The organism is Salipiger sp. ABF4_146 (assembly GCF_056161345.1).
The window spans coordinates 54,779-111,488 of record NZ_JBSWYX010000006.1 but is presented as its reverse complement, the minus strand read 5'-3'; the positions used below and the strand labels follow the sequence as shown (position 1 = coordinate 111,488).

The window sequence follows — 56,710 nt, the reverse complement described above, 5'->3', positions numbered from 1 at the left end:
CACGCTGCCGGTGGTGATGCTGGCCTATATGGAGCACCAGTTCGATCCCTCGATCGCCGCGCTCTCGACGCTCCAGCTTCTTCTGGCCATCGTCGCGCTGGTGGTGGCCGACCGGCTCTATGGCATCGAGAAGATGACCGTCGCCACCTGATCCCCTCCCCCGTTCGCCCCTCCCCTGCCCGCACCGCCGGAACCCCGCCGCATGAGCCTTGCCGATCTCGAAGCACGCCTCGCCGAGGACCTGAGTTTCCTCAACCTGCCCGCCGCGCCTTGGGTGCCGGCGCGCGAGGGGGTGCTCGATGTGCTGGTGGTCGGCGCAGGCATGTGCGGGCTGGCGGCACTGGCCGAGCTGCGCCTGCTGGGCATCGACAACAGCCTTGCCATCGACAGCGCGCCAGAGGGCTACGAGGGCCCGTGGGAGACCTTCGCGCGGATGCGCACGCTGCGCTCGCCAAAGACCCTGACCGGCCCCGCCCTTGGCCTGCCTGCGCTGACCTTCCGGGCGTGGTTCACCGCGCAATGGGGCGCTGCCGCATGGGAGGCGCTCGGCAAGATCCCCAAGGGTCAGTGGATGGACTACCTGCGCTGGTACCGCCGGGTTCTGGCGCTGCCGATCCGCAACGACACCCGGCTCACCGACCTGCGCGGCCATGGCGATCTGCTCGCGGTCACGCTGGCCACATCCTCCGGTGAAGAGCGCCTGATCGCCCGCCGCGTGGTTCTCGCGACCGGGCGCTCTGGGCTCGGCGGCGGTGCGGTTCCGGCAGCGCTCGAAGGGGTCGACCGCCAATACTGGGCACATAGCGCCGACGACATCGACTTTGCCGCACTGCGCGGCCGCGACGTCGCGGTGGTTGGCGCCGGGGCCTCGGCGATGGACAATGCCGCAACCGCGCTCGAGGCCGGGGCGGCGCGGGTCGACATGCTGATCCGCCGCGACACGATCCCCGCGGTCAACAAGCTCACCGGCATCGCCAGCCCCGGCACCGAGCTTGGCCTCGGCAGCGTCCCCGACGCATGGAAACTCAAGATCCACGGCTACGCTGCGCAGCAGCAGGTGCCGCCGCCAAGCCATTCCGTGCGCCGCGTGTCGGATCATCCGAACGCCCAGTTCCATCTCGGCTGCGCGCTCACTGGCGCCGCGGTGAAGGATGGGCGGCTGCGGATCGAGACCTCGCGGGGCAGCTTCGACACCGATTTCCTGATCGCTGGCACCGGCTTCCGCAACGACTTCGCCGATCGCGCCGACCTCAGCGCCATCGCGCCGCATGTGCTCTCTTGGGGCGACCGCGAGGATTTCCCCGCCACGCTGCCTGCCGACGGACCGATGGGACAGTCGCCCTATCTCGCCGAGGATTTCAGCTTTCTCGAGCTGATGCCCGGCGCCTGTCCGGCGCTGTCGCGCATCCATTGCTTCAACGACGCCGCGATGCTCAGCCACGGCAAGGTCTCGGGCGATATCCCGGCGGTCAGCGTCGGCGCCAAACGGCTGGGCCGCGCCATCGCCGCCGCCTTCTTCCGCGAGGACATCGACGCGCAGTTCGCCAAGCTGCAGGCCTACGACACCCCGGAACTTTCGGGCGACGAATACGCGGCGGCACCGCAGCTGCCACGCTGACAGGGGCCGCGCCGGACACGCGCTGGAACACACGTCACGGCGACAAGAGCATCGCCTTCAGCCCCGATCGAATTGGGCCGGAACGACCCGCCCGGAAAGCCGTCTGCCATCCAACGCAGGCCGCCAGACAGCCACGCGCCGCCAGCAGCCTCCGCGGCTCCGGCGGCCCACCAGCGCAAGGGACGCCCCGCTACATCATCCCCGGCAGCCACAGCGACAGCTGCGGCACGGCCACGAGCAGACCAAGCGTGACCAGCATCGCCAGCCAGAAAGGGATCACCCCCCAGAAGATCTCGATCAGCGGGACGTTCTTCGCCACCGATTTCACGATGAACACGTTGATCCCCACCGGCGGCGAGATCAGCCCCATCTCCAAGGTCAGCACCACCAGCACGCCAAACCAGATCGGATCAATGCCAAGCGACAGGATCACCGGCATGAAGATCGGCAGCGTCAGCACCAGCATCGCAAGCCCTTCGAGGAAACAGCCCAGCACGAGGTAGATCACCAAGATCAGCACCAGCGTGCCGTACGCGCCAAGATCGAAGGACACCAACAGCCGGCTGACTTCGGCGGGCAGATGGCTCAGGGCGATGAACGGGTTGATCAGATGCGCCGCGATCAGGATCAGCATGACCGAAGCGGTTGTCACCACGCTGCTCTGCGCCGCCTGCCAGAAGCTGCGCAGATCCAGCGTGCCGCTGACCGCGCCGATGCCGATGACCAGCGCCGCGCCGACCCCGGCCGCCTCGGTCGGCGAAAACACCCCGGTATAGATGCCGCCGATGGTCAGCAGGATCACCACGAGGATCGGGATCGCCCCAAGAAACGCCCGCCCCTTTTCCGACAGGCTGGTCGACGGGCCCTTTGGCCCCAGCGCCGGTTTCAGCGCGCAAAGCAGCATCACCGTCAGCAAGAACAGCGTCAGCAGCAGAATCCCCGGCAGCACCCCGGCCATGAACAGCCGCCCGATGCTCTGCTCGGTGAGGATCGCGTAGATCACGAAGCCGGTCGAGGGCGGGATCAGGATGCCCAGCGTGCCGCCCGCCGCAACAACGCCGGTCGACAGGCGCGGGTCGTAGTTGAAGCGGTCCATCTCGGCCAGCGCCGTGCGCCCCATGGTCAGCGCCGAGGCCACAGAGGAGCCCGACAGCGCGGCAAAGCCGCCGCAGCCGATTACCGTCGCCGCCGCCAGCCCGCCGCGCACCTGCCCGATGGTGGCATAGGCGGCCTCGTAGAGCCGCCGGCTCATGCCGGTGACGCTTGCCACGTTGCCCATCAGGATGAACAGCGGCACGACGATCAGTTCGGAATTGGAGGCCAGCGCGAAGGTTTCCGACGATAGCAGCCCGGTCGCCGCCTGCAGGCCGTTGAGCATCCAGATGCCGGCAAAGCCGACGCTGAACATGGCAAAGGCCACGGGAATGCGCAGCAAAAGCAGCACAAGAAGCAGCACAAAGCCGCCCGTGCCAATCAGAACGGGGCTCATGGGGCCTCCTGCTCGGGCGTCGCGGCGCCTCGGTCTGCTGCCGGAAACGCGGCGCGCAGCACGAGGGCCAGCGCGGCGATCAGCGACAGCGCACACAGTGCGTATTGGAACCACGCCAAGGGCAGGCGCAGCAGGTTGGTCGACAGATTCAGCATCTCGCTCAGTTGCGCGCTCTTGAACACGGTGTAGGCGATCAGCACGAAGATCACCGCGCCAAGCAACCGCGCCACCACGTCAATCGCCCGGTTCAGGCCCGGCGGGAGATGCGGCTCAAAGATGTCGACGACGATGTGCCCGTCGTCGCGTCCGCACAGCGCCATGCCGCCGAAGACGATGATCACCATGGTCATGATCACCAGATCCTGCGCGCCATAGAGCGGCATGCCGAAGTTGCGTCCGACCACGTCGACCACGATCACGCCCACGACAAAGAGCAGCCCCAGCGTGCCGAGGACCGCGGACAGGCTGATGAGCCCGTCCGCAATCTTTTGCAGCGTGGCGCGCATCACTCGCCCCGCATCGCCGCCAGCGCGGCCTCGCCGCCGACCTCGGCGACATAGGCGTCGGTCACCTCGGCAAGCGCGTCGTCGAAGGCCTTGCTCTGTGCCGCGTCGAGGTCGTTGACGGTGATCTCCCCCGAGGCGCGCGCGGCGTCGAGCGCCTCGGCTGCCGTGGCCACCCATGCGTCCTCGGTCAGCTTCGAGATCGGCTCCCCCTTGATCTCGTCAAGCGCCGCCTTGGCCTCGCCCGACAGCCCATCGTAGACCGGCTTGTTCATCACCGTGTAGAAGGTCAGCCGCCCAAGGTTGGGCCCGGTGGTGACGCTCGAGACGACCTCGCTCAGCTTGAAGTCCGACAGCACCGAGGCGCCGCTCACCAGCCCGTCGATCAGCCCGGTCTGCAGACCGTTGTAGACCTGCGTCATCGGCAGCTGCACCGGCGTCGCGCCGAGCGCTTCCATCGCCTCCGCCGAGATCGACCCGGCCACGCGGATCTTCAGCCCCTGCAGGTCTGCGGGGCTGGTCACCTCGGTCTCTTTCATCATCAGGATGTTGGGCTCGGCGCCCCAGAGCGCGATGGCCTCGGTCATCGGGAACTCGGCCTTCAGCTCGCCCTCGTAGGCGCGCCACAGCGCGGCATAGCCCGGCTCGTCCAGCGGCAGCGCGCCGGGCAGTTCGAGGATCAGGCTCTTGGGGAACTGCGACGAAGTATAGCCCGGCAGGCCCCAGCCCATGTCCGCAGTGCCCTGCACGATGCGCACGTATTGGTCGGCGGGTCCGGCGCCCAGCTCGCCGCCGTGAAAGGCGCGCAGGGTGACAGCACCACCGCTGCCGGCCTCCACCGCCTCGGCCAGCGGCTCAATCTGCGCCGCGGTGATGGTGTGGAACGGCGGGGCCCAGTTGGCGTATTTGAGCTCCTGCGCTCCGGCGCTGGCTGCCAGCGACACGGCAATGGCCGCCCCGAAGGTGACTGACGTGATCTTCATGGTTCTCCTCCCTTTTGAACCTATTTCGTCGAAGCGCCCCGCGATGCGGCACGCTCCGTGCCGCCGGTCAGGCGGCGATGAACTCTCCCAGTGCTGCAAGGTCCGCAGGCGCATCCCCGGCCAGCAGCCGCCGCGACTTCATGTGGACCTTAGCATTGTTCACGGTCTCCACCGCGGCAAGGCCGCGGTCATCGAAACGTGCGACAACCCCTTCAGCGACGACCTCCTCCGTCGCCCCCGGACCGGCGTAGCCGGCGATTTGCAGTTTCTGGTCGCCCTGATCCGACCAGAACCAAGGCAGCGCAGCATAATCAGCGGTCTCGCCCTTGGCGATCCGCTTGGCGATGAGCCGGGCATGGTCGGTGGCGGCCTGCACGCTTTCCAGCCGCACCGGCGCGCCGCTGCGTGGATCGGGGAAGCAGGCGCAGTCGCCAAGCGCAGAGATCGCCGGGTCCGAGGTGCGCAGCGCCGCGTCCACCGTCACGCCGTTGGCCGTCGCCAGCCCCGCCGCGTCGGCCAGTTCGCTGTTCGGGCGCACGCCCGCGGCCAGCAGCACGAAATCGGCGGCCACATGCGCGCCGTCTGCCAGCGTCACCCCCGAGGCATCCACCGCCGCCGCCGGCTGGCCCAGGTGCAATGTGACGCCCTGTGCGCGGTGCCACGCTTCGAAATGTGCCGACATCGCCGCCGAAACCGCGCGGGCCATCAGCCGCGGCGCCGCCTCGATCACGCTGACCTCATGGCCCAGCATGCGCGCCACCGCCGCGAACTCCAGCCCGATGAACCCGCCGCCGATCACCGCGATCCGGCGCGGCTCGGCAAGCGCCGCGCGCAGCGTCGCGGCGTCCTCCAGCGTACGCAGATCGCAGGCGCGCTCCAGCCCGTCGATCGGCGGGCGCATATTGCGCGTGCCGGTGGCGAGGATCAACTCCGCGTAGGGCAGGCTCGCATCGCCGTTCGGCCCGCTGACCTCCACCCGCTGCGCAGCCCGGTCGATCGCTTCGGCGCGGGTCTGCGGCAGGTAGGTCACCTCCTTGGAGGTGAAGAAACTCTCGGGCCGCAGCACCAGACCCTCGGCCTTGCCCTCCTTGAGATAGGCCTTGGACAGTGGCGGGCGTTGGTAGGGCAGCCCGGGCTCGGCCCCAACCAGCGTCACCGGTCCGTCATAGCCGTTCTGGCGCAGGCTGATCGCCGCCTGCAGGCCACCTTGGCCCGCACCGATGATCAGGACGCCGGCGCCGGTCACAGCTGTTCCTCGGGCAGATGCACGACCAGACCATCCAGCTCGGGGGTGAGCTTGATCTGGCACGACAGGCGCGAGCGTTCGGTCACATCCGACGCGGCGCCTTCGAGCATGTCGTCCTCATCCTCCGAGCGCGCCCCTGTCCGGTCTTCCCACGCCTCGTCGACGTAGCAATGGCAGGTGGCGCACATCATCGAGCCGCCGCATTCGCCGACGATGCCGTCAAGATCGTTCGACACCGCCGCCTGCATGACGCTGGTGCCCTCCTCGGCCTCGATGGTGGTCGCATCGCCGTCAGCGGCGACATAGGTCACCTTGATCATCTCATCTCCTCCTCGAATTTGGTATGGCCTGCCGGGCTTAGTTCAGCACCACCGGCAGGTTGATCGGCCCGCGAAAACCAAAGCCCTTCCAGACCACCGTGTCCGGCTCGGGCAGGGTCATGTCGGGGAAACGGTCGAACAGCATGGGCAGGATGATCTTGCCCACCGTTCGCCGCGCCACATGCGCCCCGGCGCAATGGTGCGGCCCGTTGCCAAAGGCCTGATGCGGGTTCTTGTCACGGAAAACGAAGAATGACTCGCCATCCTCGAACAGGTCCTCGTCACGGTTCGCCGAGGCCTGAATGGTCATCACCGTGTCGCCCTTGGGAATGTCGAAACCGCCCAGCTGCGTATCCTCGGTCACCAACCGCGAGCTGGCTTGGATTGGCGCGACCCAGCGGATGCCCTCTTCGAAGGCCTTGTCCCAGGCGCCCTGCGCGCGCACCTCGGCCAGTTGATCGGGATTGGTCAGGAGGCCGTAAAGGATGGTGGCCAGCGCGTCGCGCGGTTCGTTGATGCCACCGCCGATGGCGATCTTGATGTTGGCGTAGATCTGGCTCATCGGGATCGGATCGTCGGCGTTGAGCATCACCGAATAGGCCGATCCATCGGCGTCGGCGCGACGCTTCGGCTCCAGTTCGGCAAACAGCGCATCCATCTCGTCGTTGGCCGCATCCGAAGCGGCGAATGGCTCGGGCTTCCAGCCAAAGTTGCCGGCCCCGTCGATCAGCGCCTGCGACCAGTGCTGCATCTGGGCGTCGGTCGCCTCGGGAATGCCAAGGATATGCGCGAGGATCCGCGCCGCCAGCGGCCCGCAGAGGTCCGAGAACAGGTCCACCGTCTCGCCGCGCGGCAGGCGTCCGACGTATTCGTCGGCCAGCTTCTCATAAAGCGGGCCCCAATCGGTCTTGATCATCTTCGGGGTCAGCGATTTCGAGATCGCCTTGCGCTCCACGAAGTGTGCCTTGCCATCCTTGCGCATCAGCGTGTGCGCGCGGAAGGCCGGTTTCATCGGGGTCCGCGGATCGTCGCTGCTGAACAGTTCGGGGTTGTCCTTCACCGCCTTGGTCAGCGCCGCCTTGGTCAGCAGGGTCCGGCCGGTGGCCGCCACCCGCAGCACGGGGCTCTCGGCCCGCAGGCGGCGATAGATCGGATAGGGATCCGAACTCAGTTGATCGAGCGTGATCGTGTCGTCAAGCGGTGCTAGCGCCATGAACTCCTCCCAAAGTTCTCCTCGTGGTGGTGCATAGAAGACATGGGGCTTGCCGAGCAATGCGATGGAATGGTTTACTTCCATCAAATTTTTCGATGACACTCAAACCCCGAGGACAGCCCGTGCCGCCCCCCGCGCCCAATCCGGCCAGCATAGACTTCGCCGCGCTGAACCTGCTGCGGGTGGTGCACGAGCTTGGCTCCTTCACCGCCGCCGCCGAGAAACTTAACGTCAACCAATCCGCGGTCAGCTACACGATCGCCAAGCTGCGCGCCTGCTTCCATGACCCGCTCTTCGTCCGCGAGGGCGGCCAGCAGGTGGCGACCGAGCGTTGCGAGGAGATCCTCTCGAAGTCGCTGCAGATGCTTGGGATGCTCGACGAGATGCTGCAGCCCGATGCCTTTGAGCCCGGCGAAGCCACGCAGAACGTTATCATCGCCTGCAACTTCTACGAGCGCGTGCTGATCATCCCCGACATCGTCGCGGCGATCCGGCGCGAAGCCCCGGGCATGCGCGTAAAGGTGATCAACTCGCTTGGCGATGGTCATCTGCGGCTGCTGCGGCGCGAGGCTGACGTGCTGATCGGCCCCTTCGCCCGCGCCGAATCCGGCTTTCATTCGCGCCGCCTCTACTCTGAGGAATACGCCTGCCTTCTCGATCCATCTCATGCGCTGGCGCGCACGCGGCTGGACACCGAAACCTACCTGTCGCTCAATCACGTGCTGATCGACTATGGCGGCGGCTGGCAATCGGCCTATCAGCGCGAACTCGAGGCGGCGGGCCACAGGCTGTCGCCCACCATCGTCGTGCCAAGCCCGGCGGGGCTTGGCTCGTTGCTCTCCGGCTCCGATCTGGTGGCGACGCTGCCGCGCCGTCTGGGTGAACGCAACGCCGAGGGGCTGCTGGTGACCGGCTGCCCGTTTCCCGGCACCTTCGACGTCTCGCTGGTCTGGGCCGCCCATACCAATGCCTCGGCGATGCATCGCTGGCTGCGCGAGTTGATCTGGGCGACGTGCCGCGGCTAAGCTCCGGGGCCAACCCATTGCCCGAGCGCCCGCAGGCGGCGCCCTTGCGAAAACCCCGGCTTGGCGCGTGCAGCCCACCCGCGCGGCGGGCCACCGGCGTTCCGAGCGATCACAGCCCCATCGTCACCGCGCCAGCCGCCGCAGAAACCGCTGCAACCGCGCGTCCTGCGGCGCGCCGAAGATCTGCTCGGGCGCGCCGGACTCGACGATCTTGCCGCCGTGCATGAAGATCACCCGGTCGGCGATCTCGCGGGCGAATTGCATCTCGTGGGTGACGATCAGCATGGTCTGCTGCCGCTCTGCCACGCGGCGCATCAGGTCAAGCACTTCACCGACCCACTCGGGATCGAGCGCAGAGGTCGGCTCATCGAACAGCATCAGCTCGGCGCCGATGGCCATGGCCCGACCGATGCCGACCCGCTGCTGCTGCCCGCCCGACAGGCTCGCCGGATAGCTGCCCGCCTTGTCCGACAGCCCGGTCTCGGCCAGCACCTCCAGCGCGCGGCGCGCCGCCTCGTCCTTCGGGCGGCCCTGCACGGTGACCAGCGCCTCCATGATGTTTTCCTGCGCGGTCTTGTTGGCAAAAAGCGCGTAGTTCTGGAACACGAAGGCCGACCGCCGACGCAGCGCGAGGATCTCCTTGCGCGACGCATGAGCGGCATCGACGCTGACATCGCCGATCTGGATCGTGCCCGCGTCGGGCTGGTCGAGGAAATTGAGACAGCGCAGCAGCGTCGACTTGCCGGTGCCGGAGGGGCCGATGATCACCACGCGCTCGCCCGGCGCGATGTCGAGGTCGATGCCGTTAAGCACCGCCGTACCACCGAAACTCTTGCTAAGGCCGCGGATCTTGATCATCGTGCATACGCCTTGTTCAGATAGGTTTCGAGCCGCGTCTGGCCCTGGCTCAGCAGTTCGACCATGGCCCAGTAGATCAGCGCCACGACGAGGAACGCCTCGAAGTAGAGGAAGCTGCCCGCCGCCTCTTTCTGCGCCGCGCCCATCATCTCGGTAACGCCAAGCGTGAAGGCCAGCGAGGTGCCCTTGATCATGTCGATGAAGTAGTTGACCAGCGTCGGCGCCGCGACGCGTGCCGCCTGCGGCAGCACGATCCGCCGCATCATCTGCAGCTGTGTCATGCCGATCGACTGCGCCGCTTCCCACTGGCTGCGGTCGACGCCGAGGATGGCAGCGCGGATCGTCTCGGCCATATAGGCCGAGAAATGCAGCGTCAGCCCCATGATCGCAGCGGTCACCCCGTCGATGCTGGTCAGAAAACTCAGCACCTGCGGCAGCCCGTAGTAGAACAGGAACAGTTGCACCAGCAGCGGTGTGCCGCGGAAAAAGCTGATGAACAGCACCACCGCCCAGTCGAGCCAGCGGATGCGGAACACCCGCTCCACCGCCAACAGCGAGGCGAGGATCAGCGCCAGCACCATCCCCGCCGCCGCCATGCCCAGCGTCAGCGGCACATAGCCCAAGATGACGGGGACCAGCCCCAGCATATAGTCGAGGTCCAGTCCCCGCATCGGTTCACTCCGGGCTGGTGATGTCGGTGCCGAACCACTTCTGCGAGATCTCGGCCAGCGTGCCGTCCTCGCGCAGCGTGGTCAGCGCCGCGTCGACCTCGTCGCGCAGGGCGGTGCCGGTCTCGTCGTTGCGGAACGGCAGGGCGTTGCGGATCTCGGAGAACGGCTTGCCCGCCAGTTCCAGCGGCAACGGGCTTTCCTGAATCAACTGCGCCGAGGACACGCGGTCCATCACGAAGGCATCGACCCGCCCCAGCGCGGTGTCCTGCGCGATGTTGGACTCATAGGTCTTGATGTCGATCTCTTCGGCGAAGGGCAGCTCGCGCAGCAGCTGCTCGAAGTTCGAGCCGAGGTTCACCGCCACGGTGCGCCCGCGCAGGTCCTCGACCCCGGCAACCTCGTCATTGCCCTCGCGCACCACCACCTGCGCGCCGTCATAGACGTAGGGCTGGGTGAAGGCGAACTTGGCCTCGCGCTCGGAGGTGATGGTGATCTGGTTGGCGATCGTATCGATGCGGCCCGCGTCGAGCGCGCCGACGAGGCCCGAGAACGACATGGTCTCGAATTCGATGTCGAGCCCCGCTTCTTCGCCGACGGCGTTCATCACGTCGACCTCGAAGCCCTGCAGCACGTCCTGCTTGACGAAGGTGAAGGGGAAATAGCCGCCCGACATGCCCACGCGCAGGGTCTGATCGTCCTGCGCGGCAGCGGCGCCAGCGACACCTGCGGTGATCGCGGCGGCGGCGATGATGGATTTGAGCATCTTGGCAACTCCTGTGATTTCGAGCCTGTAGGTGACTTTCCGCGCCGGCCGGATCAATGCCCGCGCCAGAGAAAAGGCCCCTGTCGCCCGATGCCGCTGCGGCACCGGAACGGCGTTCTGCATTTGCGGTGCGGGGCGGAATGCATGTTCGCGTCGAGGCGGCTGGCGTTCTGATGACCCCGGCCCTTTGGCAGCGGGGCACTCCGCTGCAACGCGCGGCGGCACCAGAAAACCCCTGACCCCATCGCGACTCGGCCCACGCAACGCGCAGGCTCGACAGCAGAAACACGGCTTTTTCACGCTGCATCCAGATTCCTGACAAAATTAGTTTGACTCTTCCTCCGCAGAAGCGCGAAGACACGGAAAAGTCAGGAGGGACATTGAAAATGCAGGTTTCACGCATCGCACTCGTCGCCGCGTTGCTCGGCGCGCCAGCCGTCGCGCAGCAACCCACCGTCGATCTGGGCACGCTGACGCTGGAAGCGGAAAGCGACGACACGCTTTTACAGGAGGGCTATGTCGGCGAGTCCGGGCGGCAGGCAACGCGCGTCGACACGCCCATCCGCGACATCCCGCAGGCGATCGGCACGGTCACGCAGGACCAGATCGAAGACCAGCAGCCGCGCACCCTTCTGGACACGCTGGGCTATTCCGCTGGCACCAATGTGTCGAACTTCGGCTACGACAGCCGCTATGACGCGGTCTACATCCGCGGCTTCGCATCTTATTACAACGGGCTGTTCCGCGACGGGCTGCGGCAGGCCAACGGCCCCTCTGCATGGTATCGCAACGAGCCCTACACCTTCGAAGGCGCCGCCATTCTCAAGGGGCCGTCGTCGTCCATGTATGGCGTCAGCGGCGCCGGCGGCATCGTCAACGTGATCTCCAAGCGCCCGAAGGAAGAGGCCTTCCGCGAGTTGCAGTTCACCCTCGGCACCGAAGAGCGCAAGGAACTGGCCTTCGACTTCACCGGACCGCTGGACGAGGCGGGCCGGGTGACCTACCGCCTGACCGGGGTGACGCGCGACGCGGACACGCCGCTGGATGGCTATAAGGACGATCTCAACCTGATCGCCCCGGCGCTGCGCTATGAGATCACCGAAGACACGCGCATCACCCTGCTGTCGGAATACGCCGAAGGCGTGCGCGGCGGCACCGCCTCTTACTACAACCCCAGCTATGGCGAGGCGTCTGACCTCTACGTTGGCGATGACGACTACAATGACTTCGTCAACACCCAGTGGCGCATCGGCTACGAGGCCGAACATGATTTCAACGACGCGCTGACCCTGCGCCAGAAGCTGCGCTATTCCGAGGTCGACGCGGACATGGAATACAGCGGCGTCTACGCCACCGAAGCGGGGCTGGGCCGCTACTGGGGCCACTACGTCGAAGATGCTGAAAACCTCGCCATCGACACGATGCTCGAAGGCCGCTTCACCACCGGGCTGGCAAGCCACACGGTGGTCGGCGGCTTTGATTTCTCGCGTTCGTCCTATGACGCGGAATATGCCTTGGGCTACACCTCGGCGGATGCGACCGATGACATGGACCTGCCGTATTACAACGGGCAGGACATGGAACAGCGCGGCATCTACCTGCACGACCAGATCGTCGCGGGCGACTGGACCGTGTTCCTCAGCGGGCGCTACGATTGGGTCGACATCACCACCTTCGACGCCAACGAGAACGGCAGCGACAGCGAGGCCGAGGGCTTTTCGGGGCGCATCGGCGTAAGCTACGCGGTCAATTCGCAACTGTCGGTCTTCGGCAACCTCTCCAGCTCCTTCGTGCCGGTCACCGGGGTGGTCTATTCCGATCCCACCGATCCCGACAGCGCCAGCACCGCCGATCCCACCCGCGGTCTGCAGAAAGAGCTTGGGCTGAAGTACCAGCTGCCCGGCACCCAGAGCCTGATCACCGCGTCGCTGTTCGACATCCGGCAGGAAGACGGGGTGGTGTTCCAGACCGTCGACGCCACCGCCTTCGACGGTCTCAATCAGGTGCAGGTGCCCTACGATCTGCGCTCGCGCGGGGTCGAGCTTGAAGGGCAGGTCAACTTCGGCAGCGGCTTCCGGATGACCGGGGCCTATACCTATCTCGACATGGAAATCGAGGAAGGCGCCACCGGCACCAAAGGCAACACGCTGTCGGCCACGCCCGAGCACAGCGCCTCTGTCTGGGGCTTCTATGAGCCCGAGACCGGCCCGCTGGCGGGCTTCGGCTTTGGCGGCGGTCTGCGCTACGTCGGCGAAAGCTGGGGCGACGACACCAACACCTTCAAGAACGACGACGCCACCTTCGTCGATCTGGCCATGTCCTACGATTTCGGCCAGCTGGGCTATGACAATCTGCAACTGAACGTGAACGTCAAAAACGCCTTCGACGTCGACGACCAGACCTGCAGCGCCGGCTATTGCTACCGCTACGAGGGCCGGACGGCGACGGCGAGCCTGCGCTACCGCTTCTGATGGCGCGGCAGACCACTTCAGGGCCGTGGGGCGTCGTCGGTGCGATCGGCGGCGTCTACATCGCGCAAAGCGTCATCGGCGGCGTCACATGGACGGGTCTGCCGGGCGTGCTGCGGGCGCGGGACCTGCCGCTCGACCAGATCGGTCTGGTCTCGGCCATCGTGCTGCCTTGGGCGCTGAAGTTCCTCTGGGCGCCGTGGATCGAACGCTACCGCCTGCCCGCGCGCGGGCGCGACCGCTCGACGGTGATCGTGCTGGCCGGCGCGGCGGTGGTGATCTCGGTGCTGCTGCTCATGGGTCTGATGGGACCGGTGCCGCTGCTACCCGTGCTTGCGGTGCTGATGATTGCCGCCTTCGCGACGGCGACGGTGGATATCGCCTGCGACGGCTACGCCGTGGACGCGCTGAAGCACACCCCCTACGGCTGGGGCAACGCCGCGCAGGTCGGCGGCGCCTACATCGGTGCGGCCATCGGCGGCGGTGCCTTCCTTGTTCTGGTCGACCGCTTTGGCTGGACCGCCGGGACATGGACCATGGCGGCGGTGATCGCGCTGCTGTGCGTGCCCTTCGCGCGTGTCGCCCGGCGCGGCGAAAGCCGCGAGCGCCCGCATCTGCCAAGCCTGCGCGCGGCGCTGGCCCGGCGCGAGGTGCGGCGGGGTCTGCTTGTTGCGGCGCTTTATGTGATGGCCCAGAAGACGGCGATGGGGATGTTCGGACCGTTCTTCATCGATGCCGGGTACGATCTGGCGCAACTGGGCATTCTGGCCGGGCTGGGCAGCGTCAGCTTGGGCTGTGCGGGCGCGGTGCTTGGCGGCGCTGTCGTGCGCCGCTTCGGGGCGCGGCACGTGCTGATCGCCGCCGTGCTGCTGCAGACCGCGATCCTCGCGGTGGTGGCATTGTCAGCTGACAATATTTGGCTGCCCGCACCAATGGTCGCGCCGGGCGCCATGGTGGCCAGCAGCGCCGTCATGGCCTTTGGATTCGTGGCGCTTTATGGCCAGTTCATGCGGTGGTCCGACCCGCGTCAGGGCGGCGTCGATTTCACCCTGTTCCAATGCATGGACGCGGGAGTGAGCATGCTGGCTGGCATGGGCGCCGGGGCCTTGGCCGAGCATCTTGGCTATGCGGCGTTCTTCGGCATCGCCTGCGCCCTGTCGCTGGCCATGTTGCCGGCGCTCTGGGGCGCGACGGCCCGCTCCGCCAAGGCGGCGCGGGGCTGACATGGACCGCCGGGGGCGATCTGCCGAAGCGCAGCCGCCCCCGGCGGTGAAGCCCGGTCATGTTTTTCATGAGAAGAATGGGCCCGCGCCCCGATTGACCGCGCCGCCGCCAACCCGCAAAACTCTTGGCGATTTCAGGTGCCGCAGAACGCTGCGGAGAATAGGGAATCCGGTGCGAGCCAATCCTCTTGGCAAGGCCCAAGTCCGGAACTGCCCCCGCAACTGTAAGCGGTGAGCCTGCCCGAGATGCCACTGGCGCCCTGCGCCGGGAAGGCCGGAGCCGGCGCTGATCCGCAAGTCAGGAGACCTGCCTGAAACGCTCACCTGTTCCGATCGCGGGGTGCGTATCGGGCGCGGTCTTTTCCGTAACGGTGACATTCCGCGCGCCCTGCTGTCCGCAAGGCGTATCCACTAGCAGGCACGCGGGCCACAGCCCGGTGCCGAACCGAAAGGCATGTCATGACGGCTCATGATCCCAAACTCACCGCCCGCCGCGCCCCCTTCCGCGCTGACCATGTCGGCTCGCTGCTGCGCCCCGATCCGGTGCGAAAGATGCGCGAGGCGGGCGTGCACGGCAAAGACCTGACCTATGTCGAGGACATGGCGGTGCGAGACCTCGTGGCGCTGCAGAAAGAGGCCGGCCTGCACGTCTTTACCGACGGCGAGGTGCGCCGCGCCTTCTGGCACTATGACTTCATGGGGATGCTCGACGGGCTCGACATGAAGCCGTCGCACAAGAGCCTGCCGTTCAAGTCCGAGCACAAGACCCCGCCGATCGCGCCGCATCTGACCGGGCCTCTGGATTTCCCCGACGACCATCCGATGCTGCGGCACTTCACATTCGTGAAGGACCTCGTGACGCCGCAGGACGGCATTGCCAAGATCTCGATCCCCGGTCCCTCGGCCTGCCATTTCCGGCTGGAGCCGGAGAACATCGCGCATGCGCCCTACCGCGATCCCGACCTGCTGTTCCACGACATCGCGCAGACCTACCGCAAGGCGGTGCAGGCGTTCTACGACGCGGGGTGCCGCTATCTGCAGCTTGACGACATCTTCTTTGCCTATCTCGGCGATCCCAAGCAGCGCGCGCAGCGCCGCGACATGGGGCAGGATCCGGACGCTCTGGTCAGCAAATACGCATGGATGCTGGAAGAGGCGATCAAGGACCGGCCCGCCGATATGATCATCGGCATGCACATGTGCCGCGGCAACTTCCGCTCGTCGCATGTGGCCGAGGGCGGTTATGACTTTGCCGCCGATGCGATCTTCAACCAGACCTCGGTGGACGTTTATTTCATGGAATACGACACCGAGCGCGCGGGCGGGCTTGAACCGCTGCGGCTGCTGCCGAAGGGCGACAAGCGGGTCATGGCGGGCTTCATCACCACCAAGACGCCGGGGCTGGAGAGCCTCGACTGGCTGCGGGCCAAGTTTGACGAGGCCGCGCGCTACGTCGACATGGATCAACTCGGTATCGCGCCGCAATGCGGCTTTGCCTCGACCGAGCACGGCAATGCCGTCACGCTGAGCGATCAGCAGCGCAAGCTCGAACTGGTGGTGAAGACCGCAGAGGCGATCTGGAACGACGCCTGAGCCGCCCTGCCCTACGGGTCCAGACCCGATATCTTTGCCCGCGCCGCATTGGCCATGTAGTCGACGAAGAGCCTGATTCTCGGGTCCTGCAGCTTGCGGTGCGGGAACAGGCATCCGAAGGTCGAGGGCATCGGCGGCGTTTGGGGCAGCACTTCGACCAGCGCGCCGCTTTTCAGGTGGCGCGCCACTTCCAGCCGCGGACGGTTGGCAATGCCCTGCCCCTCCAGCGCCCATGCGGTCAGCACGTCGCCGTCATCGGCATCGAACCGGCCAGCCACTTCCAGCCGCCGCAGCCCGGTCTCTGTCTGCAGTTGCCAGAAGTACTCGGGCGAACGGGGGTAGCGCAGCAGCAGGCAGTTATGACGCCCGCCCAGCAAATCTTCGGGCGTTTCCGGGGTGCCGCGCGCCTTTAGATAGCTGGGCGCGGCGCAGAGCACGCGTGGGCAGTCGTAGATTTGCCGCAGCTTGAAATTGGAATCCCGCGCCACACCGAGGAAGAAGGCCACATCCAGCCGCTCGGCCATCAGGTCGACCTGACGGTCCGACAGCCGCATCTGCACCTGCACCTCGGGGTAGGCCTCGGTGAAGGCGGGCACCAGCGGCGCGACGATCCGGCGCCCGATACCCAAGGGCGCCGTCACCCGCAGCGCCCCGCGCGGGGTTTCCGAGAAGTTGGCCACCACCGCCTCGGCCTCCTCCACCGAGGCAAGCACGGATTTCGCCTGATCGTAGAACACCCGCCCCACCTCGGTCGGGCTGATCGAGCGGGTGGTGCGGTTGAACAGCCGCACACCCAGGCGGCTTTCCAGTTCCTTGATCCGCTTGCTGGCCACCGCCGGGGTCAGGCGCAGGTCACGCCCGCCCGAGGTGATGCTGCCCAGTTCAACGACCCGGACAAACACCCGCAGGCTTTCGATATATTGCATTGGCCCTCTCCTTCGGCGCCCGGGATACTACGCTGCCTGCCGGAGTATTATAAACAATCTGTATAAAGTCCTTGGCGAAACCACGCGTATTCAGAACGAATACCTTCCGCTAGCGTCGCCTCCAATCACCCAGCCACATGCTCAGCCACGGAGGGATGCATGACGCACCGAAGCGAGATCCGCTTTCTGCTCAACGGACGGGCCGTGAGCCTGTCTCAGGTTCCGGCGACGCAAACGCTGCTCGACTTCCTGCGGCTGGATCGTCGCCTGACCGGCACCAAGGAAGGCTGCGCCGAGGGCGATTGCGGGGCCTGCACCGTGCTTGTCGGTCGCCTGCATGACGGTGCGCTGCGCTACGAGACGGTGAACGCCTGCATCCGCTTCACCGCCTCGCTCGATGGGTGCCATGTGGTGACCATCGAGCATCTTTCCGGCCCGGACAGCGCGCTACACCCGGTGCAGCGGGCGATGGTCGAGCATCACGGCGCGCAATGCGGCTTTTGCACGCCGGGCATCGTGATGTCGCTCTATGCGCTGTGGATGCAGACCCCGCAGCCGACCGAGACGCAGGTCGAGACCGCGCTGCAGGGCAACCTCTGCCGCTGCACCGGCTACGCGCCGATCATCCGCGCCGCCGTGGCGGTGAGCGAACATGGCACGCCAGAGGCGGATCATCTGATCGCAGTGCGCGATCGCGTGACGGAGGATCTGAGCGCCCTGCAAGATGGCCGCCGGGTCGAGATCGGCCCCGAGGACAACCGCGCCATTCTGCCCGCCGATCTGGATGATTTCGCCGACGTCTATGCCGCGCATCCGCAGGCGACGGTGATCGCGGGCTCCACCGATGTCGGCCTTTGGGTGACCAAGTTCCTGCGCCCGATCTCTCCCGCCATCTTCATCGCGCATCTGCCGGAGCTGAAGACGGTCGAGGTCACGCCGGAGGCGATCACCCTCGGTGCCGGGGTCAGCTATTCCGAACTCCAGCCGCTGATCGCCGGACACCTGCCGCATCTGAGCGACTACTGGGACCGCATCGCGGGCTGGCAGGTGCGCAACATGGGCACGATCGGCGGCAATATCGCCAATGGCTCGCCGATCGGTGACACGCCCCCGGTGCTGATCGCGCTTGGCGCCGAGGTGACGCTGCGCCGGGGTGCGGAACGGCGCAGCCTGCCGCTGGAAGACTTCTTCATCGACTACGGCAAGCAGGACCGCAAGCCCGGCGAATTCGTCGAGAGCATCCGTGTGCCGCTGCCCGCAGCCCACACCCGCTGCGCCGCCTACAAGATCTCCAAGCGACGGGACGAGGACATCTCTGCCGTCGCCGCCGGGTTCAGCGTCACCGTCGAGGGCGGTGTGATCCAGAGCGCTCGCATCGCGCTTGGCGGCATGGCCGCCACGCCGAAACGCGCCGGAAAAGCCGAGGCCGCGCTGCGGGGCCAGCCGTGGAGCGAGGCCAGCTTTGCCGCCGCCGCCCACGCCATGGGTGAGGAGTTCGCGCCGCTCAGCGACTGGCGGGCCAGCGCCGACTACCGGATGCGCGTGGCGCAGAACCTGCTGCGGCGGTTCTTTCTCGAACAGGACGGCGCGCCCGTCCGCCTGAGCGCCTGAGCGCCTGAGGGAGAAGAGACATGAAACACCAGCCCAACATCCGCGGCGCGGTCCACGAGGACCGCCAGCACGACAGCGCGATCAAGCATGTGCGTGGCCTTGCCGACTACACCGATGACATTGCCGAACCGGCGGGCACGCTGCACGCCTATCTGGGTGTCTCCGCTGTGGCCCACGCCACGCTGAAAGACATCGACCTCCGCGCCGTGCGCGCCGCGCCGGGCGTCGTCGATGTGCTCACCGCCGCTGATATCCCCGGCCACAACGACATCAGCCCCACCGGGCGCGGCGACGAGCCGGTCTTTCCCACGGAGAAAATCGAGTTCCACGGCCAGCCCCTGTTCGCGGTGATCGCCGAGACCCGCGACGCCGCCCGCCGCGCCGCCGCGCTGGCCGAGGTCGACGCCGAGGTTCTGCCCCACGCGCTGGCTCCGATCACGGCGCAGGCGGCGGGCTATCCCGATGTCACCGATCCGCTGAAGCTGGAGCGCGGAGAGGTCGACACCGCGATGACCGCCGCGCCGCACCGGCTGCAGGGGCGGCTCTCGGTCGGCGGGCAGGATCACATGTATCTTGAAGGGCAGATCGCCTTCGCCCTGCCGGGCGAGGATGACGACGTGATCGTGCATTGCTCGACCCAACACCCGAGCGAGGCGCAGCACATGGTGGCGCATGTCTTGGGCGTGCCCTCGAACGCCGTGGTGGTCAACGTGCGGCGCATGGGCGGCGGCTTTGGCGGCAAGGAAAGCCAGATGAACCTTTTCGCCGTGGTCGCCGCGATGGCCGCCAAGCGGCTGAACCGCCCGGTGAAAATTCGCCCCGACCGAGATCAGGACATGACGGCGACGGGCAAGCGCCACGACTTCGTCATCGACTACGACGTGGCGTTCGACGGCGCGGGCCGCATTCGCGCGGTGGACGGCAACTTTGCTGCGCGCTGCGGCTGGTCGTCGGATCTGTCGGGGCCAGTCACCGACCGCGCGCTGTTCCACGCCGACAACGCCTATTTCTACCCGCATGTGCGGCTGCAAAGCCGCCCGATGAAAACCAACACCGTCTCGAACACCGCCTTTCGCGGCTTTGGCGGGCCGCAGGGCGTGGTCGCCGCCGAGCGGATGATCGAAGAGATCGCCTATGCGCTCGGCAAGGACCCGCTGGAGGTGCGCAAGGCGAACTTCTACGGCGACACCCATGATGGGCGGAACCTGACGCCCTACCATCAGCAGGTCACCGACAACATCATCGGCCGCGTGGTCTCGGAACTGGAAGAAAGCTGCGACTACCAGCAGCGCCGCCGTGACATTCTGGCGTTCAACGCGCAGGGCGGCGTGCTGCGCAAGGGCATCGCGCTGACCCCGGTGAAGTTCGGCATCTCCTTCACCGCCACGCATTACAATCAGGCCGGCGCGCTGATCCACGTCTATTCCGACGGCTCGATCCACCTCAACCACGGCGGCACCGAGATGGGTCAGGGGCTCAACACCAAGGTAGCGCAGGTGGTGGCCGACGCGTTTCAGGTGGATTTCGAGCGCATCAAGATCACCCGCACCACCACCGAGAAAGTGCCCAACACCTCCGCCACCGCGGCCTCGTCAGGCTCGGACCTCAATGGCATGGCGGCGCTGGATGCCGCCGACCAGATCAAGGCGCGGCTGGTCGAGTTTGCCGCCGGGCACTGGGGCGTCGCGCCCGAAGAGGTGCGCTTCGTGCCGGGGCATCTGCAGGTGGGCGCGCAGCTTCTGCCGTGGGAGCAGGTCATCAAGGCGGCCTACATGGCGCGCGTGCATCTTTCGGCGGCGGGCTTCTACAAGACGCCCGACATCCACTGGGACCGCGCCGCGGGCAAAGGGCGACCCTTCTACTACTACGCCTATGGCGCGTCCTGCTCGGAGGTCACCATCGACACGCTAACCGGTGAGTACCGGGTGGAGCGCACCGATATCCTGCATGACGTCGGGCGCTCGCTGAACCCGGTGCTCGACCGCGGGCAGGTCGAGGGTGCCTTCGTGCAGGGCATGGGCTGGCTGACCACCGAAGAGCTGTGGTGGGACGACAAGGGCGCGCTGCGAACCCATGCGCCCTCGACCTACAAGATCCCGCTCGCCTCGGACCGGCCGCGCGTCTTCAACGTGAACCTCGCCGAATGGTCGCAGAACCGCGAGCGCACCATCAAGCGCAGCAAGGCGGTGGGAGAGCCGCCCTTCATGCTGGGCATCTCGGTCTTCGAGGCGCTGTCGATGGCCGTCGCCAGCGTCGCGGACTACCGCGAATGCCCGCGCCTCGACGCCCCCGCCACGCCTGAGCGCGTGCTGATGGCGGTCGAGCGGCTGGCGGGACGGTCATGAGTGCGCTCGACGCCTTTCTGGCTGCGCCCGGCCCGCTCGCGCGGGTGCGGCTGAGCCGGGTGCGCGGCTCGTCGCCACGCGAGGCAGGATGCGAGATGTATGTCAGCGAGACCTCCCGCCAAGGCACCATCGGCGGCGGCCAGCTTGAACACCGCGCCATCGCCGCGGCGCGGGCGCTGCTGGCGCGCGGCGATCTGGCGGAAACGCTGGACGTGCCGCTCGGTCCCGAGATCGGGCAATGCTGCGGCGGGCGGGTCGAGGTTTCACTCACCCGCATGAGCACGCAGGACCGGCACGCGGCGCGGGCAAGGGCGGCAGAGGAGGTCGCCGCGCTGCCCATGGTGCAGATCCACGGCGCGGGTCACGTCGGCCGGGCTCTGGCGGATCTGCTGCAGCACCTGCCGGTGCGCTGTGTGCTGGTGGACAGCCGTTCCGAGGAACTGGCGCTGAGCACCGCGCAGGTCGAGACCGCACTCACCCCGCTGCCCGAGATCGAGATCGCCATGGCCCCGCCGGGCAGCGCCTTCATCGTGCTGACCCATGACCACGCGCTCGACTTTCTTTGTGCGTCGACGGCGCTGCAACGTCAGGACGCACGCTACGTCGGGCTGATCGGCTCGGCCACCAAGCGCGAGAAGTTCCACCGCTTCGCGCGGGATCAGTGCGAGGAGCTAGAGACCCACGCGCTCACCTGCCCGATCGGCGCGCAGGGCAGCCGCGACAAGCGCCCCGAGGTGATCGCCGCCTTTGTCGTGGCCGAGGTTCTGACCGCCCTCACCAGCCAGCACGGCGCGGCGCAGCCCATGGCCTTCGCCGCCGAGTAACCCCCGCGACCGCCCGAAGAGGAGCGGGCGGCGCAGGGACAACCGCAAGCAACCCGAGGAGATCCCACATGCGGGAAGGGACGTACCACTACAGGCTGTTCTCACGCAGCGATTTCAGCGCCTTCTGGGCGCTGTTTACCGACAACCTGATCAACCTGATGGTGCTGGCGGGCGTCTGTCAATTCGTCTTTGGCATGCCCGCCGAGATCGTCTATGGCCGCATCCTGCCCGGCGCGGCGGTGGCGATCCTGTCGGGCGTCGCGGCCTATGTCGTGCTGGCCAAACGCGCCGCCGCACGCCATGGGCGCGATGTCACCGCCCTGCCCTACGGCATCTCGACGCCGGTGATGTTCGTCTATCTCTTCGGTGTCATCGGGCCGATCTACTGGGCCACGAATGATCCAATGCTGGCGTGGCAGGTCGGCATCGGCGCGGGCTTCATGGGCGGCATCGTCGCCGCGCTTGGCGCCATCGTCGGGCCGTGGCTGAAGCGGGTCACGCCGCGCGCCGGGATGCTCGGCACGCTCTGCGGCATCGCGCTGGTGTTCATCGGCACCGTGCCGCTGGCCACGGTGTTCGAGCAACCCTATGTCGGGTTCGCGTCGATGATCATCATCCTGTGGGGGCTCGTCGGGCGGTTTCGCCTGCCGTTCAACATCCCCGCGGGTTTGCTGGCGCTGATCGTGGGCACCGCCGTGGCCTTCAGCATCGGCGAGGCGCGGCTCAGCCCCGAGGGCACCGGCTTCTATCCGCCGCTGCCTTATCTGGGCGATCTGATCGCGGGCATCCAGCACCTCTTTGCCAATCCCGAGCTGTTCCTCGTGCTGGTGCCGGTGCAGATCTACAACTTCATAGAGACGATGAACAACGTCGAGAGCGCCGAAAGCGCCGGCGATCACTACCCGGTCGGCGTGTGCCAGATCACCGACGGGCTGGGCACGATGATCGGTGCCGTGTTCGGCTCGCCCTTCCCCACCACGGCCTATATCGGCCATCCGGCCTACAAGCGTATGGGCGCGCACGCCGGCTATATCATCGGCATTGCCGTGGTGATCCCGCTGGCCGCCTTCCTCGGGCTGCTCGCGTTCCTCAACAACCTGATCCCCGAGGCCGCCGCCGCGCCGGTTCTGGTCTTCGTCGCGCTGAGCCTGATCACCAACACCGCCCATTGCGTGAAGCCCGCGCATATGGCCGCCGTGACCATCGCCATGATGCCGCATGTGTCGTCTTTCCTGATGATCAAATGGGGCGCGCTGATGGGCGCGCTGCAGGCGACCGGCGCCGAGGCGCTGCCGCAACTGGGCGATGAGGCGCTGACCGCGGCACTGCTGCAGCAGGGCGCGCATTTCGCCGGGCATCAAGCGCTGAGCCAGGGCGCGATCCTGACCGGGCTGATCTGGGGCGCCATCGTCGCCAGCGTGATCGACGGGCGGTTCCGCAACGCCGGGGGCTTCGCGCTGGCCGCCGCACTGATGTCGCTGGTGGGGATCATCCACGGTGCCAGCTTGCACTGGCCCGCGCTTGGCCCCGTGTCGGCCGGTTACCTGATCGCCGCCGCCTTCCTCTACATCTATCCGCGCTTCCACCGCGAGGGCGCGGCGCAAAACGAGAGCGTGGTGGTCGAGGAGCCGTCTGCCGCGCCCGCGGAGTGATCCGGGCAGAGCCATCCTCACCCCACCGCCGCGGGCCGCATCCCGGCCCGCGCCCCTATCCCTCTCCCAACCAGTTCCCCTGAAAGGTGACCCCATGAAGACCGATCAAGTGCTGCTGCGCGGACGCATCCTCAGCTTCACCGCCGAACCGCAGGGCCCCGAGGACCAAGCCGCCTATCGCTACATCGAGGATGGGGCGATCCTGATCGCGGGCGGCCTCATCCGCGGCACCGGCACCTTTGACCAACTGTCGCGGCAGGCTCCAAGCGTGCCGGTGGTCGACCATCGCCCGCACCTGTTGATGCCGGGCTTCATCGATACCCACATCCATTTCCCGCAGGTGCAGGTCATCGCCTCGTGGGGGGCGCAGTTGCTCGACTGGCTGAACAGCTACACCTTCCCCGAAGAGACTCGCTTTGCCGATCCGGCGCATGCCGAAGCGATGGCCGAGTGGCTCATGGGCCAGCTCTGTGCCCATGGCACGACCAGCGCCGTCGCCTATGCGTCGGTCCACGAGACCTCCGCCGAGGCGTTCTTCGCTGCGGCCGCGCGCCGCGATATGAGGATGATCGGCGGCAAGGTGTTGATGGACCGCAACGCCCCCGAGGCGCTGCGCGACACGCCGCAATCGGGCTATGACGCGACCAAGCGGCTGATCGCCCGCTGGCATGGCAAGGGCCGCGCCAGCTATGCGATCACCCCGCGCTTTGCCATCACCTCCAGCCCCGAACAGATGGAGATGGCCGGTGCGCTCAGCGCCGAACACCCGGAATGCTACGTGCAGACCCATCTGTCGGAGAACCGCGACGAGATCGCCTATACCCTCAGCCTCTATCCCGAGGCGCCCGACTACCTTGGCGTCTACGAGCGCTACGGGCTGCTTGGCCCCAAGGCGCTGCTTGGCCATTCGATCCACCTTGAACCGCGCGAGATCGACCTGCTGGCCGAGACCGGTGCGAAGCCGGTGTTCTGTCCGACGTCGAACCTCTTCCTTGGCAGCGGCCTCTTCGATGACGCGGGCCTGCGCGGGCGCGGCATGTGCAACGCCATCGCAACCGACGTCGGCGCGGGCACCAGCTATTCGATGCTGCAGACGTTGAACGAGGCCTACAAGGTGCTGCAACTGCAGGGGCAGAAGCTGCATCCCCTGCGCGCCTTCCACTGGATCACCCGCGGCAACGCCGTGGCGCTGGGGCTGGAGCATAAGATCGGCACGCTGGAGCCGGGCACCGAGGCCGATATCGTGGTGCTCGACTCATCGGCCACCGAACCGATGGCGCTGCGCATGCAGCGGGCCGGGACGTTAAGTGAGGAGCTCTTCGTGCTGCAGATGCTGGGCGATGACCGCGCCGTGGCCGAGACCTATGTGGCGGGCATGCCGCAGAAGCGCGGCTTGCGCGCCGCGCCGCAGCCGGCGCTGCAGATGGCTTGAACGGGCGGGTTGGTCCTCCGGAAACCCTGCGCGTGATGAACGGTATCTGCGTGCGCGGCAATCGTATCTTGTCAGTTCCGGAGGCGCCGCACCCATGCGCAAGACCGGCGTGGGCGTGGGGCAGCGCCCTGTGAGGGCTCTTTCCGAGCCTGTCGCGGGGCGGCTCCGGTCGGAACCGGCCTGATTGCCCCGCGACCAGCAGAAGTGCGCACCACACGCATTCCGCCGCCTCATGGCCCACCCCCGGCCCTAATACGGCAGCGCCAGCCGGATCAGCAGGGCCAGAGCGCCGACGCAGGCGACCCCGGCCAGCCATAGCCCGACGAACCAAAGAAGCCGCTTGCCGGGCATCAGTGGTAGCCCTCGGACGGGTCGATCTTGCCGCGGAACACCCAATAGGCATAGGCGGTGTAGGCAAGAATGATCGGGATCAGGATCACCGTCCCGACCAGAGCGAACAACAGGCTGCTGTCCGGCGCCGCCGCTTCGACGATGGTCAGCGACGGCGGCACGATCATCGGGTAGAAGCTGATGCCGATGCCGATGAAGCCCAGCACGAAGAACCCCAGCGCCGAGAAGAACGGCAGCCTGTCTCCGCCGCCGCGCAAGCCCTTCCAGAGCCCCGCCGCGCAGAGCAGCACCAGCACCGGGACCGCCACGGTGAAGAACAGCGAGCCGCCGCTGAACCAGCGCTGGAAATAAATCTCGTCCTGCAGCGGAGTGAGCAGCGACACCAACCCGAGGAAGACCACGGTTGCCAGCCCCAGCGGCAGCGCGATGCGGCGCATCTGGTCGTGCACCTCGCCCTCGAGCTTCATCACCAGCCAAGTGGCGCCCAGCAGCGCATAGCCCGCCGCCACCGCCAGTCCGGTCAGCAGCGAGAACGGCGAAAGCCAGTCCCACCATCCGCCCGCGTATTCGCGCCCGACCACCTCGATGCCCTGCACCAAACCGCCGAGGGTCATGCCCTGCGAAAACCCCGCCACCAGCGAGCCGCCGAAGAAGGCGAAATCCCACAGCCGTTTCCAGCGCTTGGTGCGCCAGCGGTACTCGAAGGCCACGCCGCGGAAGATCAGCGCCAGCAGCATCAGGATGATCGGCACGTAAAGCGCCGGCATCACCACCGCATAAGCCAGCGGGAACACCGCGAAGAGGCCGCCGCCGCCCAGCACCAGCCATGTCTCGTTGCCGTCCCAGATGGGGGCCACCGAGTTCATCATCACGTCGCGATCCTGTTCGGACTTGGCCAGCGGGAACAGGATGCCGACGCCGAGGTCGAACCCGTCGAGGATCACATAGACCAGCACCGCAAAGGCGATGATGCCCGCCCAGATGAAGGAAAGCTCCAGTCCGAACATGTCAGTCGCTCCTCTCGCTGTGCTGGGCAAGGCCGGGGGTGATGCCCGCGGTGCGGATCGGGCCGTCGCGCAGGCCAAGGCGCGACGTGTCCGGCGTCTTGCGCATCATCCGCAGCAGATAGAAGGTGCCCGCGCCGAAGACGAAGAAATACACCACGACAAAGCCGATGAGCGAGGTCGTGACCGCAGGCAGATCAAGCGGCGAGTGGCTCTCGGAGGTGCGCAGCAGCCCGTAGACCGTCCACGGCTGGCGCCCCACTTCGGTGGTGATCCAGCCCGCCAGCACCGCGACAAACCCCATTGGGCCATGCGCCACCGAGGCGCGCAACAGCCACGGGTCCTGGTAAAGCCAGCCGCGCCAGCGCGCCCAGAGGCCCCAGAGCCCCAAGCCGAGGAAGGCAAAGCCAAGCGCCACCATCACGCGGAATGACCAGAAGACGATCCAGACCGGCGGCTGATCCTCGCGCGGGAACTCCGAGAGCGCCGGAATTTGCCCGTCCCAGCTGTGGGTCAGGATCAGCGAGCCAAGGTGCGGGATCTCCAGCGCGTAGTCGAGTTCCTGATTTTCCTGATCCGGAATGGCGAAGAGCACCAGCGGCACGCCGCCCTCGTGGCTCTCGAAGTGGCCCTCCATGGCGGCGACCTTGGCGGGCTGGTGTTCGAGCGTGTTGAGGCCGTGCTGGTCGCCGGCGAAAATCTGCAGCGGCGCGGTGATCACCAGCATCCACATCGCCATCGACAGGCTTTTCTTCGATACCGGATGGCCGGGGTGTTTCAGCAACTGCCACGCAGACGCCCCGCCGACCACAAGCGCCGTGGACAGATAGGCCGCCAGCACCATGTGCACCAGCCGGTAGGGGAAGGACGGGTTGAAGACGATCTGCCACCAGTCCTCGGGCACGAACTGACCGTTCTCGGCGATCGAGAACCCGGCGGGCGTGTGCATCCAGCTGTTCACCGACAGGATCCACGTGGCCGAGACCAAGGTGCCGAAGGCGACCATGAAGGTGGCGAGCATGTGCAGCCCATCGCCCACCCGCTTGCGCCCGAACAGCATGATCCCCAGAAAGCCCGCCTCAAGAAAGAAGGCGGTCAGCACCTCGTAGGCCATCAGCGGCCCGATCACCGGCCCGGCCTTGTCGGAGAAGACCGACCAGTTGGTGCCGAACTGGTAGGACATGACGATGCCCGACACCACGCCCATGCCGAAGGCGACTGCGAAGATCTTTTTCCAGAAATTGAACAGCGACAGGTATCGACCGTCGCGCGTCCAGAGCCATGCACCGTTGAGCACGGCGAGATAACTGGCCAACCCGATCGAGAAGGCCGGGAAGATGATGTGGAACGACACCGTGAAGGCGAACTGGAGCCGGGCGAGAACTTCTGCGGTCATGAGAGCTTCCGTCGAAGGGTGGCTATCGTTTGAGCTAGCCCCGCCCGCGTGCATTGCAATCTGCCATTGCGCTCCCGGCGTTTCCGGGCTGCGCTGCGGACGGGCTGCGTGTGTTACAGGGGATACGCCGCAGAGGCCCGTCTGGATCACCTCGGCGCTTCACGGCCCCGGCATGACCGCATTCGCAGGTGCCGTGCCGCGGGTTTCCTGCGGGCCGGACCCACTTCAGGGCGCAAAGGTGATCTCTTCGCCGGGACCGACCGAGAGCGGGCAAAAAGGCCGCCCTTGCGCACGTCGACGAGACGCCAAGGCCGCGGCGCTGTACTTGCCCCAGCGCCACGGCCATTTGACAACTCTACCAGAACGCGATCAGGATCGCGGACATGGCGACCGCCAGCACCGCGCCCCACAGGCGCACATCCATCAGCGGGCTGTGCCCCGTGGCATCCTTGGCCAGCGCCGTCTTTGCGCGCCAGATCACGTCTTCCGAGGGCTCTTCCACAACGGGGAAGACCACCGACAGCCCCCACAGCACGGCGCAGGACAGCACAGTCATCACCACCACCGTCACGGTGTAATGCAGCGGCCACAGATCGACCTGCCCCAATACAAACAGCAGCACCCCCAGCGCATGCATCGACAGCAGCGTCCCAAAGGCCGCCTTCTCGCTCATCTTCGGGCTGAGCGCGCCCAGCAGATAGACCGCGACGATCGGCGGCACGATGATCGAAAACGCCTGCTGCAGATACGACCAGATGCCCCCGGCGTATTGGATGAGCGGCGCGACGATCACCGCAACGACCATGAAGCTCAGCGTGCAGATCGTGCCGTACTTGCGGCTGGTCTCGGGGCTCACCGGGTCTTCAGGCCGGGTGACGAAGTCATGCACCACCAAGGTCGAGGAGCTGTTGAGCGTCGAGTCCACCGTCGACATGATCGCCGCCACCAGACCCGAGAGCACGAGGCCGGTCAGACCGGCAGGCAGGATCTGCGTGATCATCACCGGAAACACCATGTCCTGCTCGGGCACATCCGGCAGCAGCGACACGGCCATCGCCCCGGGCAGCACCATGATGAACAGCGGCAGGCATTTGAGCAGGCCGCCGATGATTGCGCCGCGCTGTGCCTGTTCGAGCCCCTTGGCCCCCAGAACGCGCTGCACGATGTACTGGTTGGTCACCCAGTACCAAAAGCCGAGGATCCAGACGCCAAACAGCAGCCCCGGCCATGGCAGGTTCGGGTCGTCCATGGGCTTGATGAGGTCCAGATGCCCGTCCGGCAGCGCGTCGCGCACGTTGTCCCACGAGAAGCCGAGCGATTGAAACATCAAGAACGCGGTGATCGCGCAGCCGAAGATGAGCACCACCGCCTGCAGAACATCCGTGTAGACCACGGCTTTCAGACCGCCCGAAGCGGCGTATCCGCCCGCGAACACACCAATAGTGATGCAACTCACCCAGAGCGGCACATCCGGGAAGAAAGTGGTCAGCACGACGCCGCCCGCGTAGAGGCCGCCGGCGGTGTCGACAAAGACCGTAAAGAGGATCGTCAGACCGGAAAAATACAGTCTCACCCGGCGCGAATAGCGGCGATCCAGCCACTCCGGCGTCGTGGTGATTTTCGACTTCAGATAGAGCGGCGCGAAGATGAACGCCAAGAACAGCAACGGGATGCCCGACATCCACTCGAAGGCCGAGGTGGCGATGCCGGTCGCATAGGCCGAGCCGGTCAGCCCGATGATGGTTGTTGTCGAAATGTTCGATGCAAAGAGCGAAAATCCAATCGCAGGCCAGCCTAGGGATCGTCCCGCCAGAAACAGGTCATCGCCGGTCTTGGTTCTGCGCGAGACATAGACGCCGATCGCCAGAACAATGATGAGATACAACGCAATGACCGCCAAATCTAACGACGAAATCTTCGACTGAACGGATTCCACCGTGGTCTCCTTTTCAATTTAATGCGGCGCGACGCCGGCCTCTGGCTGCGCCCGCGTCGGCGCGAGGCATCGGCACCACGCGCAGGGTCTCAAGTGCGGTCGCGTTTGCTTTCGGAGGTACCAATCTGATCCCCACCCCGACGACCGGGCTGCTTCGCGGAGCCTTTGGCGTTCTCGTTCAGGTCGGTTCTCTGGTGCCCGGCGGGATCAATCTGCTGGCTGCGCTGGTCGATCGTATTGTCGCCTGCGTCTCGATGCTCGCGGCTTCTTTCGGCTGGAATATTTGGCATAGGTGCGTTCTCCCTTCGGTTGAACCCTCTTTCCGCCAACGCAGCCAGTGGCGGCATGTTCCATGACCGGCCACCCGGTGCCTCGACAGGGTCGGGAAAGACCCGCTGGCAATTGGGCGAAGGAAGGCGCTGCGAGGACCGGAGAAGACGCGTTCAGACGGAGGTGGCGCCCGTGCAAAGGCCAACCGACCGAAGGTGCGTTTGCCGCGCGCTGGAAACCGGCCCGCTCACGGCGGACGCCAGACGCGCCAGCGAGCTTTGCGGCCCGCAGTGTCTCAGTGGGGTTCAAAGAGCCCTAGGGACCTTACGCAGCTAAAGATTGCGCGCATCCGGCGCAGCCAAGACTTGATGGTCTGGCAAGCGGTGCGGCTCAGATCTCTGGTGGCAGGTCCGAAGGCAGTTCCACCGGCATATCGGGCGCTTCGCTTGGCGCATCGGGCGGTGCTTCCTGCGGCGGCTCAGGCGTTTCCTCGGGCTCCGGAGGGGTTTCAACCGGCGGTGGCTCTGGAGGATCAGCAAGGCGCAGCGCTTGCTGTCCGCGCCGCCGGTTCATGGCCGGACGCGGCGGACGCAGGGCGATCACGAGGGAACTGCCACGCGACCTCGCTGGCGCAACGGCAGCGAAGAAAGAGCATCCGCCGGAACGGGTCCTCAGTTCCCGCAGGTTTCGCGTTTTGGTCATGACCTCACCTCCGGCGCCACATACGGCAGCATCTCGGCCAAGTTGCAGAATACCCAGAACGGGCGCGCCGCGCATTGAGCCGTATCAACCGCGCGCGAGTGACGCTGGCCCGTGCGCCGCGAGACCGCAGCAGAGGGTCAATGGTCTTTCTGCCGAGCGACGCAGACACCCCCGTCGCCATACGCCAAGCGCGGGGCGCCCTGCCCGCGGCCCGAAAATTCTGCGGCGGGGCCGAAGGCAATCTTCAGATTTTCGGATATTCTGTTATCCCGCTACAACCTTAAAGGGAATCTTTGTCCTTTTAAGAAAATCCATTTTCTTGCAGCCGCGTGATTTGGTATTCTAATACCTCATCGCAAGGTGCGAACATGAGACCCGTCACAATTCTGATTGTCGACGCTAATCAAGACATGCGGACAAGCCTTCGCATGGCCTTCGAAAGCGAAAACTGGACCGTCCTGGAAGCCTGCAATCGCGTCACGATGGTCGACGCGTTAAAGGGTCATGGCGTTGATCTGATTATCATCGACCCGGCGTTCGACGATGACCCGGACCTGCATATCGCGCAGGACCTGAGAACTATCTGGAATATCCCAATTCTGATCATTTCGGAAAAATCCAGCGCGCAGGACAGAATTGCCGGATTGGAATGTGGGGCGGATGACTATATCGTAAAGCCGTTCCACATTAAGGAAGTCGTTCTTCGCACACGCAAGACGCTGGAACTCCACCATCGGGAGATTTGCGATCAGTCGGACCTCGTCTTCGATCACACGATTTTCGAAGTGAAGCGCGGCGTTGTGAAACACATGGACGGCTCGACCGTGGAACTGACCGGGCTCGAACGAAAGCTGCTGACACTCTTCGCGCAGCACCCGGGCCGCATCCTCACCATAGACGAGATCTCGCAAACCCTGCACGGCCGGGACTGGTCTCCCGACGATCGCACGATCGACGGGCATGTGGCACGCCTGCGCCGCAAGATCGCGCCAGCGGCCGCTGGTTCCGCGACATTGATCCGCTCGGTCCGGGGCATCGGCTACGCGTTCACCAGTGACGTGAGGGTCGCGCGAAGCTAACGCATCCGGCCCGCGCACCGGTGCGATGACGCCGGTCAATGACATCTGCCGGAAACCGGCGTCCGTTTGCCGTCATGCCCGAGCCACTGCGGAAGCGCCGTCTTGGGGCCCTCTTTAAAGGCGGAGCGGATATGTCTATCAAAACGATCTCTCTGGTTCTTTTCGATGCGGAAGAGGCGGAATGGATGCTTCCTCAAGCAGCGACGCTGGCGGCGAACCTTGATGCGCATCTGACCGTATTGCACCCCTACCGCTCGATGATTTTTGCCAACGGGATTGGCGCAGAGCCGGCAGTCTATTCAAGCCTGCGAGCATGGGAAAAGGAGTCGTCCGAGGAAATCCGAACGGTCTTTGACAGGCAGGTCAAAGCCACCGGTATTCTGGCAGAGTATCGACCGCAATCCACGCTTTACGGCGCCGAAGACTTCCTGCTCAACGGCGCGCGTGGCGCCGACGTGGCGCTGGCTGGCACGAATGGAGCACCGAGCCGGTCGCCGGATGATCGAAACCTGATGGAGCGGCTGGTCCGCAACCTCGGGCGGCCCGTGCTGGTACTGACCCGCAAGGCGACGCTGGCGCACCCCGCCGCGCGGCTGACCATCGGCTGGAGCGACACGCGCGAGGCAACGCGGGCGGCGCACGACGCGTTGAACCTCGCACGGCCCGGTGCCGACATCGAACTGGTGTCGGTGATCTCACGTCCGCATCGCAGCCTGCCCGGCATCGACAGCAAGGCGGAACTCGCCACCGCGCTGGATCGGCTCGGCTACCGTGTCACGGCGACCGACCGCAGCGCCACCGCCGAGCAACGCTCTGAAACGCTGATCGCCGCGGCGCAGGACTTCGATGCCGAGATGCTGGTGACCGGCGCCTTCGGCCATTCTCTGATCTATGATTTCGTGGTCGGCGCCGTGACGCGCGACCTGCTGGAGAGAGCCCCGCTGCCCGTGCTGCTGTCGAAGTAATTGCACCGCTGCCGCTACATGCGCGAAATCTTTCCGCACGCCTGGGTTGCGTCCATCAGGTCTGTGCACCGGACCCAAACATCAGGATTTGAGAGCCCGCGACCGACCGTGCGTTTGATTGCGCGCCGACAATGCGAAGGTGTCCGAAGGGGCGTAGAAACAGGGGCGCTGCCCGGAGGTCTTCGGATGATCTCGAAATCCATACAGAACCGAATGCTCGCTGACGCGCTGCACCGATTGGGGCGGCTCGATGAATTGCGGCAACTGGGCTTCGGGCTCGGCCAGCCGACAACATGGGAGCCGCCGCTTGACCTCATCGAAACCGCGACAGAGCTGCTCGCCTATGTGGTGCTGCCGGGGGTCGATCCCGCAACGGTGGAGGTCGAGGTCTCTGGCGGCACGCTCACCCTGCGCGGGCTGAGGCCGCGCCCGGCGGAACTGCACGAGGCGTCGATCCTGCGGCTCGAACTGCCATGGGGCAGGTTCGAGCGCCGCGTCACCATTCCCGACGTGCCCTATCGGCTGACCCGCGAGACGGCGCCGGGCTGCCTGATCCTCCGCCTCGCCAAGCTTACGGAGGGACCGCGATGACCCAGACGCCCCCCACTGCGCCCCAGACCGCGCCCAAGGCCCCGGACCCCGCCTATGCGATCCCCGAGGATGCGCTGATCCTTCTGCCGGTGCGTAATTTCGTCGGCTTTCCGGGCACTGTCTTCCCGCTCGCCATCGGACGGCCGGACACGATACTCGGCCTCGAACGGGCGGTACGCGACGAATTGCCGGTCGGCGTCATTCTGCAGCGCGACGCCGAGCAGGAGACTGTGACCGGCGCGGAGGGGCTTCATACCATGGGCTGCAGCGCCGAGATCCTACGCTATGTCGCAGCGCCCGACGCGGGCAACCATGTGATTTGCCGGGGCATCGGGCGGTTCCGTCTGCGCGAGGTGATCCCCGACGCGCCTTTCCTTCTCGCCCGGGTCACAAGCCTCGAAGAAAAGCCCGATACCCGGCCCGAAACCGAGGCCCGCTTCCTGCATCTGCGCGAACTGGCGGTTGACCTGCTGCGCATGCTGCCGGACGCGCCCGAGGGGCTGGCCGAGAGCGTCGCGGAGATCGATGATCCGGGGTATCTCGCCGACCTCGTCGCCGGCTACACCGATATGTCCACCGACGAGCGGCAGGAGCTTTTGGAGACGGTGGAGATCGCCGCCCGCATCGAGATCATGACCCAGAAGCTGAGTCGCCGCGTCGAGGTGCTGCGCATCACCCATGAGATCAGCGAGCAGGCGCGCGAAGAGCTTGAAGGGCGCCACCGCGAGGTGATCTTGCGCGAGCAGCTTGCCGCCATCCGTCGCGAACTTGGCGAAAGCGGCACCAACGGTCATGAAGATGTGTCCGAGATCTCGCGGGCGATCATCGCGGCGGGCATGACCGAAGAGGCCGAGAAGCAGGCGCTCGCAGAGCTGGGCCGCTACGAGGGTATGGCGCAAGGCAGCGCCGAGGCCGCGATGCTGCGCGGCTGGCTTGATTGGGTTATCGATCTGCCATGGCGGTTGCCCGAGGAAACCCGCATTGATCTCGACGAAGCCCGGCGCATCCTCGACGCCGATCACTACGGGCTCGAAAAGATCAAGGCGCGGATCATCGAGTATCTCGCCGTGCGCCGCTTGGCCCCCTCGGGCAAGGCGCCCATCCTGTGCTTTGTTGGCCCGCCGGGGGTGGGCAAAACCTCGTTGGGGCAGAGCATCGCGCGGGCGCTGCACCGCCCCTTCGCCCGGCTGAGCCTTGGCGGGGTGCACGACGAGGCCGAGATCCGCGGCCACCGCCGCACCTATGTCGGCGCGATGCCGGGCATGGTGATCCAGCAGATCCGCCGCGCCGGGGCACGCAACTGCGTGCTGATGCTCGACGAGATCGACAAGCTGGGTCATGGCCTCGGCGGCGATCCTTCGGCGGCGCTGCTTGAGGTGCTGGACCCGGCGCAGAACGCCTGCTTCCATGACAACTACCTCGGCATGGATTTCGACCTGTCGCATGTTGTCTTTCTGTGCACGGCCAACACGCTCGAAACGATCCACCCGCCGCTGCGCGACCGCATGGAGATCATCGCCCTGCCCGGCTATCTGGAGGAAGAGAAGCTGGAGATTGCCAAGCGCTACCTCGTGCCGACGCAGCTTGCCGCCACCGGCCTCACCGCCGAGCAGGTCAAGATCGAGGATGCGGCGCTGCACAGTGTCATCCGCGCCTACACCCGCGAGGCAGGGGTGCGCGGGCTCGAACGGCAGATCGGCGCGCTGCTGCGCCATGCGGCAGTTGCCCTCGCAGGCGGCAAGACCGGACGGCAGACGATCACCGCAGGCAGCCTAGCAAAGATCCTCGGCACGCCACGCTTCGAGAATGAGGTGGCGCTGCGCACCAGCATGCCCGGGGTCGCCACCGGCCTCGCTTGGACCCCTGTGGGCGGCGATATCCTGTTCATCGAGGCCAGCCGCGTGCCGGGCAAGGGGCGGCTGATCCTCACCGGCCAGCTTGGCGAGGTGATGCGCGAAAGCGCTCAGGCGGCGGTCACGCTGGTGAAAGGGCGGGCCGCCAGCCTCGGCATCGACGCCGAAGTCTTCGAAACCTCGGACCTGCACCTGCATGTCCCCGCTGGCGCGACGCCGAAGGACGGGCCAAGCGCCGGCACGGCGATCTTTGCCGCGCTGGCCTCTTTGCTGCTCGACCGCAAGCTGCGCAGCGACACCGCGATGACCGGGGAGATCTCGTTGCGCGGACTGGTCCTGCCAGTGGGCGGCATTCGCGAAAAAGTGGTGGCGGCGGCAAGCGCCGGGATCACACGGGTGCTCTTGCCCGACCGCAACCGTCCGGATTTCGACGACATCCCGGAAACCGCGCGGCACCGGCTGAGCTTTATCTGGCTGAAAACCGTGGACGACGTGCTGAAAGAGGCGCTTGAACCCCAGAGCGACGGCAAGGCGCACTCGGCCGCCTGAGCCCGGCGCGCGCAGGACCCGCCAGCGCATGAGCAAACTCGCGCCGCGTCCGAGGCTACGTTGATTGCGAACAATGACGGTGCCGGTCTGCCTTGGCAGCCTTGCAAAGCGCGTTCCGCGTTTGGCCATGGGCACGGCGTATGCCTGACCGCTGTCAGCGCCTCGCCGCCTGCCGCGAAATTGGCCGAACGCTCTGCCGCCCGACGCACGAAAGTAAGCGCCATGCCCGAGCCCGCTGAGACGATCACACTGGCGCAGCCGCCGCATCAGACGCTGCCCCATCAGACGCTGCCGGTCCCCCTGCCCGCCTGCGCCGCAGCGGAGGCGCCGCAGAGGCGCCCGCACGACGGCTTTCACGAAAGCCTCGACCGGGCGCTGGCCTCGACACGGGCACGGCTGACCATGGGAGTTTCGCCCTACGCGGCGGCCACCGCGTGGCAGGCATGGGCGACAGCGCTGGTCCGGGCGCCGGGCCGCCAGACCGATCTGGCCGAACGGTTCTGGCAGAACCAGCTGCAGGCGCTGGCGGGGATCTGGGGCCTTGGGCGCGGCTTCACGCCGGCAGCAGATGATCACCGTTTCGACGGCACTGGCTGGGACACCCCCGTCTCGCGCTTCTGGAAACAGAGCTTTCTCGCTGCGGAGGATTGGTGGGCGGCGGCCACCGGCCCGCAACGCGGCGTGAGCCCGCGCGAGACTGACCGGGTCGCCTTCATGGCGCGCCAAACGCTCGACGCGATGTCGCCTTCGAACATCCCTTGGTTCAATCCCGATGTGATCAGCCGGATCACCCGCACCGGCGGGCGCTGCCTGCTGAGCGGGGCAGCGCTGATGGCGGAGGACTGGCTGCGCGACGCCGCACTGCACACCGACGAGCCCGAGGCCTTTGTGCCGGGACAGGACGTTGCCTGCACACCGGGCAGCGTGGTCTATCGCAATCATCTCTTCGAGCTGATCCAATACGCCCCGGCCACTGAGGCCGTGCACGCCGAACCGATCCTGATCGTGCCCGCGTGGATCATGAAGTACTACATTTTGGACCTGAGCCCCGAGTCCTCGCTGATCCGTCATCTGGTGGCGCAGGGGTTCACTGTCTTCTGCATATCGTGGCTCAACCCCGGCGCCGAGGAGCGCGACCTCTCGCTCGACGCCTACCGCCGCGAGGGTGTGCTCGCCGCGCTCAACGCGGTCACGCGGATCTGTGCAAAGGCTCGCGTCCATGCCTGCGGCTATTGTCTTGGTGGCACGATCCTTGCGATTGCCGCTGCCACCATGGCCCGCGATGGCGACGATCGGCTCGCCTCGATCACTCTGCTTGCCGCGCAGACGGACTTTTCCGAGGCGGGCGAATTGATGCTTTTCGTCGATGAGGCGCAGATCGCCTATCTCGAAGATCTGATGTGGGCGCAGGGCTATCTGGATCAGCGCCAGATGGCCGGCACCTTCCGGGTGCTGCGCGACCGCGACCTGATCTGGTCGCGGCTGGTCCGGCGCTACCTGATGGGCGAAGAAGAGCCGGCGTTCGACATCGGCGCGTGGAGCAAGGACGCCACACGCATGCCCTACCGGATGCATTCGGAGTATCTGCGCGGGCTGTTTCTGGAAAACCGCCTGACCGCCGGGCGGTTTGCCGTCGAAGGGCGCGTCATTGCATTGAAGGACATCTCTGCGCCGCTCTTCGTTCTGGCGACCGAGAAGGATCACATCGCGCCATGGCGCTCGGTCTATAAGACGGCGCTATTCACCGATTCCGCGCTGACCTTCGCGCTGGTCAGCGGCGGCCACAACGGCGGCATCCTAAGCCCGCCGCAGCATCCGGGGCGCAGCTTTCGCCTTGGCCACAGGCCCGCCGGGGCCCGCTATACCGGGCCCGACGACTGGTGTGCGCGCCACGCGCCTCAGCAGGGGTCGTGGTGGCCGCACTGGATAGACTGGCTGCACGCGCAGGGCACGCAGCAAGACAGGCCGCCACCGCAGATGGGCCTGCCCGGCACGGAATTGGCGCCACTCTGTCCGGCACCGGGGCGCTATGTGCTGCAGCGCTGAGCAGATGGGCGACAGGCTGCACCCCGGCGCGGACCAGCCGCGACACACGGCGTTCCGCATCCGCCGGGTGACCGGCGGTAGAGGATCGGCGGCGGTTTCAAACCAGACCCTGCACAGCGCGCCGTTCTACGCCCTGCGCCTGTTCGAACCCGAGGCGCTGCCGCCCGCTGCGCCGCGGGTGCTGGTGGTGCCGCCGCTGTCGGGCCATCTGCCTGTGCTGCTGCGCGACATGGTGCTCGGGCTACTGAAGTCGAACATGCGCGTTGCGGTGCTGGACTGGGCCAATGTGCGCCATGTGCCCGTTGCGCGGGGTGATTTCTGCTTCGATGACAACATCGGCGCCATCGTCCGGGCGATCCTGCAACTGGGGCCCGGGGCGCATGTGCTCGCGCTCTGTCAGGGGGGCGTTCCCGCCTTCGCCGCCAGCGCCGAGCTTGCGGCCCGCCTGCCCGGTTCAGAGCCCGCAGGCCTGATGCTGCTTGCCGCGCCGGTCGATCCCTTGGCCAATCCGACCCCGCTGGTCGAGCTGATCCGCGCGCGGCCCCGGACATGGTACGCGACAGTGCCGCTGTCCCGTCTGCGCGCCGGGCATGCCGGCCACCGACGCTGGGTCTACCGCGCCGAAACCCAGCTCAACGCGCTGACCCGATACCTCTCGACAGCGTTGGAAACAGACAGCGAACTGGCCCGGAAGATGCGCGAGGATGACGGCGCGGACCCGCAGCACTTCCCCTTTCGCGACCTCTACAGCGCGGTGATGGACCTCGACGCGCGGCTTTTCGTCGAAAACCTCGACCACGTGTTCCTCCGTCGGGACATCGCCCGGGGCACACTGCGCTTTCGTGGCAGAGTGATCGAGCCCGCGGCGCTACGGAACACGATGCTGGTGACCGTCGAAGGCGCCGAGGACGAGATCGCGGCACCCGGTCAGACCAGCGCCGCGCATGCGCTTTGCCCACGCCTCGGACCCAAGGATCACCACGCGATCGTCCTCCCCGGGTGCGGCCATTTCGGCCTCTTTCATGGCCGCATCTGGCGCGAGGATCTATGCCCCACGCTTGCCGAGTTGATCACTCACCGCTCTGCCGCAGGCGAGCCGGGCCGGTAGAGCAAGGCGCCCCCTCCGGCCCGAAGCGCCCTACGCTATACCTTAAGTGAACAGGAAGGCATCCCCGCCCTCGGCAAACTCTGCCGGGGTGAACTGCAGGTAGTCGGTACGCAGCGGCTCGCCGCCGTCGGGCCGTCCGACCAGTTCAATCCGATCACCCGGAGCCAGATCAAGGTCGCCGATCACGTGCTGCGCCGCCCCCGCGGGCGTTACGATGGCATCGCCGAAATCGCCATTCCACAGCCAGCTGTCCACCTCTGCCCCATTGAGCCACACGCTCATCTGGCTGACACCATCGCTTTCGTCGAAATAGCCAACGGCCAGATCATAGCGCCCCGCCATGCCATCGAAATCAAACGCTGCGCGCTGGTCGGGTCCGCCGCCCGCCTGCAGATAGGCCCCGCCAGAGGCATGGGGGTTGCTGAAGACCTGAAAGTCCTTGGTGATCTCCAGCGTTTCCGCCTCGACCATGAAAGCCTCGGCGGCAGGCGGCGCGGCCCGTATATCAATGTAATCCGTGCGCAACGGCTCACCGGCATCCGACGTGCCTGCCAGCGTCAGCACGTCGCCCGTCTCCAGCGTCACGAAGGGGATCACCCGTTTCATCGCGGCGTCGCCGGTCACCGTGGTCTCGGCGGGATCGGCATCCCAAACCCATGCGTCGAGCGTCGTGCCATTGCGCTCCAGCCGCAGGCTGCTGGCCCCGTCGGCCTCGTCGAAATACCCAACGATGAGGCTGTAGACCCCTGCCGCGCCCGAGAAACTGCCCGACGCCACGGCCTCGCCGTCGCCCGTGGCCTGCAAAAACGCGTCGTCCGACGCCCAAGGGTTATCCTGCACGATAAACCCGCTTTCGATGTCGAGGCTCTCGGCCTCGGTCCGCCCCAGCCCGATCTGCGCCGGTGGGCGGCTGAGATCGCTGTATTCGACGACATACCCAAAGGCGTTGTTCGGGTTCGGCGGCACGCCGTTGTCGGCCCATGTGCCGGTGGCATAGAACGAGTGCACGGAAAGATAGTCCTCTCCCGGCGGCTCGGACCATGCGTTGTTCGGCTCGTATCCTCCCCAATCGGCATAGCCCACGGCGCCCGCCGAGGCGGTCCAGAAGACCTCACCCGCCTCAGGTCCGGTCGCCCATTCCCAGATGCCCTCGACGCGTTCGTCGGTGCCCCCGGCCCAGACACCCGGCGGCGTCATGGAGATGATGAAGTCATTCTCCTCGTCCGACGTAATCGTGGCGAGATACCCGGGCAATCCAAGATGGCTGCGGCTTTCCGCATCAACCTTGGCGTCGGCCCACGTCAGCGGCCCCTCGACATACTGATACCAATGGCCGTTGCCGCCCTCGGCCTCGGACCATTGCACGATCTCGCCCAGTGCCTGTTCTTCGAACGTGGCGATGAAGATATCCCACGCGCTGTTGGTGTCATTCTCGATCAGGTTCGAGGCTTGGCTGGCGAACATAACGCCGGACCCGTCCGGCAAGAACTGTGGCCAAATGCTCTGCGCATCGCCGATCTCACCGGCGGCATTCGCCGACAACACAGTGACCGCCCCCGACACCAGATCCTTGACGAAGACGTCTTGGGCATTGTTGTCGTCCCGCACGGCAAGGCTCGTGGTATCGCTATAGAAGGCGATCTTCGTGCCGTCCGGCGAGAACACGCCGCCGTAACTGTCGCCGATCCACTGGCTGCCGAAGCTGTTGGTGGAGACCAGTTCGATGTCTCCCGTGATCAGGTCCTTGATGAACAGGTCCTGAGAGCCGTTGATGTCGCCTGGAACCAAGTTCGTGGCCCGGCTGGAGAAAAGAAACTTCGTGCCATCGGCCGAGAACATGCCCTCGGAACTGTCGCCGTTGCCTTCTGTCCCGTCCGCGCCGACCGACAGCCGCAGCACCTCTCCGGTCGTCAGGTCCTTGGTGAAGATATCGCGCACGCCGTTGCTGTCACTTGCGACAAGATTGTCCGCGAGGCTCGAGAAGGCAAATTTCGATCCATCCGGGGTGAACGCGACCCCGACGCTGTAGTTGTTCGCGGCCTCGCCCGCAGCATTGGTCGACAGCATCTGTATATCGCCGCTATCGATGTCCTTAAGGAAAACCGCGTCGCCCACCATCGCAAGGCCCGGAACAAGGTTGGTCGCATAGCTGGTGAAAGCGATCTGCTTTCCGTCCGGCGAAAAATGAGCGTAGAAGCTGGCGTCGTTCCCCGGCTCGCCCGCGGCGTTCGCAGAGATCAGCTTGTCCTCGCCGCTTGCAAGGTCCTTGTAGAACACCGTCTCTTCGGCGGTCATCACACCGTCGAGGGGAAAGCGAAGCGTTGTTGTGAAGGCCACGCGGGTGCCATCGGCAGAAATCGCAGGCTCCCAGCCCCCTTCTTCGGGATCGGCGATGGCCGGGTCCAGCGTCATGCGCGCGATCGCACCGCTGCCCAAGTCCTTGAGGTAGATGTCGCCATAGGGGTTCTGGTCTTCGGGAACAAATTGCGCGCTGCTCTGGAACAGCAGAATTGAGCCATCCGCGCTGAGATCGAACCGGTTGCTTGCCCCCTCGCCTTCCTCACCGTTGCTGCCTGTCGAAACCCGCTCCACCGATACCACCTTCAGTTGCGTCTGCATGACACTGTCCTCCAATGATCTGTTTCAAATCGCTTAAGTCCAATTGGTCTTCCACCTCTCGGCGCTCATGAATAACGCCGCCTGTCTCGCCGGCCGAAGGCGTGGGCCTCCTCCTACCCGAACTCCCCCGCGTCGGCAGGCGCACGACGGCGCGGTTCTCGCCGCACCGGGTCCCCGTCTCGCCCATGTCGGGCAGGAAACGCGGCTCGGCAACGCCATGGCACAGCGGCTCTTGACTGCGGGGCGCAGCCGCAGGCAGTAGGGGCGATAGCATGCCTCTCGGCCATGCGCCGGGTCATCGTGGGCCACGGGCCGTTTCGCCCGCCTCGCCCCATGCCTGATGCAACAGGCCGACGGTCTCTTCGTCGCTGAGCTGGTGGAAATCGTCGTAGAAGCTGCCGACCCCGTAAAAATGCTGCGCCGGGATCAGACAGACCACGGTTTCAGCCAGCGACGCGAACTCCTGCGCCACGTCAGCCGGGGCCACCGGCACCGCGATACAGATGCGTCCCGCGCCCTGCCTGCGCAGGGCGATGAGCGCGGCTTTCATCGTGGCGCCCGTGGCCAGCCCGTCGTCAACGACAACCGCCGTTCTGCCCTTGGCCGGCACCTGCGCCCTGTCGCCGAGGTAGCGCGCACGCCGCCGCTCGAGCTCCAGCAGCGCGCGCGCCCGCGCCTGTTCCAGATACGCGGCATCACTCCCCGTGTGGTGCAGCACATCTTCGTTGATCACCGTCTGCGGCGTCTCGCCATCCACGATGGCCCCAAGCGCGACCTCCGGCGCGCCGGGTGCGCCGATCTTGCGCACGAAGATCAGATCGAGCGGTGCGCTCAGCATCCGCGCCACCTCCAAAGCCACCGGCACACCTCCGCGCGGCAGGGCGTAAATGACCGGCTGATCCAGCGTCATCGCCGCGAGGCGCGCCCCCAGAACGCGCCCGGCCTCTGCGCGGTCGGCGAAACACTCCCTCTGCTGAGCCATCACATCATCCTCTGGACCGAAGCCAAGATCCCGGCCACCCGCTCTGGGTGCACGCCCGGGACTCGGCCAGCAGTTTCGCACGGCAGTCGGGGTCGCATCTTGACGGACATCATTGTGCGCGGCTGTGTGTGGGGGGCGCATCTGACGAGGCTGCGGGAAGGTACCTCCTAAGGCGCTGCGCCGTCGCAAGGCCACGCTATGCCCTGCAAATGTACCAAAGCGCGCGGGGGAATATTGAAGACCCGCCCCGCCTGCCGCTAGGGTCGAGCCTGAGGCACAGGCGCGCACATCGGGGAGACCGCACAGAATGAGACTGACACCGCTGCAAGCACGGGCCGCGCTGGCCACAACGGCGCTACTGCTGATCGCCGCCTGCGGCGGGCAGCAGCGGGAACACCACCCCGGCGAGTTGGAATGCATGGAGCGCGCCATGTACTTCGAGTCGCTCCGCTCCAGCCGCGACGGCATGGTGGCGGTCGGCAGTGTGGTGATGAACCGCGTCGAGTCGCACGAATTTCCCTCGTCGGTCTGCGGTGTCGTGGGGCAGAAGAACCAGTTCGCGCCGGGCGTCATGACCCGCGAGATGAGCGGCGCCGCGCTGCCGGATGTGCGCGAGGCGGCGATGTCGGTGCTCAGCGGCGAGCGGCACCCGATGGTCGGCAACGCGCGGTTCTTCCACGCGGCCAGCTACCGGGCGTCCTACAACAACATGCACTATGTGCTCACCACAGGCGGCAACGCCTTTTATGAAAAGCGCCGCCCGGAGCACGTGACCCGCTCGTCGCCTCCCGGCGCGCTCGAAGGCGTGACGCGCCGCCGCTGATATTGCGCCCGCGGGGATGGCACCGCCCGCGCCGTTTGCGGCGCAATGCCAAAGCGGCGCCCTGTCACTTGAGGGACCGGCGCGAACGCCGGTCCAAATGGGTCACTCCAAGGGGTCACTCTGCGGGTTTGAGCGCCGGCTCGGGCTGCGGCGGCGGCGTCGGATCGGCCCCGTAAAGCTCGCCGGGCAGTTCGGACGGCATCGCGTGATCCGCTTCCTCGTCGTCGCGATAGCGCTGGTTGTGCCGGTAGACCATCAGCGTGTCCCACCTGAGCGCCTTGAACAGACCGATCAGGATAAACAGGCAGACCACGGCAAAGGGGAAACCGGCCACAACGGCCGCCGCCTGCAGCGCGTTGAGCCCGCCCGCCAGCAGCAGCACTGACGCCACGGCGCCCTCGGTGATCGCCCAGAACACCCGCTGGATGCGCGGCGGGTTGGTGTCGCCCCCGGCGGTCAGCATGTCGATGACGAAGGAGCCCGAGTCCGATGACGTGACGAACCACAGCACGATTAGGATCATCGCAAAGCCAGACATCAGCCCCGACGCTGGGAAATAGTCGAGCAATGCGAACATCGCGTCGCCATAGGCGTTCTGCGTGGCCTCGACCAGCGTGGAGTCGCCGCCCAGCGAAATGTTCAGCGCCGTGCCGCCAAAGGCGCAGAACCAGAAGAACATGATCGAGGTGGGCAGCAGCATCACCCCAAGCACGAACTCGCGGATGGTGCGGCCCTTGGAGATGCGCGCCACGAAAACGCCGACGAACGGCGACCACGAAATCCACCACGCCCAGTAGAAGATGGTCCACGAATTCTGCCACGAGCCATCGTCCTGCCATGCTTCGGTCCAGCTGGCCCAGCTGACAAAGCGCGCGACGTAATCGCCGTAGCTCTGCACGAACAGATCGAAAATGAACACCGTCGGGCCGACGATCAGCATGAAGACCAGAAACAGCAGGCTGAGCCCGATGTTGATGTTCGACAGCCGCTTGATGCCTGCGTCGAGCCCCGCGACCACCGAGACGGTCGCGGCGAGGGTGATCACCGCGATGATGAGGATCTGGATGGTGGTGCTGTTGGGAACGCCGAAAATCTCGCCAAGGCCAGAGTTGATCTGCATTGCGCCAAGGCCCAGCGAGGTGACGATGCCGAACATCGTGCCAAACACTGCAAGGATGTCGACGGCGCTGCCCCATGGCCCGAAGATCTTTTCGCCGAGGATGGGATAAAGCGCCGAGCGGATGGTCAGCGGCAGCCCCTTGCGAAAGTGGAAATAGGCCAGCGCCAGCGCGATGACCGCGTAGATCGCCCAGCCGTGGAAGCCCCAATGCAGGAAGGACAGGACGATCGCCTGCCGCGCCGCTTCCTGAGTTTCCGCCTCGCCGATGGGCGGCGCGAAGTAATGGTACATGGGTTCGGCAACGCCCCAGTAGATGAGCCCGATGCCGATGCCCGCCGAGAACAGCATCGAGGTCCATGAAATCAGGCTGTAGGCCGGTTTGTCGGTCATCCGGCCAAGGCGGATGTCGGCGAACGGCCCGAAGGCAAGATAGATCGTCGCCAGCACGAAAATATTGACCTCGATGATCATCGCCCAGCCCAGCGTGTCGGCAAACCAAGCCTGAATGCCGGAGAACAGGCTGTTTGCGGACTCGCTGAAGGTGGCGCCGAAGATGATGAACCCGACGATCAGCAACGCCGAGATAGCGAAGACGGTCCTGTGAACCCTCGGGAAGATGAACAGCCGCTGTTGCGGCATCTTGTCATGCATTTGGAGCTCCTGGGTGGAGGTTGTCGCTGTAGGATTGCGCAGCCAGCTAGCGCGCCAGGGCCAAAGGGCCAGTGCCCACCGCCCGCCGCAGGCAGCGTGGTCCCGTGGCGGCCCGCCCGATCCGAAATGCACCCCAACCGGTCCTGATCCGGTCCGGCGTACACCCTGAGGTGGCGGAAGATCATGCCCGCCGCATAGGAAAGGCGTGCGCGCTGTGTGGCTTACCCACCGCCCGGCCGCGTCGACAGGCCACCCAAGGTCCGGCAGACGCTTCAAACCCCGACGTCATTTCGCAGTTCCAAGTTCCCTTTATGTTCCAAATTCGTTAATCTCGCTTCAAAACGCATTGCCGCAAGGCAGGATCGGGCAGGACATGGCACAGGCAGACACTCTTCAGGACCCTCTCGCGGCGCTGAACGACACCCAGCGCGCCGCCGCCACCTTTGGAATCACTGCCGGCGATACCGCCCCTGCCGGGCCGCTGCTGGTGATCGCCGGCGCGGGCTCGGGCAAGACCAGCACGCTGGCGCACCGGGTGGCGCATCTGCTGATCAACGGCGCCGACCCGCAGCGCATCCTGCTGATGACCTTCTCTCGCCGCGCCGCCACCGAGTTGACCCGCCGGGTCGAGGCGATCACCACCCGCGCCATGGGCACGGGCATCGTCGCCGAGGCGCTGACATGGTCGGGCACCTTCCACGCCATCGGCGCGCGGCTGCTGCGCGAGCATGCCCCGGCGATCGGCCTGAACCCCGAGTTCTCGATCCACGACCGCGAGGACAGCGCCGACCTGATGAACCTGTGCCGCAACACGCTTGGGCTGTCGCAGGCCGAAAAGCGCTTTCCGGCCAAGGGCACTTGCCTGTCGATCTACTCGCGGGCGGTGAACGCGGGCGAGCCGCTGGACGAGGTGCTGCGCGATCACTTCCCGTGGTGCGCCATGTGGGAGGCGGAGCTGAAGCAGCTGTTCGGCGCCTACGTGCGCGCCAAGCAAGAGCAGAACGTGCTCGACTATGACGACCTGCTGCTGGCCTGGGCGCAGGTGATGTCGGACCCCGAATTCGCCGCCCATATCGGCAGCGCATGGGATCACGTGCTGATCGACGAGTATCAAGACACCAACCGATTGCAGGCCCGCATCCTCATGGCGCTGAAGCCGGACGGGCGCGGGCTGACCGTGGTCGGCGACGACGCGCAGTCAATCTATGCGTTCCGCGCCGCGACCGTGCGCAACATTCTCGATTTCCCGAGTGCCTTTCAGCCGCCCGCCGACATCATTACGCTCGACCGCAATTACCGCTCGACAATTCCCATTCTCGACGCCGCCAACGCGGTGATCGGGCAGGCGCGCGAGCGCTTCACCAAGAACCTCTGGACCACGCGCGCCTCTGCTGAAAAGCCCCGGCTTGTCACCGTCAACACCGAGGCCGATCAGGCGCGCTACATGGTCGACCGCATCCTCGAAGACCGCGAAACCGGCACCGCGCTGAAGCAGCAGGCGGTGCTCTTCCGCACCTCGAGCCATTCGGTGCAGCTCGAGGCCGAGCTGACCCGGCGCAACGTGCCTTACGTGAAATTCGGCGGGCTGAAGTTCCTCGACAGCGCCCATGTGAAGGATCTGCTGTCGTTGCTGCGGCTGGCGCGCAACCCGCGCGACCGGGTGGCGGGCTTTCGGGTGCTGCAATTGATCCCGGGCATCGGGCCGAAATCGGCGGCGAACATCCTTGGCGCGCTCGATCTGGCACCCGATCCCGCCGCCGCGCTGGCCGATGTGGCGCCCCCCGCCAAGGCCGAGGCGGACTGGCCTGCCTTCGTCGCGGCGATGACCACGCAGGCGCAGTGGCCCGCCGCCATTGGCCTTGCCCGCGCGTGGTACGAGCCGCATCTGGAGCGCATCCACGAGGACGCCGACACCCGCCGCAACGATCTGCTGCAGCTCGAACAGATCGCCGCGGGCTACCCGTCGGCCGAGGCGTTCCTGACCGAGCTTACTCTCGATCCGCCCGACGCCACCTCTGACCGGCCCGGCGTGCCGCTGAAGGACGAGGATTACCTGATCCTGTCGACCATCCATTCGGCCAAGGGGCAGGAGTGGAAATCGGTCTACCTGCTCAACGCGGTCGACGGCTGCATCCCGTCCGACCTCGGCACCGGTTCCACCCCCGAACTCGAAGAAGAGCGGCGCCTGCTCTACGTGGCGATGACCCGCGCCAAGGACCGGCTGACGCTGGGCCTGCCGCTGCGCTTTTACGTCACCCAGCAGAGCCGCGGTGGCGACAGGCATGTCTACGCCACCCGCACCCGCTTCATCCCGCGCGAGATGCTGGAGCATTTCGACAACAGTCATTGGTCGCCCGCGCCGCAGCCCGGCGCAGCGGCCCCGGCACCGGGCAAGATCGACGTCGCGGCGCAGATGCGCGACATGTGGGGCTGACGGCTGGGGCTAAAGGCGGCTCAGCCCGCCGCCACGATCGCCACGGGCCGCGGCCCGTCCTGCAGCATACGCTGCGCTGCGCGCCATGCCCGGACCCCGCTGGCGCAGACCAGCACCGTGCGGCCCTCGGGCGCGGCCAGAGCGGGCGTGATGGTCGCCGGTTCCATCCGCTCGGCCCATGGCACCGGCAGCACGGGCGCTTCGGCGGTGCCGCGCAGGTCAATCACCCGGTCAGCCTCGGTCAGGTCCGACAGCGACAGCACCTGCGGCAGCACCGCGTCAGGCTCTGGCGCGCCGTCAAAGCGAAAGCCGCCCGGCCGCCATGCCCCGGCATCCAGCGTCAGCATCTGCCCCAGCGGCGACGGGCTCTGCCGCAGCAGCACCGCAAGCACCATCTGCGCCTGCAGCGCGCCGAGCGTGGCCACCACCGGCCCCATCACCCCCGCGCCGGCGCAGCTTTGCAACTGCGCGGCGAGGTCGGGAAACACTGCGCGATAGCTTGGCGCCCCGCCGCAAAAGCCGCCCACGTAGCCCGACGTTCCGACCACCGACGCGCTGATCAGCGGCAACCCCGACGCAAGACAGAGGTCCGACAGCGCATAGCTCACCGCGACGCTGTCGGCGGCATCGATCACCACATCCGTCGCTTCGAGTTCCGGGCGCGCCAGCGCCGGGTCAAGCCGCGCCACGCGCGCCGTCGCCGCGCACTCGGGGTTGAGCGCCCGCAGTCGCGCCGCCGCCGCCTCGGCCTTGGGCCGCCCCAGATCGGCCATTGAATACAGCGTTTGCCGGTGAAGGTTGCTTTCTTCCACCACGTCGGGATCGACGATGCGGATCGCGCCCACGCCTGCCCCGGCCAGCAAAGGCAGAAGCGCCGAGCCAAGCCCCCCGGCCCCGACCACCAGCACCCGCGCCGCCGCAAGCCGCACCTGCCCCTGCGTGCCCACACCGGTCAGGCAGATCTGCCGCGCGTACCGGCTCATGCCGGCACCCGGCGCGTTGCATCGATCCATGCGCGGCAGCGCGCCTCGGGATCGGCGGCCTGCTGGATGTCGGTGACCACCGCGGCGCTGTCGGCCCCCGCCGCGAAAAGCTCCGGCAGCCGCTCGGGCGTCAGCCCGCCGATGCCCACAAGCGGCACCGATCCCACCCGTCGCTTCCAGTCGCGCACACGGTCCAACCCCTGCGGCCCCCATTTCATCTTCTTGAGCAGCGTCGGATAGACCGGCCCCAGCGCCACATAGGCCGGATCGAGTGCCAGCGCGCGCTCCAGTTCCGCCTCATCGTGGGTCGACAGGCCATAGCGCACGCCCGCGCGGCGCAGCGCTGCGAGGTCGGCGCTGTCCATGTCTTCCTGCCCGAGATGGACGAAGCGGCACCGCAGATCGAGGGCGATGCGCCAGTGGTCGTTGACCACCAGCTGCGCGCCATGCACCGCGCAGATGTCGCGCGCGCGGGCGATCTGCCGCCGCAGGTCCTTCTCGGGCAGGTCCTTGAGCCGCAATTGCACCAGCTTCACGCCATGCGGCACCAGCAGTTCAAGCCGGTTCACATGGCCGGTGATCAGGTAGAAACGATCGAGTGCCCTCATGCCAGCTCCGCCATGCCAAAGATCGGGGTGGAGGCCGCGGCCATGTCCCGCTGCGGCATCAGTCCGGCGTCATGCGCCAGCCGACCCGCCGCGACCGCCTGCCCGAAGGCCCGCGCCATGCCCACGGGATCGAGCGCCTTGGCGACGGCGGTGTTCAGCAAGACCGCGTCAAAGCCCATCTCCATCGCCTCCATCGCTTGGCTCGGGGCACCAATGCCGGCGTCGATGACCAGCGGCACACCCTTGAAATGCGCCCGCATGGTCCGCAGCGCCTCACGGTGACGCAGCCCTTGCCCCGATCCGATTGGCGCGCCCCACGGCATCAGCACCTCGCAGCCCGCCTCCAGCAGCTTCTCACCCACGATGAGATCCTCGGTCGTGTAGGGAAACACCTCAAAGCCCTCGGCCACGAGGATGCGCGCCGCCTCGACCAGCGCGAAGGGATCGGGCTGCAGCGTGTCGGCGTGGCCGATCACCTCCAGCTTGATCCAGCGCGTGCCGAAGATCTCGCGCGCCATCTGTGCCGTGGTCACCGCCTCGCGTACGCTGTGGCACCCGGCGGTGTTGGGCAGCAGACGGCATCCGGTTCGAGCCAGCAGGTCACGAAACGCCGCGCCCCCCTCGCCTTCACGCCGCAGCGAAACGGTGATCACCCCGGCGTCCGAGGCCGCCACTGCCTCGGCCAGCACTGCCGGAGAGGGATATTGCGCCGTGCCCAGCATCAGCCGCGACGGCAGGTCAACGCCATAGAACATCTCTCAGCCCCCCTGCATCGGCGACAGAACCTCGACCTTGGCGCCCTCGCCAAGCGCCGTCGCGGCGCGCAGGCCGCGCGGCACGAAGGCCCCGTCGAGCGCGGTGGCGACGCTGCCCGCGTCGAACCCCTGTTCTCGCAGCAACGCCTCGAGGGTCGCCGCCTTCGTCGCCAGCTTCCGGCCGTTGAGATCAATTTGCATGGGTCTCATGGGTCTCCTCCTTCTGTGCCATCAGTTCCTCTGCCAGTGTCTCCGCAAGCACCGGCGCCATGAGAAAGCCGTGGCGATACATGCCGTTGATGTGGGTGCGCCCGCCTGCGCGGCGCAGTGCGGGGATGTTGTCGGGGAAGGCTGGGCGCAGCCCTGCGGCGGCCTTGATCAGCGCCGCGTCGGCAAAGCCGGGGTGCACGGTGTAGGCCGCCGACAGCAGTTCCATCACCGCACGGGCGGTCACCGGGCCGTCGTCGGCGCTTTCGACCATGGTGGCGCCGATCATGTAGCGCCCATCGCCACGCGGCACGATGTAGCAGGGAAAGCGCGGGTGCAGCAGGCGGATGGTCCGGCCAAGGTGCACGTGGGGGGCGTGCAGTTCCAGCATCTCGCCGCGCACCGCGCGCAGATCGGGCAGGCGCGCGCCTGCGGCCATCCCGCGGCAATCGACAATCCGGCCCGATGGTGCGCCACCATGCATCCGCCCCCCCAATCCCGTCAGCGCGCCACGCAGATCGGCCATCGCGGCGCCCGGGTCCAGATGCGCCTCGCTGGCAAAGAACAGACCCGAGGCGAAGCGGCCTGCCAGTTCGGGCTCCAGCGCGCCGGGATCGACCGGGGCGTGCCCGGTGGTGGCTTGGGCGAAACGGGTCAGTTCGGCGCGGTCGCGCGGCGGCGCGAGCACCAGCGTGCCGCTCTGGCGAAAGCTCTGGGTCCGCGCGCGCCACCAGCCAAGCGCCGCCTGTCCGCGGCGGGTGATCTCGGGCGGTGCGCTCTCGCCCTCGCAGAACGGCGCCAGCATGCCGCCCGCCAGCCGCGAGGCCGGTTGCGGCGCGCCGTCAGGCACGATCAGTTCGACGCTGAAGCCGCGCTCCGCCAGCGTCAGCGCCGCGCACAGCCCCGCCACCCCGCCGCCAAGCACAGAGATCAACCCGCTCATCGCCGTCTCCTCCTACAGAGGACCCGAGCCGACGATGGGCGGAGAAAGGGGCCATGGGCCCCGCGCAAATGGATGCGCAAAAGGGCCCGATGGCCCGAAAGGACCACCCCGCGCACAGTGCTTCGGAGAAGATTGCCCTTCGGTCTTCCTACGCCAGCGTCAACTGGGTCAGGTTCAAAGGGTCGCGTCACCGGGACGCCGCGGCGTCCCTGTCAGCCTCTCAGTCCCCTCGGCGGGACTCCCCTGACTTTGGCCCGAGCATAGGCGCTCGTCGCAGCCGGTCAATCACCGAATTTTGCCCCGGGGCGATGCCCGGCCCCGGCACTTCCCGGCACTTTCTTGCCCCGCCGCCTTGTCCTTGGGGCAGCTTGCGTCTACTTCCAAACGTCGGCACATGACCCTGAGGAGGAGCGGGCTATGCTCGACCAGACCACCATCGCCGACACGCTCGGCCGTCACTACGACCTCGCGCCCTCGCTCGAGGCGGCAGAGCGGCTCGGTGACACCTACGCTGGCATGAGCCGCGTCGTGACGCCCGCCGACTGGGCCGTCCACGCCCCCTACGTCGAGGCGATCAACCGGCTGAAGGAAGAGCGCAACGCGGTCATTCTGGCGCATAACTACATGACGCCGCAGATTTATCACGGCATCGCCGATGTCGTGGGCGACAGCCTGCAGCTGGCGATCGAGGCGACCAAGGTGAAGGCCGACGTGATCGTGCAATGCGGCGTGCATTTCATGGCCGAGACCTCGAAGATCCTGAGCCCCGAAAAGACCGTTCTGATCCCCGACATGGAGGCTGGCTGCTCGCTGGCCGAAAGCATCACCCCGGCGGGAATCGCCGAGATGCGCCGCCGCCATCCCGGCGCGCCGGTGGTCACCTACGTCAACACCTCCGCCGAGGTGAAGGCCGCCTCGGACATCTGCTGCACCTCCTCGAACGCGGCGCAGATCGTCGCCGCGCTCGATGCCGAGACGGTCATCATGACCCCCGACAAATACCTCGCGCAGAACGTCGCCAAGCAGGTGCCGCAGAAGAACATCGTCTGGTACGACGGGTCGTGCATCGTGCATGAGCGCTTCACCGCCGCCGAACTGCGGGACTTCCGCAGCTGGCAGCCCGACACCCGGATCATCGCGCACCCCGAATGCCCGCCCGACGTGGTGGCCGAGGCGGATTTCTCCGGCTCCACCGCCGGGATCATCGACTACGTGAACCGCGAGCAGCCCGGCAAGGCCATGCTGGTCACCGAATGCTCGATGGCGTCGAACATCTCGGACGCGCTGCCGGGCGTGGAGTTCGTCGGGCCGTGCAACATGTGCCCCTATATGAAGATGATCACCCTCGAGAAGGTGCTGTGGTCGCTGCACAGCATGGAGGGCGCGGTCGAGGTCGACCCCAGCGTCGCCGAGGGCGCGCGACTGGCGGTGCAGCGGATGATCGATCTGTCGCAGCGCAGCGCCGCCTGAGCCCATGCAGGAGATGCGCACCGGCCGGGTGGTGATCGTCGGCGCCGGGCTGGCCGCGCTCTACGCGGCGCTGGCGCTGGCGCCGCGCCCGGTGCTGCTGGTCTCGCCCGACCCGCTGGGCACGGGCGCAAGCTCGGCTTGGGCGCAGGGCGGCGTCGCGGCGGCCATGGCGCAGTCCGACAGCCCCGAGGCCCATGCCGCCGACACGCTGCGCGCCGGGGCGGGAATCGTCGATGCAGCGGTCGCGCGGGCGGTCACCCTTGAAGCGCGGGATCACATCCTGTCGCTCAGCCGCCTTGGTGCGCCCTTCGACCGCGACGCAAATGGCGGCTACCTTCTGTCGCGCGAGGCGGCGCACGGCTTCGCGCGGGTGGTCCGGGTGCGCGGCGATCAGGCCGGGGCCGAGATCATGCGCGCGCTGGTCGCGCAGGTGCGGGCCGCGCCCTCGGTGCAGGTGCTCGAAGGCTGGATGGCCAGCGGCCTCTGCTGCGCAGCAGGCCGGGTCACCGGCGCGCAGCTGTCCCCCGCGTCAGGCGGCACCGCGGTCGCCGTCACCGCCCCGGCGCTGCTGCTGGCCGGCGGCGGTTCGGGCGGGCTTTTCGCCCTGACGACCAATCCCGCGCGCGTCCGTGGGCAGGTGGCCGGGCTGGCCGCCCGCGCCGGTGCGGTGATGGCCGACATGGAGTTCGTACAGTTTCACCCCACCGCCATGGACATCGGGCTCGACCCGGCGCCGCTGGCCACCGAAGCGCTGCGCGGCGAGGGCGCGGTTCTGATCAACCAGCGCAGCGAACGCTTCATGCAAGGCGTGCACCCGGACCTCGAGCTTGCGCCGCGCGACGTTGTCGCCCGCGCCGTCTACGCCCAAAGCCAAGCCGGGCTGCGGCCCATGCTCGACACCCGGCACGCGCTTGGCGTCCGTATCCGCGACGAGTTTCCCGCCGTGGCCGGGGCTTGCGACGCCGCTGGCATCGACCCGGTGGCCCAGCCCATCCCGGTGGCCGCAGCCGCGCATTATCACATGGGCGGGATCGACACCGACGCCGCCGGACGCAGCTCTCTGGCCGGGCTCTGGGCCTGTGGCGAGGTCGCCTCGACCGGGCTGCATGGCGCCAATCGGCTAGCCTCGAACGGGCTGCTGGAGGCGCTGGTCTACGCCCGCCGCTGCGCCGCCGATATTGCCGGTACGCTCGGCCCGGCGCAGGACGCGCCGCCGCTCGTTCCACCACAGGCCACAGCCGCCGACATGCCGGATCCGCAGTTGGTCACCCGGCTGCGCACCGCGATGACCGCCGGCGCCGGGGTGATCCGCGATGGCGCAGGCCTGCGCAGCTGCCTGCGCGAGATCGCCTCTGTCGAAGCCGCCCAGCCGGGCTGCCAACAGCTGTCGAATATGACCGCCACGGCGACCCTGATCGCCGCCGCCGCGCTGGCCCGCACCGAAAGCCGCGGCGCGCATTTCCGCGCCGATGCTGCCGCAGACACCACGCCCGCCGGCAGCCGCAGCCGCATGACTCTGACGGAGGCCCTGCGCCTTCGCGACACGCTCCAGAAGGAACCCGCCTGATGCCCCTGCCCCCTCTGCCCGACATGATCCTCGACCCGCTGGTGCGGGCCGCGCTGATGGAGGACCTTGGCACCTATGGCGATCTGACCACCCGCACGGTGATCCCCGAAGACACCCACTACAGCGCGCGGCTGCGCGCCCGCGAGCCCGGCGTGGTCTCGGGGATGCAGATCGCCCGGATGGCGTTTCACATGGTCGACCCGGCGCTGGATTTGCGCCAGCACAAGGCCGACGGCGACAGCATCGCCCCCGGCGACGTGCTGATGGAGATCACCGGCGCGGCCGCCTCGATCCTCTCTGCAGAGCGCGTGGCGCTGAATTTCGCTGGTCGCCTTTCGGGCATCGCCACGATGACCGCCGCCTTTGTCGCCGAGACCCGTGGCTCCGAGACGCGCATCACCTGCACCCGCAAAACCACCCCCGGCCTGCGCCTTGTGGAGAAACAGGCGGTGCTGCACGGCGGCGGCTTCAACCACCGCTTCTCGCTGTCCGACGCCATTTTGGTGAAAGACAACCACATTGCCGCGGCGGGCGGCATCCGCCCTGTGCTGCAGGCGATCAAAGGCCAAGCCTCGCATATGGTGCGCGTCGAGATCGAGGTGGACACGCTGGAGCAACTGGCCGAAGTGCTCGACGAGGGTGGCGCCGATGTGGTTCTGCTCGACAATATGGACACGCCGAGCCTGCGCGAAGCGGTGGCGATGACCGCCGGGCGGCTGGTGCTCGAGGCCTCGGGCAACATGAAGCTGGCGCGCATCGCCGAGGTCGCGGCGACCGGCGTCGACTACATCTCTTCCGGCGCGCTGACCCATTCGGTCTCGACCCTCGACCTCGGGCTCGACTTCTAGCGCTTCCTGCCGTGCCTGTTGCGGCAAACGCCGGAAGGCGCTCTACTCAAGTCTGAGCGGACTCACGCGGGTGGAGCGGCAGATGAGCGACAACCCCTACGACGTGCTGGGCGTTGGCAAGACCGCCAGCGCGGAGGAGATCAAGAAGGCCTATCGCAAGATCGCGAAGGACAGCCATCCCGATCTGCATCCCGGCGATGCGGCGGCGGAGGCGCGGTTCAAGGCGGCGGGCGCGGCCTTTGAGCTGCTGAAAGACCCCGAGAAACGTGCCCGCTTTGACCGTGGCGAGATCGACGCCAGTGGCCAGGAACGCCCGCAGCAACGCCAGTTCTACCGGGATTTCGCCGATCAAGCGAACAATCCCTACCGACAGGGCCCGCGCTACGAGGGCTTTGGCGACGAAGCCGACATCTTTGCCGAGTTCCTGCGCCGACAGCGCGGTCGCCCCGGCGAGGGCTATCACGAGTACAGCTTCCAAGCGCGCGGCGCCGATGCGCAATACGCGCTGGAGGTGCCCTTTCTCGACGCGGCGAACGGCGGCAGCCTGCGCATCACCCTGCCCGATGGCGGCAATCTGGAGGTGAAGATCCCCAAGGGCGTTGCCGATGGCACAACCCTGCGCCTGCGCGGCAAGGGCGGGCCGGGCCATGGCGGCGGCGCGCCCGGCGACGCCTATGTCACCCTGTCGGTCCAGCCGCACCCGGTCTTCACCCGCGACGGCGACGACATCACAATCACCCTGCCCATCACCCTCTATGAAGCGGTGCTGGGGGCCAAGGTCGAGGCCCCGACGATCTCTGGCCCGGTCAAGGTGACCGTCCCCAAGGGCGCCAGCAGCGGCCAGGTGCTGCGCCTGCGTGGTCGCGGCGTCGGGCGCGCCGGGCGCCCGGCGGGGGACCAGCGGATCGAGCTTCAGATCGCGATGCCAGCCACGGTGGATGACGAGCTTGCCAACTTCATGGAGGACTGGAGCCAGCGCCACGCCTACGATCCGCGCAAGGGAAGGAGAGCTTGAGAATGACCCGCATCTTCTATTCCGAAGACGAGGTGATCGCCGCTGTCACGCGGCTCGACAGCGCCCGGCTGCGCCGCTTTCTTCGCGCCGAGGTGATCCTTCCCGCCGAAGCCGAAGGCAGGCCGGTCTATCGCCAGATCGATGTGGCGCGGATCGAGCTGCTCTGCGATCTCTGCGATGATTTCGAGCTCAACGACGATGCGCTCGGTCTCGTGATGCATCTGGTCGACCAACTGCATGGGACGCGCAATGACTTGCGTGCGCTGATGCAGGCGCTCGGCGACGAACCCCGTGACGTCCAGACCCGAGTACAAGGCTGGATCACACGCTGACCGGACCCGCTTTGCTTACAAGAATTGACCGCATCCGCCGCGCAGAGGTCGCGGCGCGCGCTGCCTGAATCATCGCGGCGGCCTCCGCCGCCACGCGACCGCGCCCAAAAGCGCTGACGAGAAATTTGATTCATTCCGTCCAATTTTCGTCCCATACTGACCCAACACCGCCCAAATATTAGGCAGACCTTGTCTGAGGCAATCTTTCGACCGCTACCCTCTTCCTTACGGATACAGGTGGTATACTGAAATCTCCGCAGATCGCGATGAGCGGTCATCGTGAAAAACGCCAACAGGGGTTCTCAATATGAAACATGGATTCGGTATCGCAATCGCCGGCCTGAGCATGACGCTGGGCACGGCTGTCGCAGCACAGACCACGTGGGACATGTCGGTCGTCTGGCCGGAAGGCAACTTCCACACCCAGAACGCAATGACCTTCGCCGACCAAGTCAGCGAAGCCACCGACGGCGACGTGCAGATCACCGTGCACTCGGGCGGCGCGCTTGGCATCAAAGGCCCGGAAGGCATGGCCGCCGTGCGCGACGGTCTGGTGCCGATCGCTGACATCCTGATGAGCCAGCAGGTCGGCGAGAACCCGGCGCTGGGTGTTGAAACCCTGCCCTACCTCGCCCCGACGCTTCCCGACCTCGCGCTGCTGCACAAGTTCTACCGCCCGGTGATCGAAGAGATCGCCGAAGACATGAACCAAAAGCTGCTCTACATGACCCCGTGGCCCG

At 66.7% G+C, this 56,710-nt stretch carries 49 protein-coding genes and 1 riboswitch (2 of these 50 cut by a window edge); of the genes, 25 read left to right on the top strand and 24 right to left on the bottom strand.

What is annotated here, in order from left to right:
* Positions 1 to 151 carry the 3' end of an ABC transporter permease gene (locus tag ACXAJT_RS10510; protein WP_475235069.1) on the top strand. 641 nt of this gene lie to the left of the window's left edge, so 151 of the gene's 792 nt are visible here — the last part of the coding sequence; its start codon lies beyond the left edge, outside the window; the stop codon is at positions 149 to 151.
* Between the two features lie 51 nt (positions 152 to 202).
* The gene (locus ACXAJT_RS10505; protein ID WP_475235068.1) at positions 203 to 1,618 is read left to right on the top strand and encodes an NAD(P)-binding domain-containing protein; all 1,416 of its coding nucleotides are present in this window, start codon (positions 203 to 205) and stop codon (positions 1,616 to 1,618) included.
* A 190-nt stretch (positions 1,619 to 1,808) separates the two neighbouring features.
* Here ACXAJT_RS10505 and ACXAJT_RS10500 read toward each other — a convergent pair whose 3' ends face one another.
* The 6 genes from ACXAJT_RS10500 to ACXAJT_RS10475 all read right to left on the bottom strand — a co-directional run bounded on the left by ACXAJT_RS10500 (position 1,809) and on the right by ACXAJT_RS10475 (position 7,372).
* A complete protein-coding gene (locus ACXAJT_RS10500) occupies positions 1,809 to 3,107 on the bottom strand; it encodes a TRAP transporter large permease (protein WP_475235067.1) in 1,299 nt (432 codons plus the stop codon).
* Positions 3,104 to 3,613, bottom strand: a complete 510-nt coding sequence (locus ACXAJT_RS10495) for a TRAP transporter small permease (protein ID WP_475235066.1) — start codon at positions 3,611 to 3,613, stop codon at positions 3,104 to 3,106. The genes ACXAJT_RS10500 and ACXAJT_RS10495 overlap by 4 nt, the downstream gene beginning before the upstream one ends.
* Positions 3,613 to 4,593, bottom strand: coding sequence for a TRAP transporter substrate-binding protein (locus ACXAJT_RS10490; RefSeq protein WP_475235065.1), 981 nt, complete (start codon positions 4,591 to 4,593; stop codon positions 3,613 to 3,615). Before ACXAJT_RS10490 ends, ACXAJT_RS10495 begins: the two co-directional genes overlap by 1 nt.
* 67 nt (positions 4,594 to 4,660) lie before the next feature.
* Entirely contained in the window at positions 4,661 to 5,839 is a 1,179-nt protein-coding gene (locus ACXAJT_RS10485; protein ID WP_475235064.1) for an NAD(P)/FAD-dependent oxidoreductase, read from the bottom strand.
* Positions 5,836 to 6,159 carry a 2Fe-2S iron-sulfur cluster-binding protein gene (locus ACXAJT_RS10480; protein WP_475235062.1) on the bottom strand — a complete coding sequence of 108 codons (324 nt, stop codon included), beginning with the start codon at positions 6,157 to 6,159 and terminating at the stop codon, positions 5,836 to 5,838. The genes ACXAJT_RS10485 and ACXAJT_RS10480 overlap by 4 nt, the downstream gene beginning before the upstream one ends.
* Before the next feature lie 37 nt (positions 6,160 to 6,196).
* A complete protein-coding gene (locus ACXAJT_RS10475) occupies positions 6,197 to 7,372 on the bottom strand; it encodes a cytochrome P450 (protein WP_475235061.1) in 1,176 nt (391 codons plus the stop codon).
* 122 nt (positions 7,373 to 7,494) lie between these two features.
* On the opposite strand from ACXAJT_RS10475, the gene ACXAJT_RS10470 reads away from it, so the two are divergent.
* Positions 7,495 to 8,397: a LysR family transcriptional regulator gene (locus tag ACXAJT_RS10470; protein WP_475235060.1), complete on the top strand. Its 903-nt coding sequence runs from the start codon at positions 7,495 to 7,497 to the stop codon at positions 8,395 to 8,397.
* Between the two features lie 123 nt (positions 8,398 to 8,520).
* Here ACXAJT_RS10470 and ACXAJT_RS10465 read toward each other — a convergent pair whose 3' ends face one another.
* The 3 genes from ACXAJT_RS10465 to ACXAJT_RS10455 are packed head-to-tail and all read right to left on the bottom strand — an operon-like array spanning position 8,521 to position 10,689.
* The gene (locus ACXAJT_RS10465) at positions 8,521 to 9,255 is read right to left on the bottom strand and encodes an amino acid ABC transporter ATP-binding protein (protein ID WP_475235058.1); all 735 of its coding nucleotides are present in this window, start codon (positions 9,253 to 9,255) and stop codon (positions 8,521 to 8,523) included.
* The gene (locus ACXAJT_RS10460) at positions 9,252 to 9,926 is read right to left on the bottom strand and encodes an amino acid ABC transporter permease (protein ID WP_475235056.1); all 675 of its coding nucleotides are present in this window, start codon (positions 9,924 to 9,926) and stop codon (positions 9,252 to 9,254) included. Before ACXAJT_RS10460 ends, ACXAJT_RS10465 begins: the two co-directional genes overlap by 4 nt.
* Before the next feature lie 4 nt (positions 9,927 to 9,930).
* Positions 9,931 to 10,689: an amino acid ABC transporter substrate-binding protein gene (locus ACXAJT_RS10455; protein WP_475235054.1), complete on the bottom strand. Its 759-nt coding sequence runs from the start codon at positions 10,687 to 10,689 to the stop codon at positions 9,931 to 9,933.
* A 386-nt stretch (positions 10,690 to 11,075) separates the two neighbouring features.
* Between ACXAJT_RS10455 and ACXAJT_RS10450 the strand changes: the two genes are divergently transcribed.
* The 3 genes from ACXAJT_RS10450 to ACXAJT_RS10440 all read left to right on the top strand — a co-directional run bounded on the left by ACXAJT_RS10450 (position 11,076) and on the right by ACXAJT_RS10440 (position 15,973).
* Positions 11,076 to 13,160, top strand: coding sequence for a TonB-dependent siderophore receptor (locus tag ACXAJT_RS10450; RefSeq protein ID WP_475235052.1), 2,085 nt, complete (start codon positions 11,076 to 11,078; stop codon positions 13,158 to 13,160).
* Positions 13,106 to 14,380, top strand: a complete 1,275-nt coding sequence (locus tag ACXAJT_RS10445; RefSeq protein WP_475235050.1) for an MFS transporter — start codon at positions 13,106 to 13,108, stop codon at positions 14,378 to 14,380. The genes ACXAJT_RS10450 and ACXAJT_RS10445 overlap by 55 nt, the downstream gene beginning before the upstream one ends.
* 119 nt (positions 14,381 to 14,499) lie before the next feature.
* A riboswitch (cobalamin riboswitch) is annotated at positions 14,500 to 14,709 on the top strand.
* A 130-nt stretch (positions 14,710 to 14,839) separates the two neighbouring features.
* The gene (locus ACXAJT_RS10440; protein WP_475235049.1) at positions 14,840 to 15,973 is read left to right on the top strand and encodes a 5-methyltetrahydropteroyltriglutamate--homocysteine S-methyltransferase; all 1,134 of its coding nucleotides are present in this window, start codon (positions 14,840 to 14,842) and stop codon (positions 15,971 to 15,973) included.
* Positions 15,974 to 15,984: 11 nt separating this feature from the next.
* Here ACXAJT_RS10440 and ACXAJT_RS10435 read toward each other — a convergent pair whose 3' ends face one another.
* Positions 15,985 to 16,899, bottom strand: coding sequence for a LysR family transcriptional regulator (locus ACXAJT_RS10435; RefSeq protein ID WP_475235048.1), 915 nt, complete (start codon positions 16,897 to 16,899; stop codon positions 15,985 to 15,987).
* Positions 16,900 to 17,058: 159 nt separating this feature from the next.
* Here ACXAJT_RS10435 and xdhA point away from each other — a divergent pair, with 159 nt between their 5' ends.
* The 5 genes from xdhA (at position 17,059) to guaD (ending at position 24,763) form a co-directional block, all read left to right on the top strand.
* Entirely contained in the window at positions 17,059 to 18,510 is a 1,452-nt protein-coding gene (gene xdhA, locus ACXAJT_RS10430) for a xanthine dehydrogenase small subunit (RefSeq protein WP_475235046.1), read from the top strand.
* Between the two features lie 20 nt (positions 18,511 to 18,530).
* Entirely contained in the window at positions 18,531 to 20,855 is a 2,325-nt protein-coding gene (gene xdhB / locus ACXAJT_RS10425; protein WP_475235043.1) for a xanthine dehydrogenase molybdopterin binding subunit, read from the top strand.
* Positions 20,852 to 21,679, top strand: coding sequence for a xanthine dehydrogenase accessory protein XdhC (gene xdhC, locus ACXAJT_RS10420; RefSeq protein ID WP_475235041.1), 828 nt, complete (start codon positions 20,852 to 20,854; stop codon positions 21,677 to 21,679). Before xdhB ends, xdhC begins: the two co-directional genes overlap by 4 nt.
* Positions 21,680 to 21,747: 68 nt before the next feature.
* Positions 21,748 to 23,331 carry a permease family protein gene (locus ACXAJT_RS10415; RefSeq protein WP_475235040.1) on the top strand — a complete coding sequence of 528 codons (1,584 nt, stop codon included), beginning with the start codon at positions 21,748 to 21,750 and terminating at the stop codon, positions 23,329 to 23,331.
* A 94-nt stretch (positions 23,332 to 23,425) separates the two neighbouring features.
* Positions 23,426 to 24,763, top strand: coding sequence for a guanine deaminase (gene guaD, locus ACXAJT_RS10410; protein ID WP_475235038.1), 1,338 nt, complete (start codon positions 23,426 to 23,428; stop codon positions 24,761 to 24,763).
* Between the two features lie 249 nt (positions 24,764 to 25,012).
* Here the strand turns inward: guaD and ACXAJT_RS10405 are convergent, their stop codons facing one another.
* The 6 genes from ACXAJT_RS10405 to ACXAJT_RS10380 form a co-directional block, all read right to left on the bottom strand.
* Positions 25,013 to 25,114 carry a DUF2474 family protein gene (locus ACXAJT_RS10405; protein WP_475235036.1) on the bottom strand — a complete coding sequence of 34 codons (102 nt, stop codon included), beginning with the start codon at positions 25,112 to 25,114 and terminating at the stop codon, positions 25,013 to 25,015.
* On the bottom strand, positions 25,114 to 26,121 hold the full coding sequence (cydB, locus tag ACXAJT_RS10400; RefSeq protein ID WP_475235034.1) for a cytochrome d ubiquinol oxidase subunit II: 1,008 nt from the start codon (positions 26,119 to 26,121) through the stop codon (positions 25,114 to 25,116). The genes ACXAJT_RS10405 and cydB overlap by 1 nt, the downstream gene beginning before the upstream one ends.
* A gap of 1 nt (position 26,122) precedes the next feature.
* Entirely contained in the window at positions 26,123 to 27,514 is a 1,392-nt protein-coding gene (locus tag ACXAJT_RS10395) for a cytochrome ubiquinol oxidase subunit I (RefSeq protein WP_475235033.1), read from the bottom strand.
* Positions 27,515 to 27,869: 355 nt separating this feature from the next.
* A complete protein-coding gene (locus ACXAJT_RS10390; protein WP_475235031.1) occupies positions 27,870 to 29,399 on the bottom strand; it encodes a sodium:solute symporter family transporter in 1,530 nt (509 codons plus the stop codon).
* A gap of 140 nt (positions 29,400 to 29,539) precedes the next feature.
* On the bottom strand, positions 29,540 to 29,740 hold the full coding sequence (locus tag ACXAJT_RS10385) for a hypothetical protein (protein ID WP_475235029.1): 201 nt from the start codon (positions 29,738 to 29,740) through the stop codon (positions 29,540 to 29,542).
* A 370-nt stretch (positions 29,741 to 30,110) separates the two neighbouring features.
* Complete coding sequence (locus tag ACXAJT_RS10380; RefSeq protein ID WP_475235026.1) at positions 30,111 to 30,422, bottom strand: hypothetical protein; 312 nt, start codon at positions 30,420 to 30,422, stop codon at positions 30,111 to 30,113.
* A 368-nt stretch (positions 30,423 to 30,790) separates the two neighbouring features.
* Between ACXAJT_RS10380 and ACXAJT_RS10375 the strand changes: the two genes are divergently transcribed.
* The 6 genes from ACXAJT_RS10375 to ACXAJT_RS10350 all read left to right on the top strand — a co-directional run bounded on the left by ACXAJT_RS10375 (position 30,791) and on the right by ACXAJT_RS10350 (position 38,613).
* The gene (locus ACXAJT_RS10375; RefSeq protein ID WP_475235025.1) at positions 30,791 to 31,501 is read left to right on the top strand and encodes a response regulator transcription factor; all 711 of its coding nucleotides are present in this window, start codon (positions 30,791 to 30,793) and stop codon (positions 31,499 to 31,501) included.
* Between the two features lie 131 nt (positions 31,502 to 31,632).
* Positions 31,633 to 32,466, top strand: coding sequence for a universal stress protein (locus ACXAJT_RS10370; RefSeq protein ID WP_475235024.1), 834 nt, complete (start codon positions 31,633 to 31,635; stop codon positions 32,464 to 32,466).
* A gap of 186 nt (positions 32,467 to 32,652) precedes the next feature.
* A complete protein-coding gene (locus ACXAJT_RS10365) occupies positions 32,653 to 33,057 on the top strand; it encodes an Hsp20/alpha crystallin family protein (RefSeq protein WP_475235023.1) in 405 nt (134 codons plus the stop codon).
* The gene (gene lon, locus ACXAJT_RS10360; RefSeq protein WP_475235022.1) at positions 33,054 to 35,459 is read left to right on the top strand and encodes an endopeptidase La; all 2,406 of its coding nucleotides are present in this window, start codon (positions 33,054 to 33,056) and stop codon (positions 35,457 to 35,459) included. The genes ACXAJT_RS10365 and lon overlap by 4 nt, the downstream gene beginning before the upstream one ends.
* A 222-nt stretch (positions 35,460 to 35,681) precedes the next feature.
* The gene (locus tag ACXAJT_RS10355) at positions 35,682 to 37,505 is read left to right on the top strand and encodes a PHA/PHB synthase family protein (RefSeq protein WP_475235021.1); all 1,824 of its coding nucleotides are present in this window, start codon (positions 35,682 to 35,684) and stop codon (positions 37,503 to 37,505) included.
* Between the two features lie 4 nt (positions 37,506 to 37,509).
* Complete coding sequence (locus ACXAJT_RS10350) at positions 37,510 to 38,613, top strand: hypothetical protein (protein WP_475235020.1); 1,104 nt, start codon at positions 37,510 to 37,512, stop codon at positions 38,611 to 38,613.
* A 42-nt stretch (positions 38,614 to 38,655) separates the two neighbouring features.
* Here ACXAJT_RS10350 and ACXAJT_RS10345 read toward each other — a convergent pair whose 3' ends face one another.
* Positions 38,656 to 41,232, bottom strand: a complete 2,577-nt coding sequence (locus ACXAJT_RS10345) for a hypothetical protein (protein ID WP_475235018.1) — start codon at positions 41,230 to 41,232, stop codon at positions 38,656 to 38,658.
* Positions 41,233 to 41,527: 295 nt separating this feature from the next.
* Positions 41,528 to 42,214, bottom strand: a complete 687-nt coding sequence (locus ACXAJT_RS10340; protein WP_475235016.1) for a phosphoribosyltransferase — start codon at positions 42,212 to 42,214, stop codon at positions 41,528 to 41,530.
* Between the two features lie 307 nt (positions 42,215 to 42,521).
* Between ACXAJT_RS10340 and ACXAJT_RS10335 the strand changes: the two genes are divergently transcribed.
* On the top strand, positions 42,522 to 43,037 hold the full coding sequence (locus ACXAJT_RS10335; RefSeq protein ID WP_475235014.1) for a cell wall hydrolase: 516 nt from the start codon (positions 42,522 to 42,524) through the stop codon (positions 43,035 to 43,037).
* A gap of 115 nt (positions 43,038 to 43,152) precedes the next feature.
* Here ACXAJT_RS10335 and ACXAJT_RS10330 read toward each other — a convergent pair whose 3' ends face one another.
* Positions 43,153 to 44,808 (bottom strand): BCCT family transporter, encoded by a 1,656-nt coding sequence (locus tag ACXAJT_RS10330; protein ID WP_475235012.1) that lies wholly within the window; start codon positions 44,806 to 44,808, stop codon positions 43,153 to 43,155.
* Between the two features lie 373 nt (positions 44,809 to 45,181).
* Here ACXAJT_RS10330 and ACXAJT_RS10325 point away from each other — a divergent pair, with 373 nt between their 5' ends.
* Positions 45,182 to 47,242, top strand: coding sequence for an ATP-dependent helicase (locus ACXAJT_RS10325; RefSeq protein WP_475235010.1), 2,061 nt, complete (start codon positions 45,182 to 45,184; stop codon positions 47,240 to 47,242).
* Between the two features lie 20 nt (positions 47,243 to 47,262).
* Here the strand turns inward: ACXAJT_RS10325 and ACXAJT_RS10320 are convergent, their stop codons facing one another.
* The 5 genes from ACXAJT_RS10320 to ACXAJT_RS10300 are packed head-to-tail and all read right to left on the bottom strand — an operon-like array spanning position 47,263 to position 50,729.
* Complete coding sequence (locus tag ACXAJT_RS10320; RefSeq protein ID WP_475235009.1) at positions 47,263 to 48,225, bottom strand: ThiF family adenylyltransferase; 963 nt, start codon at positions 48,223 to 48,225, stop codon at positions 47,263 to 47,265.
* Positions 48,222 to 48,833: a thiamine phosphate synthase gene (locus tag ACXAJT_RS10315; protein ID WP_475235005.1), complete on the bottom strand. Its 612-nt coding sequence runs from the start codon at positions 48,831 to 48,833 to the stop codon at positions 48,222 to 48,224. The genes ACXAJT_RS10320 and ACXAJT_RS10315 overlap by 4 nt, the downstream gene beginning before the upstream one ends.
* Positions 48,830 to 49,588: a thiazole synthase gene (locus tag ACXAJT_RS10310; protein ID WP_475235003.1), complete on the bottom strand. Its 759-nt coding sequence runs from the start codon at positions 49,586 to 49,588 to the stop codon at positions 48,830 to 48,832. The genes ACXAJT_RS10315 and ACXAJT_RS10310 overlap by 4 nt, the downstream gene beginning before the upstream one ends.
* A gap of 3 nt (positions 49,589 to 49,591) precedes the next feature.
* Positions 49,592 to 49,798, bottom strand: coding sequence for a sulfur carrier protein ThiS (gene thiS, locus ACXAJT_RS10305; RefSeq protein ID WP_475235001.1), 207 nt, complete (start codon positions 49,796 to 49,798; stop codon positions 49,592 to 49,594).
* Positions 49,779 to 50,729 carry an FAD-dependent oxidoreductase gene (locus ACXAJT_RS10300; protein WP_475235348.1) on the bottom strand — a complete coding sequence of 317 codons (951 nt, stop codon included), beginning with the start codon at positions 50,727 to 50,729 and terminating at the stop codon, positions 49,779 to 49,781. The genes thiS and ACXAJT_RS10300 overlap by 20 nt, the downstream gene beginning before the upstream one ends.
* 426 nt (positions 50,730 to 51,155) lie before the next feature.
* Here ACXAJT_RS10300 and nadA point away from each other — a divergent pair, with 426 nt between their 5' ends.
* The 6 genes from nadA to ACXAJT_RS10270 all read left to right on the top strand — a co-directional run.
* On the top strand, positions 51,156 to 52,208 hold the full coding sequence (gene nadA, locus ACXAJT_RS10295) for a quinolinate synthase NadA (protein WP_475234997.1): 1,053 nt from the start codon (positions 51,156 to 51,158) through the stop codon (positions 52,206 to 52,208).
* A 4-nt stretch (positions 52,209 to 52,212) separates the two neighbouring features.
* On the top strand, positions 52,213 to 53,775 hold the full coding sequence (locus ACXAJT_RS10290; protein WP_475234995.1) for an L-aspartate oxidase: 1,563 nt from the start codon (positions 52,213 to 52,215) through the stop codon (positions 53,773 to 53,775).
* Positions 53,775 to 54,623, top strand: coding sequence for a carboxylating nicotinate-nucleotide diphosphorylase (nadC, locus tag ACXAJT_RS10285; RefSeq protein WP_475234993.1), 849 nt, complete (start codon positions 53,775 to 53,777; stop codon positions 54,621 to 54,623). Before ACXAJT_RS10290 ends, nadC begins: the two co-directional genes overlap by 1 nt.
* Before the next feature lie 82 nt (positions 54,624 to 54,705).
* Positions 54,706 to 55,638 (top strand): DnaJ C-terminal domain-containing protein, encoded by a 933-nt coding sequence (locus ACXAJT_RS10280; RefSeq protein ID WP_475234992.1) that lies wholly within the window; start codon positions 54,706 to 54,708, stop codon positions 55,636 to 55,638.
* A gap of 2 nt (positions 55,639 to 55,640) precedes the next feature.
* Positions 55,641 to 55,970: a chaperone modulator CbpM gene (locus ACXAJT_RS10275; protein WP_475234991.1), complete on the top strand. Its 330-nt coding sequence runs from the start codon at positions 55,641 to 55,643 to the stop codon at positions 55,968 to 55,970.
* A 307-nt stretch (positions 55,971 to 56,277) separates the two neighbouring features.
* Positions 56,278 to 56,710: the beginning of a TRAP transporter substrate-binding protein gene (locus tag ACXAJT_RS10270; RefSeq protein WP_475234990.1), read on the top strand. Its footprint extends 551 nt past the window's final position; only the first 433 of its 984 coding nucleotides appear in the window; its start codon is at positions 56,278 to 56,280; the stop codon falls past the right edge of the window.

What these genes read in the sequence shown, in the direction of transcription:
- ACXAJT_RS10370 (WP_475235024.1), top strand. Translation starts at nt 31,633, where the DNA reads ATGTCTATCAAAACGATCTCTCTGGTTCTTTTCGATGCGGAAGAGGCG.
- ACXAJT_RS10355 (WP_475235021.1), top strand. Translation starts at nt 35,682, where the DNA reads ATGCCCGAGCCCGCTGAGACGATCACACTGGCGCAGCCGCCGCATCAG.
- thiS (WP_475235001.1), bottom strand. Translation starts at nt 49,798, where the DNA reads ATGAGACCCATGCAAATTGATCTCAACGGCCGGAAGCTGGCGACGAAG.
- ACXAJT_RS10275 (WP_475234991.1), top strand. Translation starts at nt 55,641, where the DNA reads ATGACCCGCATCTTCTATTCCGAAGACGAGGTGATCGCCGCTGTCACG.
- ACXAJT_RS10385 (WP_475235029.1), bottom strand. Translation starts at nt 29,740, where the DNA reads ATGCCAAATATTCCAGCCGAAAGAAGCCGCGAGCATCGAGACGCAGGC.
- ACXAJT_RS10440 (WP_475235049.1), top strand. Translation starts at nt 14,840, where the DNA reads ATGACGGCTCATGATCCCAAACTCACCGCCCGCCGCGCCCCCTTCCGC.
- ACXAJT_RS10380 (WP_475235026.1), bottom strand. Translation starts at nt 30,422, where the DNA reads ATGACCAAAACGCGAAACCTGCGGGAACTGAGGACCCGTTCCGGCGGA.
- ACXAJT_RS10465 (WP_475235058.1), bottom strand. Translation starts at nt 9,255, where the DNA reads ATGATCAAGATCCGCGGCCTTAGCAAGAGTTTCGGTGGTACGGCGGTG.
- ACXAJT_RS10495 (WP_475235066.1), bottom strand. Translation starts at nt 3,613, where the DNA reads ATGCGCGCCACGCTGCAAAAGATTGCGGACGGGCTCATCAGCCTGTCC.
- ACXAJT_RS10320 (WP_475235009.1), bottom strand. Translation starts at nt 48,225, where the DNA reads ATGAGCCGGTACGCGCGGCAGATCTGCCTGACCGGTGTGGGCACGCAG.
- ACXAJT_RS10405 (WP_475235036.1), bottom strand. Translation starts at nt 25,114, where the DNA reads ATGCCCGGCAAGCGGCTTCTTTGGTTCGTCGGGCTATGGCTGGCCGGG.
- ACXAJT_RS10435 (WP_475235048.1), bottom strand. Translation starts at nt 16,899, where the DNA reads ATGCAATATATCGAAAGCCTGCGGGTGTTTGTCCGGGTCGTTGAACTG.
- ACXAJT_RS10375 (WP_475235025.1), top strand. Translation starts at nt 30,791, where the DNA reads ATGAGACCCGTCACAATTCTGATTGTCGACGCTAATCAAGACATGCGG.
- ACXAJT_RS10475 (WP_475235061.1), bottom strand. Translation starts at nt 7,372, where the DNA reads ATGGCGCTAGCACCGCTTGACGACACGATCACGCTCGATCAACTGAGT.
- ACXAJT_RS10505 (WP_475235068.1), top strand. Translation starts at nt 203, where the DNA reads ATGAGCCTTGCCGATCTCGAAGCACGCCTCGCCGAGGACCTGAGTTTC.
- nadA (WP_475234997.1), top strand. Translation starts at nt 51,156, where the DNA reads ATGCTCGACCAGACCACCATCGCCGACACGCTCGGCCGTCACTACGAC.
- ACXAJT_RS10395 (WP_475235033.1), bottom strand. Translation starts at nt 27,514, where the DNA reads ATGACCGCAGAAGTTCTCGCCCGGCTCCAGTTCGCCTTCACGGTGTCG.
- ACXAJT_RS10450 (WP_475235052.1), top strand. Translation starts at nt 11,076, where the DNA reads ATGCAGGTTTCACGCATCGCACTCGTCGCCGCGTTGCTCGGCGCGCCA.
- lon (WP_475235022.1), top strand. Translation starts at nt 33,054, where the DNA reads ATGACCCAGACGCCCCCCACTGCGCCCCAGACCGCGCCCAAGGCCCCG.
- ACXAJT_RS10340 (WP_475235016.1), bottom strand. Translation starts at nt 42,214, where the DNA reads ATGGCTCAGCAGAGGGAGTGTTTCGCCGACCGCGCAGAGGCCGGGCGC.
- ACXAJT_RS10415 (WP_475235040.1), top strand. Translation starts at nt 21,748, where the DNA reads ATGCGGGAAGGGACGTACCACTACAGGCTGTTCTCACGCAGCGATTTC.
- ACXAJT_RS10310 (WP_475235003.1), bottom strand. Translation starts at nt 49,588, where the DNA reads ATGTTCTATGGCGTTGACCTGCCGTCGCGGCTGATGCTGGGCACGGCG.
- ACXAJT_RS10335 (WP_475235014.1), top strand. Translation starts at nt 42,522, where the DNA reads ATGAGACTGACACCGCTGCAAGCACGGGCCGCGCTGGCCACAACGGCG.
- guaD (WP_475235038.1), top strand. Translation starts at nt 23,426, where the DNA reads ATGAAGACCGATCAAGTGCTGCTGCGCGGACGCATCCTCAGCTTCACC.
- ACXAJT_RS10350 (WP_475235020.1), top strand. Translation starts at nt 37,510, where the DNA reads ATGGGCGACAGGCTGCACCCCGGCGCGGACCAGCCGCGACACACGGCG.
- nadC (WP_475234993.1), top strand. Translation starts at nt 53,775, where the DNA reads ATGCCCCTGCCCCCTCTGCCCGACATGATCCTCGACCCGCTGGTGCGG.
- ACXAJT_RS10280 (WP_475234992.1), top strand. Translation starts at nt 54,706, where the DNA reads ATGAGCGACAACCCCTACGACGTGCTGGGCGTTGGCAAGACCGCCAGC.
- ACXAJT_RS10460 (WP_475235056.1), bottom strand. Translation starts at nt 9,926, where the DNA reads ATGCGGGGACTGGACCTCGACTATATGCTGGGGCTGGTCCCCGTCATC.
- ACXAJT_RS10315 (WP_475235005.1), bottom strand. Translation starts at nt 48,833, where the DNA reads ATGAGGGCACTCGATCGTTTCTACCTGATCACCGGCCATGTGAACCGG.
- ACXAJT_RS10345 (WP_475235018.1), bottom strand. Translation starts at nt 41,232, where the DNA reads ATGCAGACGCAACTGAAGGTGGTATCGGTGGAGCGGGTTTCGACAGGC.
- ACXAJT_RS10480 (WP_475235062.1), bottom strand. Translation starts at nt 6,159, where the DNA reads ATGATCAAGGTGACCTATGTCGCCGCTGACGGCGATGCGACCACCATC.
- cydB (WP_475235034.1), bottom strand. Translation starts at nt 26,121, where the DNA reads ATGTTCGGACTGGAGCTTTCCTTCATCTGGGCGGGCATCATCGCCTTT.
- ACXAJT_RS10330 (WP_475235012.1), bottom strand. Translation starts at nt 44,808, where the DNA reads ATGCATGACAAGATGCCGCAACAGCGGCTGTTCATCTTCCCGAGGGTT.
- ACXAJT_RS10365 (WP_475235023.1), top strand. Translation starts at nt 32,653, where the DNA reads ATGATCTCGAAATCCATACAGAACCGAATGCTCGCTGACGCGCTGCAC.
- ACXAJT_RS10490 (WP_475235065.1), bottom strand. Translation starts at nt 4,593, where the DNA reads ATGAAGATCACGTCAGTCACCTTCGGGGCGGCCATTGCCGTGTCGCTG.
- ACXAJT_RS10325 (WP_475235010.1), top strand. Translation starts at nt 45,182, where the DNA reads ATGGCACAGGCAGACACTCTTCAGGACCCTCTCGCGGCGCTGAACGAC.
- ACXAJT_RS10290 (WP_475234995.1), top strand. Translation starts at nt 52,213, where the DNA reads ATGCAGGAGATGCGCACCGGCCGGGTGGTGATCGTCGGCGCCGGGCTG.
- ACXAJT_RS10500 (WP_475235067.1), bottom strand. Translation starts at nt 3,107, where the DNA reads ATGAGCCCCGTTCTGATTGGCACGGGCGGCTTTGTGCTGCTTCTTGTG.
- xdhC (WP_475235041.1), top strand. Translation starts at nt 20,852, where the DNA reads ATGAGTGCGCTCGACGCCTTTCTGGCTGCGCCCGGCCCGCTCGCGCGG.
- ACXAJT_RS10455 (WP_475235054.1), bottom strand. Translation starts at nt 10,689, where the DNA reads ATGCTCAAATCCATCATCGCCGCCGCCGCGATCACCGCAGGTGTCGCT.
- xdhB (WP_475235043.1), top strand. Translation starts at nt 18,531, where the DNA reads ATGAAACACCAGCCCAACATCCGCGGCGCGGTCCACGAGGACCGCCAG.
- xdhA (WP_475235046.1), top strand. Translation starts at nt 17,059, where the DNA reads ATGACGCACCGAAGCGAGATCCGCTTTCTGCTCAACGGACGGGCCGTG.